General features: G+C 67.8%; 40 protein-coding genes and 3 pseudogenes (1 of these 43 cut by a window edge). 11 read left to right on the top strand and 32 right to left on the bottom strand.

Annotated features, from left to right (window positions below):
• Window positions 1-243: 243 nt before the first annotated feature.
• Together AB0D27_RS06505 and AB0D27_RS06500 are read right to left on the bottom strand one after the other, a co-directional pair.
• Window positions 244-1314 carry a hypothetical protein gene (locus AB0D27_RS06505; protein WP_362502869.1) on the bottom strand — a complete coding sequence of 357 codons (1071 nt, stop codon included), beginning with the start codon at window positions 1312-1314 and terminating at the stop codon, window positions 244-246.
• Complete coding sequence (locus AB0D27_RS06500) at window positions 1314-1976, bottom strand: RNA polymerase sigma factor (RefSeq protein WP_362502866.1); 663 nt, start codon at window positions 1974-1976, stop codon at window positions 1314-1316. Before AB0D27_RS06500 ends, AB0D27_RS06505 begins: the two co-directional genes overlap by 1 nt.
• 427 nt (window positions 1977-2403) lie before the next feature.
• Here AB0D27_RS06500 and AB0D27_RS06495 point away from each other — a divergent pair, with 427 nt between their 5' ends.
• Together AB0D27_RS06495 and AB0D27_RS06490 are read left to right on the top strand one after the other, a co-directional pair.
• Window positions 2404-2670, top strand: coding sequence for a type II toxin-antitoxin system Phd/YefM family antitoxin (locus AB0D27_RS06495; RefSeq protein ID WP_168529859.1), 267 nt, complete (start codon window positions 2404-2406; stop codon window positions 2668-2670).
• Complete coding sequence (locus AB0D27_RS06490; protein ID WP_362502863.1) at window positions 2663-2926, top strand: type II toxin-antitoxin system RelE/ParE family toxin; 264 nt, start codon at window positions 2663-2665, stop codon at window positions 2924-2926. The genes AB0D27_RS06495 and AB0D27_RS06490 overlap by 8 nt, the downstream gene beginning before the upstream one ends.
• Before the next feature lie 233 nt (window positions 2927-3159).
• On the opposite strand, the gene AB0D27_RS06485 is transcribed toward AB0D27_RS06490, so the two are convergent.
• The 5 genes from AB0D27_RS06485 to AB0D27_RS06465 all read right to left on the bottom strand — a co-directional run bounded on the left by AB0D27_RS06485 (window position 3160) and on the right by AB0D27_RS06465 (window position 6219).
• Window positions 3160-3948 carry a hypothetical protein gene (locus AB0D27_RS06485; RefSeq protein ID WP_362502860.1) on the bottom strand — a complete coding sequence of 263 codons (789 nt, stop codon included), beginning with the start codon at window positions 3946-3948 and terminating at the stop codon, window positions 3160-3162.
• A gap of 119 nt (window positions 3949-4067) precedes the next feature.
• Window positions 4068-4697, bottom strand: a complete 630-nt coding sequence (locus AB0D27_RS06480) for an RNA polymerase sigma factor (protein ID WP_362502857.1) — start codon at window positions 4695-4697, stop codon at window positions 4068-4070.
• 148 nt (window positions 4698-4845) lie between these two features.
• Window positions 4846-5256 carry a hypothetical protein gene (locus AB0D27_RS06475; RefSeq protein ID WP_362502910.1) on the bottom strand — a complete coding sequence of 137 codons (411 nt, stop codon included), beginning with the start codon at window positions 5254-5256 and terminating at the stop codon, window positions 4846-4848.
• A 113-nt stretch (window positions 5257-5369) separates the two neighbouring features.
• Window positions 5370-5666 carry a hypothetical protein gene (locus AB0D27_RS06470; RefSeq protein ID WP_362502854.1) on the bottom strand — a complete coding sequence of 99 codons (297 nt, stop codon included), beginning with the start codon at window positions 5664-5666 and terminating at the stop codon, window positions 5370-5372.
• Window positions 5638-6219, bottom strand: coding sequence for a L,D-transpeptidase family protein (locus AB0D27_RS06465; protein ID WP_362502851.1), 582 nt, complete (start codon window positions 6217-6219; stop codon window positions 5638-5640). The genes AB0D27_RS06470 and AB0D27_RS06465 overlap by 29 nt, the downstream gene beginning before the upstream one ends.
• 73 nt (window positions 6220-6292) lie before the next feature.
• Between AB0D27_RS06465 and AB0D27_RS06460 the strand changes: the two genes are divergently transcribed.
• On the top strand, window positions 6293-6484 hold the full coding sequence (locus AB0D27_RS06460; protein ID WP_362502848.1) for a hypothetical protein: 192 nt from the start codon (window positions 6293-6295) through the stop codon (window positions 6482-6484).
• Window positions 6485-7038: 554 nt separating this feature from the next.
• Here AB0D27_RS06460 and AB0D27_RS06455 read toward each other — a convergent pair.
• Window positions 7039-8130 carry a hypothetical protein gene (locus AB0D27_RS06455; protein WP_362502845.1) on the bottom strand — a complete coding sequence of 364 codons (1092 nt, stop codon included), beginning with the start codon at window positions 8128-8130 and terminating at the stop codon, window positions 7039-7041.
• 457 nt (window positions 8131-8587) lie between these two features.
• On the opposite strand from AB0D27_RS06455, the gene AB0D27_RS06450 reads away from it, so the two are divergent.
• The 3 genes from AB0D27_RS06450 (at window position 8588) to AB0D27_RS06440 (ending at window position 10443) form a co-directional block, all read left to right on the top strand.
• On the top strand, window positions 8588-9412 hold the full coding sequence (locus AB0D27_RS06450; protein WP_362502842.1) for a helix-turn-helix transcriptional regulator: 825 nt from the start codon (window positions 8588-8590) through the stop codon (window positions 9410-9412).
• On the top strand, window positions 9399-9701 hold the full coding sequence (locus AB0D27_RS06445; RefSeq protein WP_362502839.1) for a DUF397 domain-containing protein: 303 nt from the start codon (window positions 9399-9401) through the stop codon (window positions 9699-9701). Before AB0D27_RS06450 ends, AB0D27_RS06445 begins: the two co-directional genes overlap by 14 nt.
• A 244-nt stretch (window positions 9702-9945) precedes the next feature.
• Complete coding sequence (locus tag AB0D27_RS06440; RefSeq protein WP_362502836.1) at window positions 9946-10443, top strand: DUF1877 family protein; 498 nt, start codon at window positions 9946-9948, stop codon at window positions 10441-10443.
• 18 nt (window positions 10444-10461) lie between these two features.
• On the opposite strand, the pseudogene AB0D27_RS06435 reads toward AB0D27_RS06440, so the two are convergent.
• Both AB0D27_RS06435 and AB0D27_RS06430 read right to left on the bottom strand, forming a co-directional pair.
• Window positions 10462-10596 (bottom strand): annotated as a pseudogene (locus tag AB0D27_RS06435) (IS5/IS1182 family transposase); the annotation flags it as partial.
• Window positions 10597-10799: 203 nt separating this feature from the next.
• Window positions 10800-11564 (bottom strand): hypothetical protein, encoded by a 765-nt coding sequence (locus AB0D27_RS06430; protein WP_362502833.1) that lies wholly within the window; start codon window positions 11562-11564, stop codon window positions 10800-10802.
• 587 nt (window positions 11565-12151) lie between these two features.
• On the opposite strand from AB0D27_RS06430, the gene AB0D27_RS06425 reads away from it, so the two are divergent.
• Entirely contained in the window at window positions 12152-13645 is a 1494-nt protein-coding gene (locus AB0D27_RS06425) for an ATP-binding protein (protein ID WP_362502830.1), read from the top strand.
• 110 nt (window positions 13646-13755) lie between these two features.
• Here AB0D27_RS06425 and AB0D27_RS06420 read toward each other — a convergent pair whose 3' ends face one another.
• The 11 genes and pseudogenes from AB0D27_RS06420 to AB0D27_RS06370 form a co-directional block, all read right to left on the bottom strand.
• Window positions 13756-14283 carry a hypothetical protein gene (locus AB0D27_RS06420; RefSeq protein ID WP_362502827.1) on the bottom strand — a complete coding sequence of 176 codons (528 nt, stop codon included), beginning with the start codon at window positions 14281-14283 and terminating at the stop codon, window positions 13756-13758.
• 41 nt (window positions 14284-14324) lie between these two features.
• On the bottom strand, window positions 14325-14855 hold the full coding sequence (locus AB0D27_RS06415; RefSeq protein ID WP_362502824.1) for a hypothetical protein: 531 nt from the start codon (window positions 14853-14855) through the stop codon (window positions 14325-14327).
• Between the two features lie 50 nt (window positions 14856-14905).
• Window positions 14906-15373 carry a hypothetical protein gene (locus tag AB0D27_RS06410; RefSeq protein ID WP_362502821.1) on the bottom strand — a complete coding sequence of 156 codons (468 nt, stop codon included), beginning with the start codon at window positions 15371-15373 and terminating at the stop codon, window positions 14906-14908.
• A gap of 647 nt (window positions 15374-16020) precedes the next feature.
• Entirely contained in the window at window positions 16021-16617 is a 597-nt protein-coding gene (locus tag AB0D27_RS06405) for a hypothetical protein (protein WP_362502818.1), read from the bottom strand.
• Window positions 16618-16703: 86 nt separating this feature from the next.
• Window positions 16704-16978 (bottom strand): annotated as a pseudogene (locus AB0D27_RS06400) (transposase); the annotation flags it as partial.
• A 442-nt stretch (window positions 16979-17420) separates the two neighbouring features.
• A complete protein-coding gene (locus AB0D27_RS06395) occupies window positions 17421-17822 on the bottom strand; it encodes a hypothetical protein (protein ID WP_362502816.1) in 402 nt (133 codons plus the stop codon).
• 32 nt (window positions 17823-17854) lie between these two features.
• Window positions 17855-18577 (bottom strand): hypothetical protein, encoded by a 723-nt coding sequence (locus AB0D27_RS06390; RefSeq protein ID WP_362502813.1) that lies wholly within the window; start codon window positions 18575-18577, stop codon window positions 17855-17857.
• A gap of 542 nt (window positions 18578-19119) precedes the next feature.
• Window positions 19120-19341 (bottom strand): annotated as a pseudogene (locus tag AB0D27_RS06385) (transposase family protein); the annotation flags it as partial.
• A 134-nt stretch (window positions 19342-19475) separates the two neighbouring features.
• Window positions 19476-20066: a hypothetical protein gene (locus AB0D27_RS06380; protein ID WP_362502810.1), complete on the bottom strand. Its 591-nt coding sequence runs from the start codon at window positions 20064-20066 to the stop codon at window positions 19476-19478.
• 453 nt (window positions 20067-20519) lie between these two features.
• Complete coding sequence (locus tag AB0D27_RS06375) at window positions 20520-20915, bottom strand: hypothetical protein (RefSeq protein WP_362502808.1); 396 nt, start codon at window positions 20913-20915, stop codon at window positions 20520-20522.
• A 402-nt stretch (window positions 20916-21317) separates the two neighbouring features.
• Window positions 21318-21842, bottom strand: coding sequence for an SMI1/KNR4 family protein (locus AB0D27_RS06370; RefSeq protein ID WP_362502805.1), 525 nt, complete (start codon window positions 21840-21842; stop codon window positions 21318-21320).
• Between the two features lie 11 nt (window positions 21843-21853).
• Between AB0D27_RS06370 and AB0D27_RS06365 the strand changes: the two genes are divergently transcribed.
• On the top strand, window positions 21854-22378 hold the full coding sequence (locus tag AB0D27_RS06365) for a DUF5753 domain-containing protein (protein WP_362502802.1): 525 nt from the start codon (window positions 21854-21856) through the stop codon (window positions 22376-22378).
• Between the two features lie 366 nt (window positions 22379-22744).
• Here AB0D27_RS06365 and AB0D27_RS06360 read toward each other — a convergent pair whose 3' ends face one another.
• From AB0D27_RS06360 to AB0D27_RS06340, 5 genes are all read right to left on the bottom strand, one after another.
• Window positions 22745-23266 carry an SMI1/KNR4 family protein gene (locus AB0D27_RS06360; protein WP_362502799.1) on the bottom strand — a complete coding sequence of 174 codons (522 nt, stop codon included), beginning with the start codon at window positions 23264-23266 and terminating at the stop codon, window positions 22745-22747.
• Window positions 23267-23566: 300 nt separating this feature from the next.
• Window positions 23567-24073: an Imm1 family immunity protein gene (locus AB0D27_RS06355; RefSeq protein ID WP_362502797.1), complete on the bottom strand. Its 507-nt coding sequence runs from the start codon at window positions 24071-24073 to the stop codon at window positions 23567-23569.
• A gap of 301 nt (window positions 24074-24374) precedes the next feature.
• Window positions 24375-24527, bottom strand: a complete 153-nt coding sequence (locus AB0D27_RS06350; RefSeq protein ID WP_362502794.1) for a DddA-like double-stranded DNA deaminase toxin — start codon at window positions 24525-24527, stop codon at window positions 24375-24377.
• Between the two features lie 114 nt (window positions 24528-24641).
• Complete coding sequence (locus AB0D27_RS06345; protein WP_362502791.1) at window positions 24642-25094, bottom strand: hypothetical protein; 453 nt, start codon at window positions 25092-25094, stop codon at window positions 24642-24644.
• 5 nt (window positions 25095-25099) lie between these two features.
• Complete coding sequence (locus AB0D27_RS06340; protein WP_362502789.1) at window positions 25100-33766, bottom strand: DNRLRE domain-containing protein; 8667 nt, start codon at window positions 33764-33766, stop codon at window positions 25100-25102.
• A 425-nt stretch (window positions 33767-34191) separates the two neighbouring features.
• On the opposite strand from AB0D27_RS06340, the gene AB0D27_RS06335 reads away from it, so the two are divergent.
• The 3 genes from AB0D27_RS06335 (at window position 34192) to AB0D27_RS06325 (ending at window position 40166) form a co-directional block, all read left to right on the top strand.
• Window positions 34192-34791, top strand: coding sequence for a hypothetical protein (locus tag AB0D27_RS06335; protein ID WP_362502786.1), 600 nt, complete (start codon window positions 34192-34194; stop codon window positions 34789-34791).
• Window positions 34791-37217 carry an FG-GAP-like repeat-containing protein gene (locus tag AB0D27_RS06330; protein WP_362502783.1) on the top strand — a complete coding sequence of 809 codons (2427 nt, stop codon included), beginning with the start codon at window positions 34791-34793 and terminating at the stop codon, window positions 37215-37217. Before AB0D27_RS06335 ends, AB0D27_RS06330 begins: the two co-directional genes overlap by 1 nt.
• Window positions 37218-37409: 192 nt before the next feature.
• Window positions 37410-40166 carry an FG-GAP-like repeat-containing protein gene (locus AB0D27_RS06325; RefSeq protein ID WP_362502780.1) on the top strand — a complete coding sequence of 919 codons (2757 nt, stop codon included), beginning with the start codon at window positions 37410-37412 and terminating at the stop codon, window positions 40164-40166.
• 19 nt (window positions 40167-40185) lie between these two features.
• On the opposite strand, the gene AB0D27_RS06320 is transcribed toward AB0D27_RS06325, so the two are convergent.
• From AB0D27_RS06320 to AB0D27_RS06295, 6 genes are all read right to left on the bottom strand, one after another.
• On the bottom strand, window positions 40186-40587 hold the full coding sequence (locus tag AB0D27_RS06320; protein WP_362502777.1) for a hypothetical protein: 402 nt from the start codon (window positions 40585-40587) through the stop codon (window positions 40186-40188).
• 13 nt (window positions 40588-40600) lie between these two features.
• Window positions 40601-40864, bottom strand: coding sequence for a hypothetical protein (locus tag AB0D27_RS06315; protein ID WP_362502774.1), 264 nt, complete (start codon window positions 40862-40864; stop codon window positions 40601-40603).
• A 135-nt stretch (window positions 40865-40999) separates the two neighbouring features.
• Entirely contained in the window at window positions 41000-41371 is a 372-nt protein-coding gene (locus AB0D27_RS06310) for a hypothetical protein (RefSeq protein WP_362502908.1), read from the bottom strand.
• A gap of 143 nt (window positions 41372-41514) precedes the next feature.
• Window positions 41515-42096, bottom strand: coding sequence for a hypothetical protein (locus AB0D27_RS06305; protein ID WP_362502771.1), 582 nt, complete (start codon window positions 42094-42096; stop codon window positions 41515-41517).
• 95 nt (window positions 42097-42191) lie between these two features.
• Complete coding sequence (locus AB0D27_RS06300; protein WP_362502768.1) at window positions 42192-42695, bottom strand: hypothetical protein; 504 nt, start codon at window positions 42693-42695, stop codon at window positions 42192-42194.
• 94 nt (window positions 42696-42789) lie between these two features.
• Window positions 42790-42892, bottom strand: the end of a protein-coding gene (locus tag AB0D27_RS06295) for a DUF4328 domain-containing protein (protein ID WP_362502765.1). It continues 548 nt past the right edge of the window; only the last 103 of its 651 coding nucleotides appear in the window; the start codon falls outside the window, past its right edge; the stop codon is at window positions 42790-42792.

Here is a 42892-nt window from a genome sequence, read left to right as displayed (position 1 = left end):
TTTTCGGGCGCCCGCGGGGCGGGGGGGGGGGGGGGGGGGGGGGGGCGGGGGGGGGGTGGGCCCCCCCCCGCGCCGAGTGCACAGAGCCTTGGGTACGGGGGGAACCCGGGCTCCGTGCGACGGCCGATGACCAGTCGGCTCACCCATTACTGCGCCACGACGGCTGAAAACGTCACACCCGAGCCGAAGAAAGTTCTAAGAAATACGAAACCGCAGGTCAGCGCGGTAGGTGGAGGCCGGGCCTCAGGACAACGCGCTGTACGCCGGCTCCGGTGCCGGCGACGACAGCGTCTTCCTCGGCAGGAGCGGGCTCAGGACCGGGGCCAAGGGTGCCGGGGTGAGGATGCCGCCGCTGCCGCCCGGAAGTATGTGGTGGCCGTCGTCGTCACCGCCCTGATCTCCCTGGCCGCCCTTGTCCGAGCCCTTGTTGTCGCCGTCGCCCTTGCCGTCGCCGTTCTGGTCCCCGCCGGAGCTGTCGCCCAGCCGGTCCAGGAGGCCGGTGCAGTACGTCCTCACCCGGCCGCTGCCGCCCGCGACGCCCTCCAGGACCCGCCTGCGGCCCGCGTCCAGATCCTTGCCGTCGAGGACATCGCGGCAGGACGAGCGCGTACGGCTCCACCACTCGCGGGTCCGGCCGGAGTTGCCCGTGCTGTCCGAGCCCGGCTGCCCGCTCGCGGCACCGCCGGCCGCCTGCTCGTCGGAGGAGCCCTGGTCGGACGGGTCGCCCGTGGTGCCGTCGGGGATCGGCACCTGGGAGCCGCTGCCCGAAACGCCGGGCGACGGCGAGGCGAGCGGCCGGTCCGGGGTCCGCACCGCCGTGACCGAGGCGGCCGGGCCCGGCCTTTCGTTACTGAACGGAGTCGGCAGCACTCCGGTTCCGGCCGCGACGGCGACCCCGCCGATCATCCCGGCGGCCAGCGCCGCGGCGATCCCGAATCGTGTGGGGCGCGCCCAACGGGCCCGGCGACCGCCAGTGGCGGGACGCCCGAGACGTACCAGACCGGCGTCGGAGGCATGCGCGGCCGAGTGGGTGAGGCCACGGCGGCCGAGCGGTGCGGCCTCGCCGCCCATCTCCGTGCGCGCCTTGCGGAACGCGGCCAACGCGGCAGCCTCGCCAGGGAGTTCGGCGCTGCTCAGCGGGGGTGCGGCCAGCGCGCCGAGCGCCTCGGCGAGCCGCTCCGCCTGGGCGCGGGTGTCGGCGTCGACGGCTTCCAGCGGCTCTCCGCGCAGCAGACGCTCCGCGGCATCGCGGTCCAGCCACCGGCCGGGGGTCCGGGGGTCGCCTCCCGGGAAGACAGAGCGCTCGTCGGCCATCACATGTCCTTCTGCGTCCGCGAACGCATATGCGTCACACCCGCGGACGTCACCGCGCGTGTGCGCGATCCTCTTTGCGGGGGAACGGCGCCGAGCGCGTCGGCGGATTCCGGATCCTCGCCGAGCAGCTCCGCGAGCCGCTTCAGACCGCGATGCGCCGCCGTGCGGACGGCGCCGGGTCGTTTGCCGAGGGTCTCGGCGGCCGTCTTGGCGTCGAGGCCTACGACGACACGCAGCACGACGGCCTCCGCCTGATCCTGCGGAAGCTGTGCGATGAGCGAGAGGGTGCTGTCGGTGGCCAGCGCCTCGATGGCCTCGCCCGCGGTGTCCGACTCGGCGGCCTTGCCGTCCAGTTCGGTCTCGTCGCCGCCGATCGCGGGGCGGCGCCCGCGCATCCGTATGTGGTCGAGGGCGCGGTTGCGGGCGATCCGGGCCGCCCAGCCGCGGAACCGGTCGGCGTCCCCGCTGAACCGCTCCAGGTCCCGGGCGATCTGCAGCCAGGCCTCGGACGTGACGTCCTCCGCGTCCGGTTCACCGACCAGTGTCCGTACGTACCCGAGAAGCCGTGGGTGCACCGCGCGGTACACAGTCCGGAACGCGGTCTCGTCCCCGTCCTGTGCCGCAAGCACCGCGGCGGTCAGCTCCGCGTCGTCCCCCAGCACCCGCTGCGCGCCTCTCTCTGCGCCTGAACCGGCGCCGGGACTCCGGCGCGAATGGCACGTTACGGCGTGAAACCGCTCCCCGTCCATGTTCGTACAACACGCAACTACATCGTGACGGAGCGAGGTGTGACACAAAACGCAGTCGCGGCGCTGTAAAGAGTACGGGCCGCCGCGCGGTCCGTGCCGCGCGACGGCCGGGGCCTCTCCTGTGGGGGGTGGCGGCCCCGGTCGTTGCCTCGGTTTTAGCGCTCCGACCTGGGACGTTGCGCGGAATCGGTGACCAACGCGCGACGAACCGGCCAGACGCCTCAGGTGATCCTAGCCAGCCCGATGGGCTGAGGCGTCCCGGACACCGGCTTGCGGGCCCTTGGGGGCGAGCACCCAATCGCCGTTGTGTACACATGGAACATCCGGTACCTTTGAGCGCATGACGCAGATGCCCATAGAGTCCATCCGTGACGTCCGCGCGCACCTTGCCGAAGTCGTCGAGCGAGCCGATCGCGATGACCAGCCCACCGTGATCACGCGACGAGGAAAAGAAGTCGCCGCCGTCGTCTCGATCGATGTCCTGCGCAAGTACCAGCAGTGGGAAGAGCGCGAGATCAACCGCATCATCGACGAGCGGATGGCGAACCGCTCGGCCGGCGTCCCCATCGAGGACATCATGAAGGAAACCCTGGCGCGCAGTGAGTGAGTACCGCACCGTCTTCCGGCCCGAGGCGCAAGCCGAACTTCGGAAAGTCCCCCGCGACATGGCGCTGCGCATCCTGGCCAAGCTGACGGAACTGGAGAGCGACCCGCTCGGATTCAGCACCACGGCGCTCGTATCCCAACCCGATCGCCGTCGCCTCCGAGTCGGCGACTACCGCGTCATCTACACCCTCGACAACGGCGAACTGGTCGTATGGGTCGTTCACGTCGGACACCGCTCCACGGTCTACGAGACGTGAGGTCCCCTCCACAACTCGCCACGAACCGTCGCCAACCCCTCTCCTCCCAAGATGCTCCGACGCGGCAAAAGCGCAGAGATCCGATACTTCGGCGACCTCGACCCGACCGGGTTGTCCATACCGGCGGCGGCTGCCGAGGAGGCCGCCAAAGACGACGATCTCCCCGCAGTGCTCCCGGCGGTCGGGCTCTATGACGCGCTGCTGCACGGTCCCCGGATCTCCGGGTCTGTGTCCTACTTGTCCTTGGACTTCGCCGGCTTCGGTGTCGATGTCGCCGTCTCTGTGGCGCCGGCCGTGACGGCCTGGCTGGGCGTGCTGTCCGCCTTCTTCGTGTTCGTCGGCTCGGTGGCCTCGCCCAACTGCTCGGCGCAGTAGGCCGCGACGTTCTCCTCGCCGCCCGCGGCGGTGATGAGCCGCTGCCAGGCCGTCGAGTTCAGCGCGTTGCCCCGGCCCTTGACGGATTCGTACGCACGGCAGTGGGCCTCGGTGTCCTGCGCCTGCGACGGATGACCGGAAGGGTCGGCCTGCGCGGAGGCGCCGGGGGCGGAGGAGCCCGGAGCGGCGGAGGGGGAAAACTCGGGCCCCGTGGCGTCGGGAGCGGACCGGTCCGGCGTGCTGCTCGACGTCTGGGTACCACGCCTGCCCCGGTCGTCGTGGTCGTCGTCCGACGACGTACCGATGGCCGCGACGGCGACCCCGCCCAGCGTCACGCTGGCCAGCAGCACGGCGAACGTGGCCTTCAGTGAGCGGCTCACGCGCCGCTGCTCGCGCGGCCGCCAGTCGTCTTGCCGCCGGGTACGCGCGGCGTGCGCGCCGCCGTCCCGCGCGGCACGGAAGGCGGCGACGGCCTGCGCCTCCGCGTCGGGGTCGTCCGCACGGCCGCGTACGGCGGCGGCGAGGAGCACTTCCAGCGCGGTCACATCGAGGACGGTCGCCTCCGGCACGGTCTCGGGGCTCACAGGACCCGCCGGGCGCGCGACGCGACGGTCGCAGGCCCCGCCGTCGCTGTGTCGTTCACCCATGTCCGGTTCCATTCCTGCCCGACGACTTCCCGCTGCTCGACTTCTTGCTTCTCGCGACGTCGCGCCGTTCGACTTCTCGCTTCTCGACGACGTCCTGCCGCTCGACGACTTCTTGCCGTTCATCTCGACTCCCCCAGCGTTCGGGGACCCTCATCCGTCACACCATCCGTCACACCTTCGGCGCCGAGCTGCCGCGCGAGCCGCTTCAGGCCCCGGTGAGCCGCGGTGCGCACCGCGCCCGGGCGCTTGCCCAGCACCCGTGCCGCCGCCGGTCCGTCGAGGCCGACCACGACGCGCAGCAGCACCGCCTCGGCCTGGTCCCGCGGCAGCCGCTTGACCAGCTCGAGGGCGTGCTCCGTGGAGAGGGTCTCCAGGGCCTCCTCGTGAGTGCTGTGCGTGCCCGGCAGCTCCAGGACGTCCTGCTCGATCGTGGTCCCCCGGGGCCGTACCTTCTGTCGCCGCAGATGGTCCAGCGCCCGGTGCCGGGCGATGGTCGCGGTCCAGCCGCGAAACCCTGCGCCGTCTCCCCGGAACCGGCCCAGATCCCGCGCGATCTCCAGCCAGGCGTCGGACGCCACGTCCTCCGCCTCGTCGCCGACGATCCCGCGCAGATATCCGAGCAGTGCGGGCTGCACGATGCGGTACGCGACCGCGAAGGCGGCCTCGTCCCCCTCCTGCGCCCGCACGACGGCCACGCCCAGCTCCCCGTCGTACGCCCGCACGCGGCGGGGTTCCCCTCCGTGGCCCAACACTGCCCTCGTTCGTACCGAGTTCATCCGAATATGCGCTGCCCGACACAGCCGGTCGTGTCGGCACCCCCATGGTCATCAGCGTCGGGCCCCACAGAAATGTCACAGTCCCTCAGGCGCCTCGTCCGGCACGGACACCTCTTCCGGCTCAGGCGGACCGCCGGTCGCAGGTGACCGGGGACCGGTGCGCCCGGCCGTGCAGTTGCAGATACAGCATGCGTACGGACTCCCGCTCGCCCGCCTCGAAACGTTTCACGACCTTGCCGAGGGGATTCCACACGCGGCCGTCGGGCATCCGTACGCCGACGGGCTGGCCGAACAGCTCCCGCTGCTCGGCATCGAATTCGACCCACTGTGCCCCGGCACGCCGCACGAGCACCTCGCCGGTGTAGGCGCCGAGCCCGAACAGCGCGGGCCGCACGTCGGCGCGCTCGGAGTGCCCCTTCCGCAGCCCGTCGACGATGAAGTCGACGACCCGCAGACTGTTCACGGAGTAGTCCAGCGGCAGCCGGTTCCGCGCCGTCACCTGCCGCACGAACCCCGCCGCGCACCCGCGCATCCGCAGCTCGACCGGTATCCGCTCGTCCACGGCTCCCGCCCCCCTCGTCCCATACGTCCGGGGCGCCGTCACGTCCCGGTCCACAAGGCCCAGCGGGACGAGGGCGGCGAACATCACGTGTTGCCCCAGTGACAAAGGTCATGGAGTGGGGTTTCTGATTTCGTACAACCATTCGCCACGCTCATGCGTCGGGTGCGGGTCAGGCGGCGTTCCCAGCGGGCGATGCGGGCGGCTCGGAGCAGGAAGATCCCGGCGGTCGGGGTGGACTCGAACAAGGGCATCATCGGACCGACCCCCGGTTCGTCGAACACGTAGCGCGCGCTCATCGCCATCACGTCGAGAAACACGGCCACCAGCGCGCCGCTGGATTCTCTTCGGCCGTCAGCCGATGGCGATACGCGGATGCGCACCGGGCTTGATCCAGGCCATGATCCGGTCCATCGTCGCGCGCTGCACAGAGACACAACCGGCCGTCGCGCCCCGCCCGTTGACGTGCAGGAAGATCCCGGCGCCACGACCGGGCGTGGCCGGCCAGCGGTTGAAGTTGATGACGAGCGCCTTGGCGTACTGGGTCGGGTAGTTGATGAGGTGCTCGCTGCCCCGGTCGCCGCTCTCGGTGAGCGGGAAGTCGGCGCCCTGCGCTGTGTGCATCGAGTTGTAGTACTTCGACTCCGGGTCCTCCACCCACCAGTGGCTCGAGTTGACCCGCGTGTACGGCATGCTCGTCCCGCCCGCCTCGACCCCGAACCCCTCGGTGAGCGTGTAGGTCCCGGAGGGCGTGGTGTACGTGCCCTGCTTCCTCGTGGCCCCGTCGACGACGCCGTTGGAGCCGACCCGCCCGGCACCGTCGGAGAGGACCGCCTTCCAACCGGAGGAGCCCTTGGCCCAGGCGGTCACGGTCGCGTACGAACCGTTCGACTTGACGGTGATGAGCTGCGTGGCGTCACCGGGGGACGCGGGCACGGGGAAGTTCGGGGCGGCGGCGACTGCCGCGCTGGTCGGGCCCGTGCCCGTACCCGTAGCGCCGCTACCTGTCGTGGCACGGGGGGCACCAGCCGACGAGGCGGATGTACTGCTGGAAGGCTTCGGGGACTTGGAGCCAGAGGCGGAGGCCGAGGCGGACGGGGACGCGGACGCACTGGCCGAGCGGCTCGGCGTGGCGGACGAGGCGGCCTCGTCCGCCTTCACGGTCTCGGAGCCGGACGCAGCCTCCCCGCGATCGTCCTGACCGCCGCCTGGGTGACCGCAACCGGACACCATGACCATCACGCCGACCGTTGCCGCGGCCACGGCAACAGCGGAGAACTTGCGCATACGGGATGAGGGCAGCACGAAATGACCCTTCGGGCGAGGGGGAAATGGGCATGGCCGACGAGTACTCGGCGGAATGGGGCCGGTTATATAGCAGGCTCGCGACGGGATGCGAGCAGGAGAACATTTCGAATGAAAAGCCATCCATCCGGAGGAATCCCCCGCCCCGCCCGCCGATCCTCGGACATGTCCATCGGCCTGCGCCCGCACCCCGCCCCCGGTGGCCTGCTTCCCCGGGCCGAGTCGAACGAGGGCGACATGTCCTGTGGACCACGACCGGTACGACTCCCGACAAGTGGCCGGTCACCGTCGCCTCCCGCAACAGCGGCTGGTGGCACTACGCGGGCGGCGCCGTCCCATTCCTCACCGAACTGGTCGACGGCACGTTGGAGCCACGGGGAGTGCCGCCGGTGCGCCCGGACGTGACGCAGGGCTGAGTCTCACCTCGCCCGGAACCGCCCCTGGCGGCCCTCACCCGCGGAGCGCGGCCCGGACGGCTGCCGCGCCTCGTACGGCCGCCGCCACGGACGACGAGGAGTTCCCCGGATCCGCCGCCCCGGCGCAACGGCAGGCGCGACACAGCCGCTCGTCCGCCACGGGGAGGAAGAGGAGCGCCTGTAGGTGGCGTCCCTCGCACTCCCGCATCTGCGCGACCCTGGGCGTCGGTGGCGGAGCGGCGACGGAGGGGGCGGCCATGGGCGGGATCTCGCGCAGCGCGTAGCGCACCAGCCCGCCCGGCCGGTGGATGGACTGGTCCCGCCCGGGCAGGCTGCGGCGGACCTGCTCCCGTACGTCCGACACGGCGTGCCCACACGCCAGCCACTCCGCGGCCAGCGCGGCGAGTTCCGGCAGTATGGCGCGGGGCACGCGCAGCCGGGCGTCCAAATCGCCCAGGGCCCCGACGAGTTGGCGGGCGGCAGCCTGCTGCTCGGCGGTGGCCTTGGCCGTGAGCGCCGGATGGTGGGAGGTGTTCTCCGGAACGGGGGGTTCTGGATGACCGCCGACGGCCCGACCGGTCGGCGTGCCGGCAGCCGGAAAGCCGCCCGCCGGAGCCGGGTCTCGCACGACCGCGGGTCCCGGGGCCCGCACTCCCGACGGTGCCTGGACCCGTGCTCCCGCCGGTTCCGGGGCACTTACTCCCGCAGGTGCAGGGGCACGTCCCGCAGCGGGTGCCGGGGCACATCCCGCCGCCGATGCCGGGGCCCGTACCGCCGCCGATGCCGGGGCCCGTACCGATGCCGGGGCCCGTACCGCCGCCGCTTCCTCTCCCGTGAGCGGCACATTCGAGACGAGCTGCACGGTCGACCACAGCCCCCGCACTCCCTGCTCGCGCCACTCGTGCAGGTACCCCTCGGCCTTCAGCTCCCCCTTGGCGCGCAGGAAGGCGCACTTCCCGATCCCGGCGCGCGCCGCAGTTCGCGACAACGCCTCGTCGGCGCCTTCCGGCAGCGACAACTGCCAGGTCAGCAGCCGTACGGCGTCGGAGGACAGGCGGGGATGGCGGATGATGTCGTTCGGTACCTGCGTGAAGAAACGGGCAGGCGCGATAGCATGACGGAGCATTTTCCGGTGGCTCTCTTCCACTGGTGATGAAGGCCCTCGACGCTGGCTGCGAACCGGCGACGAGGGCCGCCTCATTTCCCGTACGACGTCCAGACTTCCTGTACGACACGGGCATATGCGGCGAGCTGTCGCGCTCACCGTACATCAACTTCCGTACACGCACGGTCACTTCACGTGAGCGCACCTCGGGCACTCGCACGGCGGGAAACGGCCGGCCGACTCGATCGGCGGGACCTCACGCCCGGGCTGGTACGTCGTCCGTGGTCCCCAGGTCCGGCCGCTGTCCCGCGAGACCCTCAGTGTGATGTACGCGCCGCCCTCGTCGCCTTCAACCTCGTCCATACCCGGTCCCGCCTCTCACTTTGCGTGCTGTTCCGATCACACAGTGGGGCGGTGGGAGTTACGCTCGGTAGGGGTTTGCTTGTGACAACGGCGTCTGCACCCAGGGGAGTTGGCGATGGCCATCGAGGACAACCCGCAGTCACGCGAGAAGTACGGCAAGGAGCTCAAGCGGCGACGCGAGAAGGCCGGGCTCACCCAGGAGGACCTGAGCGTGCGCGCCATCATGTCGCGCTCGCACATCGCCCACATCGAGGCGGGGCGACGCAGACCGGATGTGGAGGACGCGCGGCGGCTGGATCAGGTGCTGGGTACAGGCGGGTTCTTTGTGGAGTTCCTGCCGACGTTGGGCGAGGGCAGGGTCGCCCAGCACTTCGCGGAGGCGTTGCGGTTGGAGCGGCAGGCGAGGGTGATCAGGGTGTACGGCCCGAAGCTGGTGCCGGGCGTTCTGCAGACGGAGGCGTACGCACGCGAGGTGCTCGGCTCCGGTTTCCCGCCCAGAACCGCAGAGGAGCGAGACAAGCTCCTCGTCACCCGGCTCGAACGCGCGCGCATCCTCGACGACTTCCACTCACCGGTGGTGTGGTCGCTGCTCGACGAGGCCGTACTAAGGCGCCCGGTGGGTGGCCCAGCGGTGATGTGCGAACAGCTTCGGCACATTGTGGAGTTGGGCGAGAGTCACCGCATCCGCGTTCATGTGCTCCCCTTCTCGGTCGGCCTGCACGCGCTGGTGGAGGGTGTCGTCTCGCTGATGTGGTTCGAGGACCTACCGCCCGTGGCGTATGTGGAAGGCCTGATGACCGGCAAAGTGCTGGAAGTCCCGTCCGTAGTACGCGATTGTCAGACGGCATACGATCACGCTCTGGGGGACGCGCTCTCGCACAGCGCATCCCTGGCCCTGATCAGCTCCGTCGCGAAGGAATACGAGCATGCGCAGCAGTGAGCAGCACGTGAGCATCCCCGACGCCTCGGTCGTGCCGATGTGGCGCAAGTCCAGCTACAGCGGGGGCGAAAGCGGCCAGTGCCTGGAGGTCAGCGACGCTTACGTGACGGCGGCCTGGCGCAAGTCCACGTACAGCGGCGGCGACAGCGGCGAGTGCCTCGAAGTGAACGACTCCTGCCCCGTCTGCGTCCCCGTCCGCGACAGCAAGAACCCGCACGGCCCGGCGCTCGTCTTCACGGCCGTAGCGTGGACGTCATTCGTCACGGAGATCAAGACGATCGCCCTCTGAGGGCGCGGGCTGGGTGTCGAGAAGGTAGTCGACGGTCAGTGGACTGGCCATGGTTTCGGTCAGCCACTGGGCCAGGTTGATGCCTTGGGGCCAACACTCGCCCTGGTGGTTGCACCACATGGGCCCGACGGGATCTCGGAAGTCGACCAAGGACCAGATGATGCAGCACCAGTCGTAGATCGGCCGAGTAAGTTCTGTCCGTTCGGCCCGACAGGCGGGCCGCCGAACTCGAGGACTCGTAGCTGTGAGCATCCACATGCACATGCGCGCCGTCGCGGAATCCGAGATCCGGGACGACCACACCTGGCTTGCGGCGTTCATGTGGGAGGCTTGGGAGAACCAACCCGCCGAGTACGCAGCGGGCATCGCCGTCTCGATCGACAAGGTCTGGGATGCCGTCAATGACCTCTACGCCGCTGCCGATGGCCTCGATGCGGATGCCGGCAAGCTCTGGACGTTGCCGATTTACGGCGGGCGCCCCGTGGCACACAGCGCCGATGCCGACCCCTCCAACCCGCCCCTGGGTATTCTGGAAACGCTTGAAGTGTCACAGGCCGCAGGCTTCCTCGCGAGTGTCTCTTTCGACGAGCTGTGGAACGTCGCCAGTGCCAAGCTCGTCTGGTCCGGCTGGGACGAGGCGCAGGTCAGGCAGGAGTTCCTCGACTATCACAGGCGCCTCCAAGGGTTCTACGGGCGGGCGGCTACAGCAGGCCACGCCGTGGTCAGGGCGGTGTGGGCATGAGACGTGGTCGCGTGCCGGTCACAGCCATTCGTTGATGGCGGCGATCAGCAATGTCGCTTCGTAGCGGACAGCAAGTTTGTCGTATCGCGTGGCGACGGCCCGGTGCCGCTTCAGCCGGTTGATGCCGCACTCGACGGCGTGCCGGGCCTTGTAGTCTTCCGGGTCGAACTTCGGGGGACGGCCGCCGCGGGAGCCGAGCTTCTTCCCGTCCGCAGGTGCCAGACATGCGTGCCCTGCCGGGTGTCCTGCCTCATCACACTGCAGATCGCCCGCCCCACGCCAGGCCAGGCGGTGGACGGCAGCGAGGAGTTCTTCCTGTTCATCCATGTCAGGCATGGAAGCGGACGCGCCCACCGTCACCTCACGCCCGCCGGAAGGCGGATGTCCCCGTCGAACACCCCTCGGTTCTCCTCCCGGACATCCTGGCTGTAGGTGATGGTCCGCCCCTGGTAAGGGATCAGGAAGCCGCACTCGAAGCGGTGTGAGGTGATCCGGAAGGTCTTGGCATCGAGGACCAGTACCTCGTCGACATGGTCCAGGAGGATCTGACTCTCGCCGGCCGTGACCCCGGACTTCCGGAGTTGCGCGAGGGTCGGTTCCAGTTCCCGTACCGCCTTCTCGACAACGGGACGGTCCTTGACGTCGGCCAACGGCCTTGCGGCCACATGCGCTTGAAGCCGCACCTCGCCATCAGCTTTGACGAGCTGAACGCCCCCTGCGCCCTTGGCATATCCGCCGAACGCCTCAAGGGCGTCCACAGGGTCCTCCACCTTGTTGGCGATGTCCGGATCGGAGACGGGCCCCTTCTTCCACCCGGCGCCCACCCCTCCCTCCTTCACATAGCCAACTCCCCGAACCACAAAGACCTCTTCGGGCTTGCCGGCCCCCTTGCTGACGATGGTCCCCGTCGAGTGAAGGGCTTCAGGATCCTGGGTCCGCCGCACCGTGGACGTATAGGAAGCGGCACTCCCCTGCCCCTGCAGCACGAGCCCTTCCTTCCCCTTCACGGCGAAGGTCCACCCACCCCCGGCGTCCATCGCCTCCCGGGCGCGCGCGAGGAATTCCTCGGGCGTCTTGGGCGCGGCGGGCAGCGGCTCCTTCTTCGCATAGGGAGTCGCCATGACCGCGGAATCCCCCGAATCGCTCGACGCTTTGGCCGACCCTCCAGTCCCAGTTCCCGAACAGCCGACCAGCGCAACACAAAGCGGAACGCCGACCCATGCCACACGTCCGAAGCAGGCTCTCATTGCAGGCTCCCTTTGCCGTATGAAGAGGCCCGGTTATACAGGAGCCCGCAAGGCGGTCGCGAGCGTACGCACATTCAAGACAAACGTGACCACAAGCCGACTCGACGCCACACCGGCCGCCCCGAGGCGGACTGGTCGCCTTGTCGAAACTCGTACGCGCAACCCGCTCTGAGGACGACCGACCTCTCGGAAGCACTGCGGGCGGCTGGGCGGCTGGGCGGCTGCTCAAACTTGCCGACATCGGTGAGCTCGACGCCGCCACCAAGAAGGTCGATGCCCCGCCACCAAGAAGGTCGATGCCACCACGAGGTCTCCGAGGTCGGCCGACGCGTTGACACTGATGTCGCACGCGTTCCAGGCGTTGCATCCGTGGTGGGCGTGTCCGATGGGCGTCTCCCTCGTTCTTAGAAGCATACTTCCTAGAAGTGTGATTCTAAGAACCTGGAAGACAGGCGAGTTCCATGGCGCGTCCCCGACACCGCAACCTGCCCAAACCCTCGGACATGTTCGCCCGCGACTGGGAGTGGAGCGAGCTGACGGCCTTCGCGACCGCGGAGGGTGCCGGACCGCGACTCGCCGTTGTGTCGGGGCGACGGCGCCAGGGCAAGACCTTCCTTCTCCAGTCGCTCGCAGAGGCCACCGGCGGCTTCTATTTCGCGGCGGCCGAGGCCTCCGAGGCGGAATCACTGCGCCTGCTCGGCGCGGCCGTCGCCGATCACACCGGGGCCCCGGCCCCATACGGCCTCAAGCACTGGGACGACGCACTGGAGCTGCTGTTCAACCTGGCCGCCGAACGGCCGACGACTATCGTCCTCGATGAATTCCCCTACCTCGCCCGGTCGTCTCCTGCCCTTCCGTCACTGCTGCAGCGGGCCATCGGCGTCCGCCGTGATGCCGCCCACCACAGCCGGCATCCACGCATCCTGCTCTGCGGTAGCGCCATGTCCTTCATGGGCGGACTCCTCTCCGGTACTTCCCCGCTCTACGGCAGGGCATCGCTCAACTTGGTGGTGCACTCGCTCGACTCCCGCCAGGCCGCAGAGTTCTGGGGCATCGACGATCCGCGGCTTGCCGCTCTCGTTCACGCGGTCGTGGGCGGAACCCCGGCCTACCGGCGCGAATTCGTCGGCGACGACACGCCCGCCGGTTTCGATGACTTCGACGACTGGATCCGCCGCACCGTGCTCAACCCGATGCGCCCGATCCACAGCGAGGCCGACTTCCTCCTCGCCTCCGAACCGGACCTGCGCGACCGCTCCCTCTACCACTCGGTCCTGGCCGCCGTCACCGATGGCAACAACACCAGCGGAGGCATCGCAAGCGCGGTAGGCCGCAAGGCCACAGACATCTCCCACCCACTCACCGTTCTACGGAAATGCGGACTGCTCACCGTCGAACCCGACGCATTCCGGCGGAATCGCACCGCCTACCGCATCGCCGAACCGCTGATCGCCTTCCACCACGCGGTCGTACGTCCCCAGGCCGCCTTTCTCGCTCGCCCCGGCGGTGCGGCCAAAGTCTGGGAACGCGGACGGCACACGTTCCTCAGCAAAGTGGTCGGCCCGCACTTCGAGCGGCTGTGCCGGGAGTGGGTCTCCTGGCATGCGGATCCGGAGACCTTCGGAGGGCTACCGATCGACGTCACCACCGGAACCGTCCCCGACCCCGCCGCCCGCACCTCCCACGAAGTCGACGTCGTCGTGCGCGGCGCGGTCGGCCAGGACCAGGGCATCCTGTTGTCGATCGGCGAGGCCAAGTGGCAGAAGGTCATGGACGTACGCGACCTCGACCGCCTCCGCCACATCCTCGGCCTCCTGGCCGCCCGCGGCATCGACACCAGCCACACCCGCCCCGCCTGCTACAGCGGCGTCGGCTTCACCCCGGCCCTGCACGCCGCGGCCACTCGCGGCGAAGTCGTCCTCGTCGACCTGCAGCGCCTCTACACCGGGGCATAGGCCGGGGCTCGGCCCTTCAGTCCCCAACAGGAACGCGGAGGATCTCCTGCGAGACGGCCTGAAGGACGCGCGAAACCCATTCCGTCACCGACCGGCGATGCCCCGACATCTCAGAACGCGACCTCCGGAGCCGGCGCGAAAAACGGCTCTGGCATCAGAGCGGCGATGGAGAAGGGCTCGAACTCCGGGTCCGCCACAACCCGGTAAATGAACTCGGGTGTGGACATGTCCAACCGATGCCACGCCCGGTACCCCCGTCCCCGCGTCACGATGGACCATTCGTCCGCCGGCTTCCCGTCGGCCAGCCAGTGATACTCGCCCTCGGTCTGGCTGAAGCCCCACGGGATGAGCCCCTCCCGACCGGGACGGTAGATCCGATACGGCGCGTGCAGCGGGTCGTCCCCCTCGGCCGGATCCTCAGCGCTGAAACTCCGCCAGGTGGTGGCGAGATCGAAGGCTCCCCCAGGAGCGACGGAAAGGATCTGGAGGAAGTCGGAGAAGAGCCCCGTGCCGAAGACTGCGGCAAGGCGCTTGTAATCCTCGGGCAGCGACAGACCGAGACACCCCTCGGTCTCAGCCCAGGACATGGCTGCCTGACGCGGCTCCCAATGGGTGACCTCCACCAGTCGATCGATCACTTCAGTACACCTCATAAGCTTCAGCGCGAAGTTGGAAAGGCTCACTCCGGCCGCTGGTGCGGCCCGGCCGGGCTGGGCCGACGGCGGCCGGCCCTCATATCGGCAAGCCCGCAGACCGCGACCGCCGTGACAAGGAATGCACCCATCGCCTGAAGCAAAGTAGCCTCGTAATAGAGGCCAGTGGCCCAGTGGGCGGCGGCGCACGCCGCCGCCAGCCCCGCCACCACCGCGCAGCCGAGCTGCCCCAGCAGCGCGAGGAGACGTCGGCCGTCGCGCTCCCCCAGCATCGAGTCCGACACATCCCGCAGCGCGAAACCGATCGCGGTCGCCGCAACCAAGAGGCCTGCCCCGGCGGCCAGTTCCGGTGTCGTGCCGAAGGTGACCGCGTACCGGACCGCGAGCGCCGACACGAAGAAGAGGGTCAGCCAGCGGCGCAGGGCGTGACCCACGAACGTCACTGTGGGACCCGGGAGGCAGCGGGCCGGGAGCCGGGCGGCGAGCAGGCGGAGCGCGGCCAGACGCCACTGTGTCATCGACGGGAGCACCGCCTCCAGCGCTTCGACCCTCAGCATGTCGTCTGCCGATCCGTGCTGTTCTGGACCCCCGGTGTCCGCCGGTACGTCTACGACGCCCTCAGCTCTTCCACCATGCCGACCAGCTTGCCATGGGCCGGGTTTTCCTGGAAGGCCGGATAGCGACGCACAATGAGTTCCAGGACCTCGCTGGAGAACCTGTAGGCGACGGCGAAGAATTCCGCGACCGTGCAGTGCCCGGTCGCGGGGTCCCATGACCTCGTCACGGTGACCGTTTCGCCATCGGGGGTGAAATGGATCAGCAGATCGTTCTCCGTGAAGCTGATGCGCCCAGGGTTCCCCTGCCGAATGTCACGGGCCGCCAGAATGAGACAGAAGACGAAGTCGAGGGCCGGGGACCCGGGGATCGACTGGTTTCCGAATTCGTCCGTGGTGATGGAAAGCTTCGTTTCGAAGTACTCGTAACGCAGGTCCATCTCACTGGCCCGCACCAACTTGGCGAGCTGCTTCTCGGTGGGCTCCCGGATGGAGTCCGGAACAAACGTGATGTCGAACATGATGCTCCAAGACGTGAATCCGACGATGCCGAGGGCCTGCGCGTCCGGTCGCCCGCACCGCGCAGGCACGGGGCGGGCGACCGGCATGTCAGGCGAACGGATTCCTAGGGAATCGGGTGAGCAGTTCTCAGGCTGCCATCTGGGTTCAGAATGACCCTGATCCCGTACGCCCTGTTGGTTCCCGGGCCTTGGGCCTGTTTGGCGCTGAGGATTCCAACGCCGTCGATCCCCAATATCCCATCGCTTCTCCCATATCTCGGCCCGAGCACGGCCCCGCGCCCGGCATCCCACCCTTCGCCGCAGCGACATCGACGATCTCGCTGGCGCTGCCGCTGCCGCTGCCACTCATCACGCACATTCCCTCCGCACTCATCAGGAGGCTCGCTCCACGCCCTTCCGTGCACCATTCAGACAGAAGGAGTAAATGCACAGGCGACGTGCGACCTTTCCGTCTTTCGCAGGTCTCCGGGGCGATAGGGCTCCAGCCGGGCGTGCTGACCGGCCACGGCACTGTGCTACTTCGCGTCGGACGGCAGGGCCACGCTCCCGGTGAACACGCCACGGTTGTCCGCCCGTACCTCCTGGCTCACCGTGATGTCTCCGCCCTGGAACGGGATGAGGAACGTGAATGCATAAGACGTCGTTTCTTATGGCTGCGGTGATGACTGGGCGGCTTCAGGAAAGCCCAGTTCATCCAGCAGCGCGTCGAACAGCTCCTCCACGAAGGTCTCCCGTGCGCGCAGCAGTTCCTCGATCCGAGACTGCTGCACCGCCGCCTGGACACCAGCCGCTGAAGCCCACACGAGAGCGCCTTCGGCGTCGGCTGGCACTTCCGCATCGAGCTCTGCGCGCTTACGTCTGATGGTCTCTTCGAACTCCGGGGTGGTCACCCACAGGCTCACGTCGTCCACGTCCTCGGGCTCCTCTACGAGTAGGGCCGCAGCGTTGTCCAGGTTGAGCCATGCCTGCCAGCGGTGCCCGCTGGTGTCCAGGCCGGTCACGAGGGCGACGCTGCTGTCGGAGACGTCGGCGACGCAAGCTGGTGCTCCCGTCCCTTCGACCAAGGCGAACAGGTACTCGTCCTCCCAGATGCCTTGTTCCAATTGCAGGGTCTGCCAGCCGCCCGGTCGCGGCCGCCACTCATGCACGTCGTCCCTCAGCCCTGGATCGGTGCTGCCGAACAGGGGTGCTTCCAGCAGTGGGCGTTCGCTACGCGCAAAGACCAGATGACCGGAAAAGCCCATGGAACCTCCTCGTCGAATACCAGCGCACCCTACGAGCTGACACTGACACCAACGGTGTGGCCGATTCTTGCTCCCGACCAACTGGCTCATCGGATCAGTCGGCGGTAGCCGATGAGGGCTGCGGCTATGCCGACGAAGGCGAGGAAGTGTTCAGCTTTGCGTTCGTAGCGGCGGTGCAGGCGTCGGCAGCCCGCCAGCCAGGACACGGTTCTTTCGACCACCCACCGATGTCGGCCCAGCCGCTGCGAGGACTCGATGCCCTTGCGGGCGATGCGGTGGCGGATGCCCCGCTGACAGAGCCATCGGCGCAGGTGGTCGAGTCGTAGCCCTTATCCGCGTGCAGTTTCGCCGGTCGCCGACGCCGGCCGTCGAGCACGCCGCCACCCTCGGCATCGACCTCGACTCGTCGTCGACGGCGATCCGAGATCCTGCTCAAGGCTGGACCACGGCTGCGGATCGGACCACAGAAAGCGCGGCTCGCCCAGCAGTTCCCGCAGGTGATCGAAGGTAGCCGTCACGTGCATGTCGTACCTCCCTTCGCTGGCTGGTTGATGATGGTGCAGTGCAGCGACTTGGACCCGAGGATCGTATGCATGTAGTCGAGGCTGGTCGGGACGCCGGAGTTGGCGTTCCCGTAGATCGGTGTGACACTGACGGCTCCCGCAATCGGCACAGGGCCGTGCCGTGCCGGAATGATCCGGCACGGCCACTGTCACCGAAACCGCCGCAAGGCTCACGTCACGCGCACAGCAGCGCGCCAAAGTTCCGCTCGTACGTCTGGGCGACGCGTGACACCACCGGCGCTACCCACAGGCGACGCGGTAGAAGTGGTGCAGTGAGTCGGCACCGGCAAAGCGGTCGAACGCCTTTGCCAACGGATTCCACAAGGCGCCGTCGGATGCCACCACGCCGAAGGCGTGACCGAACTTCCCGCGCGCTTCGGCGTCGAAATCGACCCAGCGCATTCCCCCATGACCGACCATCACCTGCCCCAGGTACGCACCGAAACCGAAGAGCGTCCCGCCGACGGCCTCTATCGGCGCGCCCTCGCCCCGGATACTGTCGATCAACTCGTCGGCCGCCACGAGGCTCTGCACCCTGTAGTCGAGCTCGACCCCGGAGATGTCCCGCGCAGCCACGACGATGTCGGACGCGAACCTGGGCCCGTTCTCTGCGATGGGCGGGTACTTCAGGTTGAATTTCATCGATGAGCGCTTCCTGCCGCTGCCGAATCTCATCACAGGCGGCTGCGGTCCGTGGGGACGGGTTCGAACGCCGGCGTGGGGCGCAGTACGTTGTCGATGTCGGCGACCTGCGGCGGAGCGATGAATTCGTTTTCCGCAGTGCCTCCGATGAGGATGCCTCCGTCAGAGGTTTCCACGGACTGCGCCATGAGTTCCACAGGTAGGCCCGCCTTCCGACCGGCAGACAGGTACGTGAGGAATCCTGCGCGCGGCGCCCTATTCTTGACCTGCACAGTGCCGCGCACGGCGTCCCACAACTCGTGCGAGGCGAGATCGGCCCAGTCGGGCTCCCATTCCTGCACCAGAACGCTGAAGCACTGCCGCGCGATCGTGACACAGTCCCGCACTTTAGCGTCCCGAGGCGGGTCGACTTTGAGGACAACATTGTTCTTAAGCGTCCGCAGCTCGCTGAACCCGCCAGCACTCGCATTGAACGTCAACTTTGCCCCGTTCGCCTGCGCCGCAGACGCCACCAGCACCACTCCCAACTCGGCTTCGGCCTCGGACAGTTTCGCGAACCGCTGCTCGACGAACGCCCTGGCCGCAACCGAACTTGCAAGCGGGAACCCGACTTCCTGCGCGTCGAGCCACTGCGTTGTTCCTCCGGGGAACAATTCAGCCAACCGTCCGCAGAATGCAGAGAGACGTTCAGCCAGACCCTCTGCCGTTTCGCGCCTCGGTCCCCAGAATCCGCGCATCATGAGTTGATCAGTCATGCCGAAATTCTAGTACCCCCGAAACGCGGACATGGGCCGCACCGGGCGACAAAGCACCCGGTGCGGCCCATGCATTACCCCTGAACCGAACTAGTCGTACGCCGGACTGACAGTTCGTCATCTTCTCCACCCGGACGGCGATGTCCAGGTCGTTCTCCTCAAATATCTTGCGTGCGGCCGTGGCCGCCTTCTCATTCGACATGACCCATTCGGCTGCCTTCCCATTCGCAGCTTGCATCTGACGGATTCCCTCTTCCAGGAACTTTTCCGTCATAAGCTTGGTCGGGTTTCCGTCCGCGTCGATCGGCGTGGTCGTCGTGGTCGCAGGTATCCGCTGGTCGCGCTGGTGAGAGCGGCGACCTACATGGTGGGTGGCCGGAGCGCGTTCGTGTGCGGCGGTCGGGCACTGGCTGCGGCGGGCACCCCAGGACGCCCTGGGGCGATCGTCATTCAGTAGGGTCGGGGACTGGCGCGGTCGCCTGTGAGGGCTCCGTTTCGAGCCCCCGCCCGTCAAACCATGCATGCGCTTCTCGCGCAGCAGGGGTTCCGTCCAGCAGGACGGACGCCTTTGCAGTTGCCGACCGGAGGGCTTCGGCGAGCGTGGGGGCGAGGGCGGCCAGGATCGCGACGGCCTCGTTGATGTGCCGGTAGGCGGTTGTGGTCCCGATGCCCAACCCGGCGACGAGTTGGGCGCAGGTGTGGCCGTTGCGCAGGTGGGCGAGGGTGAACAGGGCCTGCCGGCCAGTGCTCAGGCGCCGCCACCGCGCACACACGGCACCTTCGTGGATCTTGAAGCGTGGACAACTCCATGATCCACAGGGGCTGTGTTCGCCTACTTCCGGGGCTCGCCACCGACAGCAACCGACGCAACTTCGGGAAGCCCGTTTCCGGACGCTCTTCAGCGATCGGAAACTTCACCCCGGACCTGAACCGTACGACCGGCGGTGTCACCCGGCTCCACCCGGAACTCGGAGGCCAGCTGCCTGCCGGTTCGGGCCAGGACCCACTGGCGGTTCACGACGCGGCCGTCGACGATGAAGTCGTTTCGCAGGATGGGGAGGGCCAGCATGGCCGTGAACCACTCCGCGGCGCGTTCCGCGAGGAACTCGGGTGATCCCGAATGTTCGATCGCGGTTTCCAGGGTGCGCTCCAGCGTGTACAGCTGGTCGTGGAACTCGCCTCCGATGAGACGCGAGCCGGTGAAGAACGCCCCGACCGTGAAGATGTGCGCGTCCGACTCGGAGACGGGGTCCCGCAGGTCCAGAGTGACCAGGAGCTCGGTGCGGTTCTCGAAGACGGCGAAGGTCGCGTACGTGTCGTCCGGGTCGCAGGACCACGCGCCGGCCGCCGCCCGCTCCCGCAGGGTGGTGACGAAACGCAGACCTTCCTCGGTGGGTTCCAGCTCCGGGTCGATATCGAACCAGACGCCGCTCTCTGCGGCGTCGTCGAGACCTGAGTGGGGGGTGGAGGTGTTGTGGTGCTCGTTCATGTGTATGCCTCGCTCGGCCCTGAGGGCGGACCCTGATCCCGGGGGGCCTGGGCCGGCGCCGAAGTCGGTGCCGAGGCCGGCGCCACGATCGGCGCCGTCCGTGATTGCCTGGACGTCGGAGTGCGGGTTGTAGGTGTAGTAGGTGAAGTCCTTGCTTTCCGTCCGAGTTGTGGACGACCTGCTCGAGCCGCTCACCCATGGGCGAGTACTGGTATGACTTCTTCAGGATGCCGTCCACGGTCTCACTGACGACCGCGCTGCCCATCGACAGGTAGTCGAAGACCGTGGATTTCGCCGAGCTGGTGCCGGCGCCGCTGACCTCGCTGACCGTACGGCCGAACGCGTCGTACGTGTAGTCGGTCTTGACGAGGCCGGTGCCGTTGTTGTTCTGCTGGGAGGCGATCCTGTCGTAACCGTCGTAGGTGTACTTCTCCAGAACCGTTCCGGCGCCGGTCATCGTGTCCATCCGCCCGAACGGGCGTAGTTGTACTTGATCGTGCCCGAGGGGGTGGTGCTGTACAGCAGACGGTTGCGCGCGTAGGTGTTGTTGGTGGTGGTTCCGCCCACGGTCTGCGACGTGATGTCGCTGTTGTCGTCGTAGGCGTAGTTCTGGGCGCCGGTGCCGTCGGAGTTGCGAACCGAGGCTGTCTGGTCACACGGTGTGTACGTGCTGGTGCTGGTCCGCGACAGATGGGCGCCGTGATCGTCGGCGTTCTGTGTGGTGGAAACGTCCTGCGTCTGGTTGCCGTTGGGGTCGTACTGCAGGGCGTGCCCGGCCACCATCGCGCCGCCCAAAGTCCGCTCCGTCTCCGTCTGGAGCGAGCTGTTCAGGTAGTAGTCGAACGTCACGACGTTGCCGTTGGCCTTGGTCTCCGTAGCGAACCGGCCGGTCGGCGTACGGGTGTAGGACGTGGACTTCGACGGGTCGTTCGCGCTCCTGGATCACCAGGTAGTCCTGGATTGTCCCGGATCCGTACACCGCAATGAACTTCCGGTAGCCGCACGGGAATTCCTTGCCCCACGACTCGCTCATACGCGTCCAATCAACCGATACATCAAGTTCGGTCGCGGACAGCATGGGCCGCTGGAGCCTCTCCCATTCGAGCACTTCGGTCATCGATCTCTCCCCCCCCAGATGATCAACCCATTCCATGTGCACCCCTCCTGCACGGAGGGTGAGGCTCCGCCCCGGACGCACCGGAGCGGAGCCTCACCCATCGGACGACGGCAGAGATTCCGCCGCCTGCTACATCATTCGTACGCCTCGAAGAACGGACGCTCCACCTTTCCCGCAACGGAGAACGGACGGAAGTCGCGATCTGTCAGCACGCGATAGATGAATTCCGTGGTCGAGATTTCGAAACGGTGCCAGTCCTCCAACGGATCGGTTCGGGCCACAATCGGCCATTGCGCGGGTGGTGTTGCGGCGTCGGCGAGCCAGTAGTACTGGTCCTCCGTGAGTGAGTTCCCCCAGAGGATGAGTCCGCTACCGCAGCTGTCGAACACCTCATAGGGGTCGAAGAGCGACCTCAGTTGACCGCTCCCCCAGCGCCGCCGCTGCGACTTCCAGCGCCCCAGCAGACCGTACGAGTCGATGGCATTCGGTGGCAGCAACTCCAGATACCCACTGAAAGCGCCGTGCCGAAACGCCTCACAGAGCTCCTTGTAGTCCGCCGGAAGTTGCGTCCCGAACTGCTCCTCGATGTCATCCCAGTCCACATCCCGCCGTTCAGCCTCCCAGCGAGTGGCGGAGATGCTCTCGTCAAGCCTGTCCATGGCGCCTCTCCTTGTTTCCTTCACCTACTGCTCTGTTCCCGGGCCTGTTGCAGACACCGGACTATGCGCGGACAGTGATCACGGAAGCTTGGGAGACCGAAGGCCCTGACCAGGTGGAACGGCTGGTCGAGGTTCGCACCCTCCGGCAAGAGCTTCTCACCCGTCCCCGCCCCATCGAGCTACGTGCCTTCCTCTGCGAAGCAGCACTTGACCAGCGCATCGGCGGCCCATACACCATGCGCGCCCGCGTGCACCACTTGCTCGAGGCCTCCCGCCTCCCCCACCTGACTCTGCAAGTGCTACCGCACAGCGCAGGCGCACATCCCGGGCTCAACGGCTCATTCACCGTGCTGGGCTTCAGCGAAGGCGCGGAACCCGACGTGGTCCTCGTCGAGAATCTGACGAGTAGCCTCTATTTCGAGGACAAGCGCGAACTGGCTCGCTACCAGTGGACCTTTGAGCGACTCACCGCCATGGCAGCGTCTCCCCGCGAATCCGCATCCCTCATCAAGAAGGCAGCGAAGGAGCTTTCATGAGCACGCGCCGCCCCCAGGTGCTCGATGACGAAAACGCGTACCCGGTCCCGCAGCCCGCTCCAGCTCCAACTCGTCGTGCGGAGCAGGTGCTTGATCTTGTCCGGGCCCTACTCGCCCATATACGCAGCAATCTGCCAGAGTTCTTCCGCTCCACCGGACCCAGCAGCGCCTTCAGGTACGCCCACCAACCCCGCCTGTAGTACCGGCGGCGGACATTGCCACCTACCCCATCATTTATGGGAAAAAATACCCGTCGATCAGCGGAGCCCCACCATTGAATGGTCGGTCCCGTTTCATCTTCACGGAGAAATCTTCACACGGTGGTACCCCCTGCCACCAGGACAGGAGATACCACCGTGATCATTTTCAGGGCAGGAATTCCCAGAACGGGCGGTCAGGCGCGAAGTTGCGAGAACACACCGTCACGTCCTCACCCCTGAGATAAGCCAGCAACCAGTCGTTGAACGTCATCTCGTGGAGAATGTGGGCCGGACTGTCGAGCTCCTGAACCAGGACGCGCCAGGGCGACGAGGGTTCATCAGGAACGCGAAGGAATACCCATTCCCCCGTCGTGGCCGACGCCACCGGCATCAACTCACCGGGGTTCGCCCCTAGCGGACTGGGCAGGAACTCTGCCATGTCCTCCTCGCGCCAGAATTCAAGATCCTCCCTGATGGTCTCTCGCAGACTGTGCAGAAGATGGCTGGCGGGGTGCTCCAGATACAACTGCCCGTTGATCTGAATCGAACCGTAGGCGTTCACGATCTCACGGAAGTCCGCAGGGAAATCGATACCGAACTCCTGCTCCATTTCGATCCAGGGCACCGGATCCGACCAGTTGAACCGTGGTTCACCCAACAGGGCTTGGATCTCTGAAAGCGTTGCCACCACTATGCCCCTTTTAGCACGTCGAGCCGATGCCAGTCCTGGAGTTGACCGCAGTACACGAGAAACTGTTCACGATGTTCCCCTGGGATCCGTATTCAGTCATTCCCACCTGAACTCCCCCTTGATTCCGCGCCAGACACTGTCGACGAATGCGCTGGTTCCCATGGTCATCAACCCACTCGAGCACGCTCCATGAAGCCCAATTGGCCTCCAGCCAAAGCTGACGGCCAATCACGAAAGATCGAGGTTGATTCCGAAGACGCAAATTGCCACTATGGCGATCGCCTCGCCATTTAGTCGTCAATCGTGGCGTTGCCCGTTCATCTCTCCATGGACCCACTCGACGCATTCAGGGCGGTCACCAGTTCCAAGTCGGCAGAACTCCTCAAGCGCGGTGCGAATTTGACCAACTGGAAGAGTGCTCCTTGGGTCAAAGAAGTACGGCACCCCAGGGTCGGATACTACGCGTGGATCGAAATCCGGCGGGCCGGGATTATCGGACACCCAAATATGCTCAGAAATATCATCTCTAGCAACTCGCTCTTGGGTTGCAAACCAAACGAGCCCGCCATAACCAGTCTCCGAGTTGACCGCAACCTGAAGGGTATTGTCAGGCCACCAGTCACGCACAGATTCCGAGTGACGCCCATCAGCGAACATGAAGGACGCAATCTCACCCGGCCGAACCCACTGTTGATCACGTCGCTCAAAGCGAAGGTTTTTCATTACCTCCACAATTAGTGCTGCTTTTTCCGGCCAGGTCTCGGCATAGTGATAGCGATTATGGATCACTGCATTGAGAATCACGACGCGATCATTCCAGCCATAATCATTGGCATACGATGGAGCCTTTGGACTGGATTACCTTAATCCCGAATTTGGTTAACCAGCAGCCAAATCGCCCAAGGTTGTCGCAGGTGCACATGAGGGGGCCTGGTCAAGCGCGCGGCGACTACGCACGCTGAGGATGTGGGTAGTTTCCGCGCTTCCGTCTTGCCGAATGCATTTCCCGTTGAGTCGAAGATTCGGCCGGTTGTCGCACTCACATCGGTAAGCTCGCTCTGCCGCTATCGCTATCGCTACCGTATGACAACCGGCCGGATTAGAACTACGGTGCGGCCGCCGCTCCCGGTATAATTGTCGGCTCCGTTGCGCCAGGGTACCACACGGACATGCTGGACCCTTCGGGCAGGATTGCCCTAATTGCTTTTTGGCATCCATTGTCGATTTCACGGCAATCGCTGCCTCCGGCTGGTCCCACGGCCAACTCCAGGACACTTCATCTGCGCCGGCAGGCTGTAGCTGCCGAATGGCTCGCCACCCAGACTGCTTGTCTGAGCGGCGAGCCAATTGTTTACCGCTTCACTCTTGCGTTCTACCTGGAGAAGGGAATCGCAAGGCCGATTGCGGCGCATTCATCGGGCCACCGACCCCGCTCGACCCCCACGGCACGGAGCGCCGCGTTGATCGGTCTGTCGACTGCCTCCATCAAGCCGTCGGCCTGGCCTTCCTCCCACACGGACGAAGTCGAAACGACTGCATCCGTAGTGACGATGGAAGACTCCCTTCCCGGCTGCGCCTCGATGAAGACGACGTTTCCGCGGAGCTCCTCGCATCCGGCACATCGCAGGACCACGGACATGAAATAGTCCAGCTCCCCCGCGTCGTCCGGATTGTCCGCGAGCTCTGCGCCGATACAGTCCCAGATCTCCTCGGTCAGGGGCAGCAGGACCTTGCCCTGGCCGAGCGGGACGAACCGCTCCGCAACTCCGGTTGCGCCGAGAGACTGCTCGTGCAGGACGAGTGCGGACTGGACCTCATCGTCCACAGGACTCACCCTCCCACTGCGTACAGGTTGACGTTGATTCCATATTGCTCACCGTAGGAGACGATCTTCTGGAAGGCGGCCAGCTGCGAGTCCGAGGCCCCGGCGGGGAAGGCGATCTTCAGCTGGTTGGTCTTCACCATGTCAGGGGTGACCGACACCCCGCCCCCAGAGGCACCGTTCTTCGAGAAGTTCACCATGTCCTGGACGTACTTCTTCCCCGTCGACGCGATGGCCGAGTTGGAGAACTTGTACGTGTCGCGGCGCCAGTCGATGGTCTTCACACTGGCTGCTGTTCCGCTCTCCGCGTCCCATACGTCGATATAGGGGAAGCGATCCGGGAGGTTCCCTCCGAGTTCGGACTCGATCGTGTCTCTCTCCGCCTGTCCCCAGGGGTTGTTCAGGCCCTCGATGTCGATGGACTCCGGCTCGGCCGCCTTGGACGAGCCGCCACCGGCCGATCCGCTGTCGGAGCTGCGCAGATTGCCCAGGTCCTTGCCGAGGCCGGTCGCTCCGTCGACAGCCATCGTGGCCCCACCGGCCGCAGTCGCGAAGCCGGATACGGCCAATGCGCCGCCCGCCACACACGCCCCGCCGAGGGTCTCGATACCGCCGGCAATGCACATGGCAGCGCCGCCCAACATCATGTCGGCGCCGCCGAACATGCCCGCCACACCGAGACCGGTCTCGAGCAGGTCGCCGCCGATGTTGGACAGGGTGTCGGAGTTGTCGGAGACCCAGTCCGCGGCGTCCGAGCACCAGTCGCACCAACTGTGACCGTCGAGCTCGATGTTGGTGGCCGGATTGCCTCCGGCGAAGGCGTACCGGTTACCGGTGAACGGGTCCGCGCCGAGGTTCATGTCGGCCAGGGCACCGCTGTACATGTCCCGGGTGGTGAAGCGGTTCAGCCCCGGGTCATAGTTCCGGAAGCCCATGTCGTACGTGCCGGACTGGGCGTCCCACCGCTTTGCGTTGTAGCGGTAGGGGTTGTACGCCTCCTTGGTCGGGTCGGCGGGGTCCGGCTTGTCGATCCCGGTGAATTCCGAGTCGTCGGTGTTGCCGTAGGCGGTGTACCCGTAAGTGGCCTTGGTGTCGCCGTTCTTGTCCGTGAGGGTCTCGACGTCGGAGTGGCTGTTGTAGCCGTAGTAGCCGTCCTCGGTCGTGCCGTCGCTGTTGTGCTTGACCTGCGACAGGCGCTCGCCCCACGGGCTGTACTGGTACGACTTGGTCAGCGTGCCGGCGACCTTCTCGTCCAGGACCTCGTTCGACAGACCCAGGTACTCGTAGTCCGTCGTCTTGCCTGCCGCCGTCTCCGAGGCGGTGCGATCCAGCGGGTCGAAGGTGTAGGTGGTCGACTTCATCGCGCCCGTGTCGTCCATCTTCTGGGACTCCACGACGTGGTCGAAGCCGTCGTACACGCTTCGCGAGATGATCTTTCCGCCTGAGGTAACGGACTCCTGGCGGCCGAACGGGTCGTAGTTGTACTTGGCGGTGGCACTACCGACCGCGGCGCTCAGCAGACGGTTGCGGTCGTACTCGAACGTGGTCGTGGTGCCCTTGGCCGTCTGGCTGATGACGTTGGCGTTGTTGTCGTGGACGTACGTCTCGGTGCCCGCACCGTTACCGGTCTTCACCGTCTGCTTCAGCCGGTCGGCAGGGTCGTAGGTGTAGTCCGTGGTGGAGTCGAGGTACGCCGCGTGGTTGTCGGCGTTCATCTTCTTCGCCACGTCCTGCGACTTGTTGCCGTTGGGGTCGAAGGCGTAGGTGTGCGAGGAGACGAGGGTGCCGTTGGGCTTCTTCTCCGTCGTCGACTTGAGCGCGGCGTCCAGGTAGTACGTGTAGTCGACCGTGTTGCCGTTGGCCTTGGTCTCCTTCAGCTTCTGGCCGCGGTCGGTGTACGTGTACGAGGTCACCTTCGGCGAGGCGTCCGTGGCGGACTTGCCGACCGAGACCGTCTTCACCAGGTCACGCAGGTCGTAGGTGTACTTGGAGAACTGGTCGGGGTGCGTGATCGTGTCCGACAGGCCGTTCGCGTCGTACGTGTACGACGTGGACTTCTTCTCTGTGCCGGCCAGCGACTCGGTGACCTTCTGGACCTGGTTGAGGCCCGTGTAGGTGATCCCGTAGTTGTCGATCTTCGCGGTCGACGAGGTGTCGTCGACCTGGGTCAGGTTGCCGTTGAGGTCGTAGGAGTAGGCGAAGTTGTCCTTCTCCGTGTCCGCCGGGTCGCCGGTGGTGTCCCGGACGAGCTTGACGGCGTCCGCCACCACGACTCCGCCGCTGTTCTGGAACAGCTGCAGCTTCGCCGCGTTGCCCTGCTTGAAGGCGAAGGAGCCCAGCGAGACCCAGGTGCCCTGGTTGGCGGTGGCGTTCTGGTCGATCGTCTTGTCAGTCGTCCCGCCGTCGTACGTCACCGTGTACTTCGCCGTCGTCGCGGCGCCCGTCACCTTCGGGAACTTCACGTACGCGGCGTACGTGCCGTCCTTGGGGATGTTGAGCGTCCACGTGTAGGCGTCCGTGCCGGTGCCGGCCGCGTGGGTCTCGTGGTTGTAGCCCTGCTGACCGGTGACGTCTCCCTTCGTCCAGGTGCCGGTCTTCGACGTGTTCTGGGTGTCGGAGTTGTCGACCAGGACGACCGACTTGCCCGCCGGGACACCGTCGTCCGACCGGGACTTCAGCGAGCCGTCGGGGTAGTACGACCACGACATCGTGCGGTCCGAGGAGCCGCCCGCCGAGGTCAGGGTCCGCTTGGTCTGCTGACCCAGCTCGCTGTAGTCGTAGGTCGTGGTGATGTCCCACGGGTCCGTGGACGACCTCGCCCAGCCGTTGTCGAAGTAGCTGTAGGTGGTGTCGTTGCGGACCGTCTCGCCGTCCGACGGCGGCAGCGAGGTCTTCGCCACCTGGCCCACCTTGTCGTACGTCGTCTCCGTGTAGACGTTCGGGTTGTTGTAGCGGGAGTCCGCCGGGTCGTAGGGCTGGTACTGCTTGGCCGGGCGGCTCAGCTCGTCGTACGACGTGCGGACCGTGAAGGCGTCGGTGGAACCGGCCGCCGTCGCCCGCGGCGTGAGCACCTTGGTGGTGTTGCCGACCTGGTCGTACTCGTACTTCGTCGACCGTGTCGTGGTGCCCTCGTGCGGGACTTTGACCTCGGTCTGCTTGCCGCGCTCGTCGTAGGTGATGAGCGTGGTGTTGTTCTCGGCGTCCGTGGCCGAGGTGACCAGGCCGTCCTTGTCGTAGCCCTCCTTGGTGGTCTTGCCTGCTGCGTCCGTGACAACCGTGACCCGGTGGTCCAGGTCGTAGTCGGTCTTGGTCGTGTAGTCGGTCGTGTCGGCCGTCGCGTTCTTCTTCGGGTCGATGACCTTGGTGACGTTGCCGACGTTGTCGTACTCGTACGAGAGCTTGTCGCCCTTCGCGTTGATCACGGAGGTGAGCTGATAGATCTCGTCGTAGTAGTTCGTCGTGACGTAGTCGGTCGCATCCGTCGTCGTCGCCGTGCCCTTGGGCTCGGTCGTCGTCTTCAGGTTGCCGGCCTTGTCGTACGTGTACGACGTGGTGCGCGGGGCGGTCTGGTTGTTCGCCGGGGCGGTCGCCGAGGTGACCTGGTCCGCGTTGTCGTACACCGCTGTCGAGACCGCGCCGTTGGGTGCCGTCGACCTGGTGACGTTGTCGTTCTCGTCGTACACCGGCGCCGGGGTGGTGATCACGACACCGGATTCCTTCGGCACCGTGTTGATCAGCGGCCGCCCGAACGTGTCGTACGTCTGCGTGGTCACCTTGCTGTTGGCGTCGGTGACCTGGGTGACCTGGCCGCGGGCGTCGTACTCGTACGTCGTCGAGTTGGACTTCGCGTCCGTGATCGTCGCCGGGTAACCGGTGGGTCCGAAGCCGCTGTACGTGGTGGCGTGGCCGTTGGCGTCGGTTGCCTTGGTCAGTTCGCCGTAGGCGTCGTACTCGTACGACGTGGTGTAGTCCCCGGCCGTCGGCGTCGCGACACCCTTCGGGTCCGTGACCGTCTTCACGTTGCCGAACGAGTCGTACCCGAACTGCCAGGCACGCCCCTCCGGCGACGTCTTGCGGAACAGGTCCGCAGAGAAGCCGTCCGCACGCGTCTGGTACTCGAACTTCGCCGCGTTCGCCGGCCACTTGGAGGTGTCCGAGACACAGGTGGTCGTCTGGTCCGGCACGCCCGCCTTGTTGTTCTCCGCGTCGCGCTGCCAGAGCGGGTAGCCCGTCTTCTGGTCGTAGCAGTACGCGGTCTTGGCGCCGTTGTCCTCCTCCAGGTACGTGACGTTGTTGTCGGCGTCCCAGCTCATCTTCGCGGTCTGGGACTTGGCGTTGGTCGTCTGGACCGGGCGGCCGAAGTCGTCCGTCACGTACTTCGTGGCGTGCGTCTCGGCATCCGTCACCGTGCTGTCGGTGAACTTCGTGTTCGCGGTGTCCGCCGCGTATGCGAAGCCCGTCGCCCCGTTCAGACGGTCCGTGATCGTCTTCGTCCACCAGTGGTACTTCGGGTCGTCGCCGGTCTGGGGCGCGTAGTACGCCAGCTTGGTGTCGTGGCCGCGCGGGTCCGTGGCCGTCACCAGCTTGACGTTCTTGTTGCCCTGGGTGGCGTCGTAGGTGAACTTGAAATTCTTCGGCTGGCTGGAGCCGTCACCGTCGGTGAACTGACCGAGCAGGCCCTCGACCGTGTAGAAGAAGGAGACCTTGCGGCCCGAGATGTCCGTGATGGACTTCACGTGGTCGTAGATGTCCGGGTCGGTCAGGCTCGTGCCCGTGACCTTGGCGCCCGTACCGTCGATGTAGCTGTAGGACGCGTCACCCTTCTTGTAGTAGTCGAGCGTCAGGGACTGCCGGCCCGCCGGGTCGGTGACGTAGGCGAGGAACTTCGCCGCCTTGCCCTGGGTCTTGTGCTGCTCGTAGGTGTACGTCTGCGTGTTGCCGTTCTTGTCGACCACCGACGTCAGATAACCGTCACAGCCGAAGAGGAACCGCGTCCCGTCCGGCCGGAGAAGGGTCCACGCGTCGGGCACGGGGTCCTTGTCCGGGGTGCAGTCCAGACCCGCCTTCATCGTGATGCGGTAATGGACACCCGCAGGGGCCTTCCACGACCCGTCCGGCTGCTTGGTGAAGACGTGCGTGGTGCCGTCACCGTCCGGCAGACGGATCTCCGAGGCGTTCTGAACCGGGTTCGGGTGGAAGTCCAGCTGCGCGCCGAGCCGGATCGGCCCGCCCAGCTGTGCCGACCAGCCCGCGCCCGCGCCACCGGTCGTGTTGTCGGTGTCCAGCGAGTTGTACGCGAACCGCGCGAAGGTCGTCAGGCCACGCCCCGGGTTGCTGAACGCGTTGTACGACCACACGGTGTTGCCGGAGGCGAGGTTGTTCATGACCGTCGAGCCGGCGCCCGTGTTCTTACCCGTGTAGGAGTAGAACTTCTCCAGACCGAGCGCGTTCGACGTCGGGTCCTCGACCGCCACGTTCTGCTTCAACGTGGGGATGCCACCCGTGCCCGCCGACAGCCAGCTGCCGTCGGAGACCTTCTTGACGTCCCAGCCGAGTACGTACTTGGTGCGCTTGCTGCCCGAGTCCGAGTTGATCGGCGTCTTGACCTGCGCCTGGATCGTCGTCGACTGGCCCGGGGACAGCGGCGGGATCGCGGTGGACAGCTGGTTGCCGCCCGTCGTCGCGTCCGTGCCGTCGGGGAGCTGCCAGGTGTACGACAGGACCCGCTCACCGCTCGCCCACGCGCTCGACGTGGTGTTGGTGACCGTGAAGTCCACCGTGTACGTCGAGTTCGGGGTCATACGGGCCGGAGTCTGCGGCGCGTAGTACGTGTCGTCCGTCGTGGAGTCGACGTAGATGACGCGCAGCAGCGGGCCGATCTGCGGATCGGCTGCCTCCGAGGCCAGGAACATCGTCTGCTCCTGCGGGCCCGTGGAGGTCTCGTCCTTCAGCTTGATCAGGGCGCCGTGGTTGGAGGACGCGGTGCGGGTCCAGCCCTGAGTGAGAGAGGTCGCGTCCCACCAGTGGCGGCCGACGTCGGAGACCGAAGCCACCGTGTCGGAGACGGTGCCCGAGTAGTCACCGCCCGCCGTCGTCCACGCCGTGCCGGTAGCGGCGCTGTTCCAGGTGGCCTGGGTCTCGTTGAAGTCCTTGTTCAGACCGTGGAGTTCGTAGATCGCACCGTTGGTCTTGGTGGTGGTCTCCGCGCCCCACATGAACAGGCGGGACTCCAGCACCGTGGCCGTCGTCGGGATCGCGCTGGTCGGGAACTTCATGACCGCGCGGGTCTTCTCGGTGGAGTTCGTGGGCGTGTTGTTGCCCACGCTCAGCCACTTCTGGCCCACTCCGTCCCGGCCGATGGTGTCCAGGTTGGTGGTCGGGGTCGCGGAGGACAGGGTGGTGTCCGTGACGCCGGCCGTGGTGCCCTGGATCAGGCTCATCGTGCGGCCCGCCTTGGGCACGCCGACGATGCGGGTGGGCGAGCCGAGGACCTGGCCGCCCTTCGTCTTCACCGCGAGCTGGTAGTAGTACGACCTTCCGATCTCCACCGAGGAGGAGTCCGGCGTCGGGGTCGCGGTGGTGTCGGTGTACGCCGTCGCCGACTTGTCGATCGGCGCCACGAGCGTGGCCGCGGACGGGGTGAACGCCTGCTGCGTGGAGCGGTGCAGCTGGTACTCGACGATGTCGTTGCTCGGGTCACCGGTGGTGTTCGCGTACGCCTTCCAGGACAGCTCCGGGCCGGTGCCGTGGACCACGGTGGGCGAGTTCAGCGTGGTGCCGACCTTGCCGTACGTCACCGTCAGCCGCGGGATCGTGGAGGTCTCACCGCCGTAGTCGCCGTCACCGGCCTCGTAGCGCGGACCGCCGATCGGGCCGGCTGTCGACTCGTCGGCGGCCTTGAGGATGAACCCGTTGTTGGTCGAGGTGCCGTCCAGCCACTGCTGCACGGTGTCCGTCACCGGGAACTTGTGCCACTGGCTGTACTCGCCGATGTCCTTGTTGATCATCGCCGGGTTGGTGAAACGGACCGCGTCCGCGATCACCGACGTGGTCGCGGAGGCCGGGCCGTCGCCCAGGACGACCTTGCCGGCCGTACCCGCCGCGAAGTCGATCTGCGCACCGCTCGCCAGCGGGGCCCAGACACCGTTGGTGCCGGACTGCTGGTTCACCGTGTAGGTGGTGGAGCCGGCCTTGGACGTCACCGTGTACGGGGCGTTGGTGGCGCGGTCGGTGGCGGCGACGTAGTGCGCGTCGACCTGGTAGGTGCCCGCGTCCTTGATGTTCGGCTGCCAGGTGTAGGTGTCGCCGGCGACCGTGTCCTTGTTGTAGTGGTAGTCGCCGCCGATGCCGTACTGCGCGAGCGAGGACGTCGTCGCCGGCCAGGAGCCGGTGGCCGCCGTGGTCCCCGGGTCGCCGTCGTCCACCGTGTAGCTGGTGCCGGACAGCTCACCGACGTACGAGCTGGTGCCGTTCCAGGTCGCCGACGTCTCGTCCCAGGTGCCGGTCGCCCGGTGCACCTCCACCGGCACCTTCGTGCCGCCGCCGTCGTGCGCGTTGTCGAAGTACATCTCCAGGCGCGCCGAGTCGATCTTCGTGCCCGAGGGGATCTCGCTCAGCGGGAACTTGATCAGGGAGCGGGCCGTGCCGGTGGCCGTACGGCCCACCGCCAGCTTCCAGGAGGTGTTGAAGTTCGACGTCGGCTGGTCCGACAGGACCATCGTGTCCTGCGAGTCCGACGGCGACGGCGTGATCGTGATCGTGGGGTCGATCACCACCGGGTACTGACGGTGCTTGGACGCCAGCCACTTCGCGTCGGGCGCGACGGTCAGCTTCCAGTGCTTGCCGTCCCGGGTCAGCTTCTGCCGTACGGCCGTGCTGTAGGTCTTGCCGAAGACGGACTTGTCCGCCTTCTTCGCGTCCGTCATGAACGGCGCCGGGATCACCATCACCGGGGTGTTCGGCAGCGCGCCGTACAGGGCGATCGAGCCGTCCTTGCGCGCCCGCGGCACCAGACCGTCGGTGTCGAGGGTGAAGGTGAACTTCACGGGACCGGTGGGCCGTTCGGCGAGGGTGATGTTCTCCTTCACCCGGCCGGGGCCGACGCCGTACTGCAGGTCCGCGCCGTGCGCCGCGTCCTTGTAGGTGACCGTCGAGCCCTTCACGGCCGGCTTCAGCGCGCCATGCGTGCCCTCCAGACCGAGGGTGACCGTACGGCCGTCCGGGGACTGGAAGCGGATCAGGTGATCCGCTTCCGAGCCGAACCAACTCCGGCCCTCATTGGTGGTGTTGGCGAAGTCGAAGCCCTTGGCGTCCGTCCGGTGGACGGCCGTGTCGATCGGCTTCCAGGTCGCCTTCTTGCCGGAGCCCGAGCGGTACGACGTCGGGATCGCCGACAGTTCCGCCTGCACCTGGCCGTCGGACAGCTGCCAGAACCGCGCGGTCGAGGTGCGCCGGCTCTTCAGCTCCTTGACCCTCCTGGCCTTCGGGGCGTTCTTGCCCCTCGGCAGCTTCTGGCGGTCGGCCACGTCCAGCTCGTCGTGGGACGGCGGCTTGGCGAGCTGGTGATGGTCGTCGCCGCCGAACCAGCCTTCGACGGTATCGACAATCCCCTTTCCGCCACCGTCATCGTCCGTGGACGAGGCAGCGTAGGCGAATTGTGGCAGCGCGGTACTCACGACCGCGGACACCACAAGGCAGGAGATCACTCTCCCGTATCGGACTTTCACGTCCAATTCCCTTTCTCATACGGCGCCCCCGATTTCCGCCCCTAGCGCGCGTGACGCGCGTGACCGAATGCGGGCACGCCGAACCACCAGCCGGGGATCCCGACTGGTCATGATGGAACGGCCCTTCCTGTGAATCTCCTTTGCGGAAGCCCGAGTTCTAATCAGCTGGCTGATGGCATGTCAACAGACGCCGCAAGCTGGACAGTCGAGCCCAGGAGGACGGAATTCGCTTCATCTGCGGCGAAACGGGCGGTCGATTCGCCGGATATTTCCCGTCGTTGGATCGGGCCGCTCCCCATGAGGTATAAACGCCCGGTTCTTCAGCCGCCCGCATTCGTTCCCGGAATGCGCGCCGATCCGAAAGCGGGAGCGCCATGCCATCGACACGGAAGCCGGACGACGTCGGCACCGCGGAAGTCGCCGATACCGAGGATGTCGCCGATACCCCGGAAGTCACCGATACCGAGGAAGCCGCCGATACCCCGGAAGTCGCCGAGGAGAATTCACCGGGAGCACCAGGGGAAAAGACCTCGAAGGGCGCGGACCGCCGCGGAATCGTGGTGGGCGGCGTCCTCCTCGCCGCCTGCGCCGGAGTCGTCGTCTACGGCGTGTTCAACACCGCCGAGAAGCCGAAGCAGCACCACGTGCCCACGGCCTCGGTGACGTACCAGGTCGACGGCGAGGGCACAGCCGACATCACGTACCAGGCGCGCAGCGAGTCCGGGGACGCCGTGGTGGCGGACGAAGTCACGCTGCCATGGAAGAAGACCGTGAGCGTGCCGCTCGGCAAGGCGCCCCTCGTGACCATCACCCTCGGAGAGAAGGGCGGGCGGGCCAGCTGCCAACTCGCCGTTCGCGGCAAGCACATCCAGACCGCCACCGCCTTCGGGAAGTTCGGGCGCGCCACCTGCCAGGCCGAACTGCCCTCGCCGGAGCCGTCGGACGCCAACGCGGCCGGCCAGGAGGGCAGCTGATGGGGCCCGCGGGCCGGGGTGCGGTCCGCGTCGCGCTCGCCAGCGCCGTCGTCCTCAGCGCGATCGCCCTGTCCGCGCGCACCCAGACGACCGCCGTACACACCGCGGCTCCCCGGGGCGCCCTGCGCACCGTGGCCGTGCCCGCCGGGTCCGATCCGGCGCGCCGTGTGCTGCCCGCGCGGACGACCGAGCCGTTCCGCATGGTCGGCGTCACCTGGTCCGACGCGCGGGCCGCGCTCGGCGGGACGGCGCAGATACGCACCCGGAGTGCCACGACCGGGCGCTGGTCGCCGTGGCGCGACCTCGAACTCGACGCCCACGCACCGGAGTCGGGGCCCGAGCACGGCGGCAACGGTCTGCGGGGCGGCACTCAGCCCCTGTGGGTCGGGCCCTCCGACGGTGTGCAGGCACGGATCACCGGAGCGAAGCTGCCCGGCGGGCTCCGGGTCGACCTGGTCGATCCCGACTCGGGGGCGAAGGAGTCGGCACCCGCCCCGACCGGGGCGGCGACCGCCGCCGGTCAGCCGGACATCGTCCCCCGCTCCGGATGGGGCGCCGACGAGTCGATGGTCGCGGACCCGCCGACATACACGACCGACACGAAGGCCGTGTTCGTGCACCACACCGCGGGCACCAACGACTACACCTGCGCGGAGTCGGCGTCGATCATCCGCGGCATCTTCGTCTACCACGTGCAGAGCAACGGCTGGAACGACATCGGCTACAACTTCCTGGTCGACAAGTGCGGCACGGTCTTCGAAGGCCGCGCGGGCGGCGTCGACAAGCCGGTCTACGGCGCGCACACCTATGGCTTCAACACCGACACCAGCGGGGTCGCGGTCCTCGGGGACTACAACACCGCGACCGCGCCGCAGGCCGTGCGCGACTCCGTCGCCAAGCTCGCCGCGTGGAAGCTCGGGCTGTACGGGATCAACCCGTCCGGCACCGTGGTGATGGCGGCGGGCGCGGACAACGGCAAGTACACGCAGGGCCAGTTGGTGACCCTGAACCGGATCTCCGGTCACCGTGACGGCTATCCGACGGAGTGCCCGGGCGAGAACCTCTACGGCGATCTGCCCGCCATCCGCACGCTCGCCTCCGCCGCCAACTCCCCTGCTGCGACAGGCGATATGAACCGCGACGGCCACGCCGACCTGGCCGCGGGCGTCCCGAAGGCCACGGCGAACGGGCTGGCCTCGGCCGGGCAGGTCACCGTCGTACCTGGCGCGCGCTCGGCGCCGTACGCCGGAAGCAAGGCCGTGATCACGCAGGAGTCGGTCGGCGTGCCCGGCGGCTCGGAGACGGGCGACGGCTTCGGATCCGCCACCGCGTACGGGGACTTCGACCACGACGGGTACGCGGATCTCGTCGTCGCCTCGCCCGGCGAGGAGGTCACCGCCGGCGCTAGCGACGAGGGCGCGCTGAGCCTGCTGCGCGGCACCGCGAACGGCCTGGCGGGACAGGCCGGGATGGTCAATGAGCCGAGCGGGGTGCGGGCGAGCGGCGCGCGCTTCGGTGCGGCCCTCGCCACCGGCGACTTCGACGGGGACGGCGGCGACGACATCCTCGCCGTGGCGCCGGGCGCGGCGCGGGCCTGGGCGATCGACGGTGCGGACCGCACCTTCTCCGCACCCGCCCAACTCGCCTCCGGAGGCGGCGCGTTGAGCTACACGGACATCGCGACCGGCGACTTCGACCACGACGGCTACGAGGACGCCGCCCTCACCTTCCGTACCGCGGGCGGCGCCACGCCCCTCGTCGTACTGCGCGGCTCGGCGACCGGACTGCGCACCGACGCGCCGACCGTTCTCGACGGTGCCGGCGGGCGGGCGCTCGCCTCGGCGGACCTGAACGGCGACGGGTACGCCGACCTGGCCGTGGGCCGCCCCGATGCGGGCGACGGCGGGGAGATCTCCACGTTCCACGGCTCGGCGGACGGGCTCACCAGCACCGGGGCGCCGGTCCTCGGCCGGGGCGCGATCCCCGGCGGCGAGTCCGGTGACCGGCTGGGCGCCTCGCTCGCGGCGGCCGACACGGACGGCGACGGCTACGCGGACGTCCTCGCCGGTGCGCCCGGCGAGGACGTGGGCACGGCGACCGACGCGGGCGCGGCCCTGCTGCTGCACGGCGGCCCCGACGGCCTCACGGCCGCCGGCGCCGAGGTCTACGACACCGACCTCGCCGGGGTGCCGGGCGCCGCCGAGACCGACGACCGGCTCGGCTCGGCGGTCGCACTGGCCGACCTGACGGGCGACGGCCACCCGGACCTCGCTCTCGGCGCCGATGGCGAGAACGCGGGCGACGGCACCGTCCTGACGCTGAACGGCGGACCGCATGGAGTCGTCCCGGACAGCGGCGCCTACTACGGGCCGACCGCACTCGGCACGAACGCCGCGGCGGGCATCGGCGGCGTACTGGCGAAGTGAGCGGCCGGGACCGGGCGGCGCACGGGCGAAGCAAGGACGGGCGCACAGCCGGAGCAAGCACGGCGCCGCCCGGTTCCGGAGTGATGTACGGCACATCCAGCGCCGTGATGTTTGGCAATTCACGTGCGCTGTACAAGAAGCCACCCCTGAGACGGGTGGGTCAATCGTGAAAGTTCTCTAGGGGTGGGACATTTGAGTCGCAGGACGACCCATGCGTACAAGCCGCTGAGTCTGAAGCGGAGAGCATGGCTGACCATCGGGGCGGTCGTGTTGGGTGGGGCGGGAGCGGTCACCTACGCCGTCGCGAATCCGACCGATCAGCCGGACCGGGACGCCAAGGGCCGCAAGCCCGCCATGCACACGGTCAAGCTCAAGGACGAGGGCTCCGGCCGCAAGGGCCTGGACAAGCAGGGCACCGACCGGTTCAGCGCGGTCCTGCTGACCTGGAGCGACCCGGACGCGAAGCCGAAGGGCACGCCGGAGGTGCGCTACCGCGCGCTGGACACCGGCAAGTGGTCGGGCTGGCAGAAGCTGCCCGACGACCCGTTCTCGGCCGACGGTACGGAGGCCGAGCGGGCCGGGACCCGCGGCGGCACCGCGTCCGTATGGACCGGCGACGCGGACGGCGTCGAGGTGCGCGTGGTCGGCGCGGACGGCGCCGAGGCGAAGGGCCAGCCGTCCGGGATGGACGTCAGGCTGCTCGACCCGGGCACCGATCCGGCCGGTACGACGACGAGCACGGAGCCCGCCGCATTCGTGGAGGAGACCACCCCCGCGGCCACCCCCACCGACACGGCGACCCCGACCGACACGGCGACTCCCACCGACACGGCGACCCCGACCGACACGGCGACTCCCACCGACACGGCGGCGCCGACCGATTCGGCGACCCCGACGGACCCGTCGCCGCCCGCCGACACCACGTCGCCGAGCGCGACCCCGACCGACACCGCCTCCGGCTCGCCCTCGGCCTCGCCGTCCCCCTCCAGCACGGTGCCCGCGCCCCGCCCCTCCACGGTCGTCAAGCCCCCGATCATCACCCAGGCCGAGTGGGGCGCCTCCACCAACTACGACGGCACCCCCGAGTACGGCACCGAGATCAAGGCCGCCGTCGTGCACCACACCGGTGTCGACAGCGACAACAAGCTTTCCTGCGGCCAGTCCCGCGCCCGGCTGCGCACCATCCAGCAGGAGCACTTCTCGCGCGGCTACTTCGACATCGGCTACAACTTCGTCGTCGACAAGTGCGGCCAGATCTTCGAGGGCCGCAGCGGCGGCATGGACCTGCCGGTGATCGGCGCGCACGACATCGGGTTCAACACCAACACGGTCGGCATCTCGTACATCGGCAACTACGAGAGCGCCAAGCCGAGCCGGGCCGGGCTCGAGGCCATCGCCCGGATCGTCGCCTGGAAGTTCGGCATGTACGGCGTCGACCCGAACGGCAAGGTCACGCTGGTGTCCGGCAGCGCCAAGGGCCAGGACGGCAACCTCGTCGACAAGGGCACGTCGATCACGCTCCCGACGGTCTTCGGCCACCGCGACACCAACGCGACCGCCTGCCCCGGCGCCAATCTCTACCCGAAGCTCGCCGAGATCCGCCGGTACGCGGCGAGCGCCGGCAAGAACTCCGCGATCCCGACCGCCGACTTCAACCGCGACGGCATCAGCGACCTCGTGGCCGGTACGCCCCAGGCATCGGGCGGCGTCGGCAGCGTCACCCTCGTACCGGGCGGCCTCAACGGCCCGGTCCCGGCGTCGAAGGTGACGCTCACGCAGAACAGCGCGGGTGTCCCCGGCTCCTCCGAGGCGGGCGACAACTGGGGTGCCGCCACGGCGTGGGGCGACATCAACGGCGACGGCTCCGCGGACCTCGCGATCGGCGCGCCAGGCGAGGACGACACCAGCGGCAACGCGGACCGGGGTTCCGTGACCGTCCTGTACGGTCCTGCCCTCAACTCGGGCTTCTCCTATGCCACTTCGGGGGTGACCGCGGCGGGCGCCAAGCTCGGATCGGCCGTGACGGTCGGCGACTTCAACAGCGACGGCAAGGCGGACGTGTTCGCCGCGGGCACCGGCAAGGGCGGCAACTGGAACGCCCGCCTGACCGGCGGCGCCACCCAGACCGGCACCCTCACCACGTCGACGAGCGCGATCGCGTACACCGACGCCACGACTGGCGACTTCAACCGCGACGGCTACGCGGACGTGGCCCTGAACTACCGTGACGCGGGCGGCATCGGGCGGGTCACCTGGTTCAAGGGCGGGGCGACCGGCCTGACGAAGGTGTCCACGCTCAGCGTCAAGGGCGGCCGTTCCATCGCCGCGGGCGACGTGAACGGCAACGGCTACGACGACCTCGTCATCGGCCAGCCGTACGCCTCCGAGTCCGGCGCGGTCTCCGGCGGCCAGGTCACCATGGTCCCCGGCACCGCCACCGGCTTCACCACCGCCGGCATGACGACGATCCAGCAGGACACCACGGGTGTTCCGGGCGCCAACGAGTCCGGCGACGCGCTCGGCACCTCGGTGTCGGTCGGCGACTACAACCTCGACGGCTACGCGGACGTCCTGGCGGGCGCCCCGAACGAGGACATCACGCGCGACTCGGTCAACCGCTCCAACGCGGGCAGCGCCCTGCTCCTCAAGGGCACCTCGACGGGCCTCACCGGCTCCGGCGCGGTGGCCGTCTCGCAGGACACCTCCGGCGTCCCCGGCTCCACGGAGACCGACGACAAGCTGGGCTCGGCCGTCTCACTCACCGACCTCTCGGGGTACGGCCGCACCGACCTGACGCTCGGCGCCGAGGGCGAAGACGCGGGCGACGGCATCCTGCTGTACGTGCCCAGCAACAGCACGGGCCTCGGCCTGACCCAGGCCGCGGTGTACGCCAAGGCCCAGCTGGGTACGCCGACGGGCGCACACCTGGGGCAGACCCTGACGCCGTAACCCGTACCGAGTAGGCGCTTTACCTGGGCTCGTCATAACCGCAGGCCAGGTAAAGCGCCTTTCCGATGAGCGCGAGATTTTCCTCGGAAATGTTCTCGCAGGTGTATCGGAGCGAAATGGGATGGTCTCCGTACAGGCTCAGGACAAAACGCAGCAGCGCGATGTCCTCGCCCCACTCGCCGAATACGCCGGCATCGATGGCCGCGGCTGCGCGCTGCACATCAATGCCGGCCCACACCTGGCCCGACCCGTCCAGACCACCGTCCACGCAAGCCCGGAACCGCTGGTCGTCGAGCCACACTCCGTGCCGCTCCAGAAGCCAGACCGCGGCTTCCACGGACCACATTCCGCTGGTTCCGCGCTGCAACGCCTTCAGGAAGTCGGCGGACGAAAGGCCGGTGATATCTACGCGTTGAGCCATTCGAGCAGTCTAGCTAATCCGCGCGACGCGATTTGAGCAGGAAGTCGGCTATCTTCTGTGCCATGGTGACCGGGACCCTGCCGTCCTCCTGCGGGAACGGATTCCCGGAGAGCGGCACGCGGACGGCACCGTCCTTGCCGGCACCCTTGATCCGGTACTTCACGTAGGGGCCCTGGTGGACCCTCTCCGAGCTGGTGTTCGCCGGGTCCCCCACCTCGTAGAAGACGTTGACGCTCTTGGCGGGGAGAGCATTCGGGCGGAGCCGAGCAGTGTCCACGCCTCGGCGAACGCGGCCGGCCCGACGGGGGCATTGGCGTACCGGCGCCGGCGCCAGACCGGACACTGCGTGAGGAAGTCGCCCGCGAGCGGCCCGATCGCCATTCGGGAACCGTCGCGTGTCTTGAGTCATGACTCAGCGCGTGGCCTCCCGGCACAGCAACCGCAGTGAACCGTCGCCCGTGTAGCAGCGGCGGGCCTCGTCGATCGGGTCCCAGAGCCGTCCGTCGGGGGTGCGCAGCCAGTGGTCGCCGCCGGTTTCCCACCACTCGGCACCGGTCCGGCGGGCGACGACCTCACCGGCGTACGCGCCGAATCCGCGCAGCACGGTCTCGACGGCGGCGTACGGCGCTCCCTCGCGGCGTATTTCCTCGATCAGCCGGTCCACCCGCCACAGGCTCTGCGCCGAGTAGTCGAGGCGCAGCCGGGCACCCTCGCGCATGGTCGCGACCGTGTCCGCCGCCCAGCGGACGGGCTTTGTCGCAGCTGAGGGCCTGCTGGCTTGGATGGCGTTCCCACTGGTTGCGTTCACACTCAAAAGAGCGTGGCCGGCCCGGGATTCGTCACGCGTCCCGGGGGTGTTCGCGACACCGGCTCAGGACCCCCATCTCCCTCCCGAGACGGTCACAAGAACCCCTCGGGGCAGGAGGTTTACGCCCTTCCCCGCGCCCTGCGCGACACCACCGCGCGCAGCACGCGCCGCCCCTCCGTCGACGCGACCAGCGCGAGCCGGAGTCCGCCCGCGCCACGGTCCGCGAGAAGTTCCAGGATGGTGACCTGGCGGCGCAGTTCGGCGGCGACGAGCGGCGACATGCCGTCCGTACGGCCCTCGCGGCGGGCCGTCACGCACGACGCGCCGTCGTCGGCGACGTCGAGGAGCCGGTGGATCTGCAGCGCCGCCACGGAGCAGGCGTCGGCCCAGGTACGGAGTCCGGCGGCGGAGGGTTCCGCGGGGACCGCGTCGAGCATGCGGCGGGTGAGTACGGCGGCCTCGTCCTCGTCGGTCAGGGCCGGCTCGGGGGCGTCCGCGTCCAGCTTGGCGCGTATCTGCTCGATGCGGTCGCCCCAGGAGCCACCCGAGCCCCACACGTCCGGCTCCGCCAGGCTCGCCCACAGGGGCCGCAGGATCTCGTCGTCACCGCCGAGCAGAGGCACGCACCGGTCCAAACAAGCCAGTCCGCTCGCCGCCAGCCCTCGCTCATCGGCCTGAGCGATCAGTTCCACCAGACTCATCACGCCTCCCTCGAACTCCTTCGAACTCCCTCGACAGGGCGCCTGTTCTCACGGAGCCCGCACTTCCCCTTACTGCGCGCGACGGACCAGGAGTGTCACAGCGGCACCACACCGAGCCGGTCGAGGAACCGGAAGAAGAGGTTTTCGGCCAAAGAGTCCGCCTCCGCGATCAGCACATCGAGGAGCGGCTCGGCGGTGACGGTGTGGCCGGCCTCCGCGGCCCAGGCGACGGCCCGCGCGGCGGCGTCGGCCGGCTCCAGGAAGTAGTCGTCGACGCCGAGCCCGTCCTCGCCGCCGACGAGGTACCCGGCCATCGCCTCGCGCGCCAGGCAGGTGGTCCACGCGCCGCTCTCGGGCGCCGCCGCCTCGACCGCCACGCAGTCGCTGTCCATGACGTACCCGAAGAGCGCGGGCGCGCCGGTCTCCAGGGCGAGGGTGTTCATGTTCCCGATGTCGCCGTCACCGCTCGGGTACTCCCACACCTGCCAGCCACCGGGCGCCGCGCCCCGCAGCATCATGCCCCGCGCTCCCGCGAGCGCGTCCAGCTCCGCGAGCGGCGCCTCGCTTCTGCCCACGACGTAGTACCCCCAGTAGCCCATGCCGGTTCCCCCCGGTGTCTCGGTTCGGCGGCTCGGGGCGAATAGACCACAGGGTTACGGATGTTGGCCAGGGAAAAGGACGAATCGGTCCGCGTCAGACGCCGCGGGAAACCGGGCCCTGGTGCGCCGTCTCGTTCTGCATCCGGGTCAGCCGCAGTACGACGAGGATCGCGAGCACCGCGGCGGCGATGTCGAGG

The organism is Streptomyces sp. NPDC048415, assembly GCF_040651675.1.
Lineage (GTDB): Bacteria > Actinomycetota > Actinomycetes > Streptomycetales > Streptomycetaceae > Streptomyces.
This window is presented reverse-complemented; position numbering and strand designations above follow the sequence as displayed.

Bases quoted from the DNA above. Each gene is read 5' to 3' on its own strand.
- AB0D27_RS06505 (WP_362502869.1), bottom strand. From the start codon at position 1,314: ATGGCCGACGAGCGCTCTGTCTTCCCGGGAGGCGACCCCCGGACCCCC.
- AB0D27_RS06495 (WP_168529859.1), top strand. From the start codon at position 2,404: ATGACGCAGATGCCCATAGAGTCCATCCGTGACGTCCGCGCGCACCTT.
- AB0D27_RS06485 (WP_362502860.1), bottom strand. From the start codon at position 3,948: ATGGGTGAACGACACAGCGACGGCGGGGCCTGCGACCGTCGCGTCGCG.
- AB0D27_RS06475 (WP_362502910.1), bottom strand. From the start codon at position 5,256: ATGCGCGGGTGCGCGGCGGGGTTCGTGCGGCAGGTGACGGCGCGGAAC.
- AB0D27_RS06455 (WP_362502845.1), bottom strand. From the start codon at position 8,130: ATGCTCCGTCATGCTATCGCGCCTGCCCGTTTCTTCACGCAGGTACCG.
- AB0D27_RS06450 (WP_362502842.1), top strand. From the start codon at position 8,588: ATGGCCATCGAGGACAACCCGCAGTCACGCGAGAAGTACGGCAAGGAG.
- AB0D27_RS06445 (WP_362502839.1), top strand. From the start codon at position 9,399: ATGCGCAGCAGTGAGCAGCACGTGAGCATCCCCGACGCCTCGGTCGTG.
- AB0D27_RS06430 (WP_362502833.1), bottom strand. From the start codon at position 11,564: ATGGCGACTCCCTATGCGAAGAAGGAGCCGCTGCCCGCCGCGCCCAAG.
- AB0D27_RS06425 (WP_362502830.1), top strand. From the start codon at position 12,152: ATGGCGCGTCCCCGACACCGCAACCTGCCCAAACCCTCGGACATGTTC.
- AB0D27_RS06415 (WP_362502824.1), bottom strand. From the start codon at position 14,855: ATGCTGAGGGTCGAAGCGCTGGAGGCGGTGCTCCCGTCGATGACACAG.
- AB0D27_RS06410 (WP_362502821.1), bottom strand. From the start codon at position 15,373: ATGTTCGACATCACGTTTGTTCCGGACTCCATCCGGGAGCCCACCGAG.
- AB0D27_RS06405 (WP_362502818.1), bottom strand. From the start codon at position 16,617: ATGGGCTTTTCCGGTCATCTGGTCTTTGCGCGTAGCGAACGCCCACTG.
- AB0D27_RS06395 (WP_362502816.1), bottom strand. From the start codon at position 17,822: ATGAAATTCAACCTGAAGTACCCGCCCATCGCAGAGAACGGGCCCAGG.
- AB0D27_RS06390 (WP_362502813.1), bottom strand. From the start codon at position 18,577: ATGACTGATCAACTCATGATGCGCGGATTCTGGGGACCGAGGCGCGAA.
- AB0D27_RS06380 (WP_362502810.1), bottom strand. From the start codon at position 20,066: ATGAACGAGCACCACAACACCTCCACCCCCCACTCAGGTCTCGACGAC.
- AB0D27_RS06370 (WP_362502805.1), bottom strand. From the start codon at position 21,842: ATGGACAGGCTTGACGAGAGCATCTCCGCCACTCGCTGGGAGGCTGAA.
- AB0D27_RS06335 (WP_362502786.1), top strand. From the start codon at position 34,192: ATGCCATCGACACGGAAGCCGGACGACGTCGGCACCGCGGAAGTCGCC.
- AB0D27_RS06330 (WP_362502783.1), top strand. From the start codon at position 34,791: ATGGGGCCCGCGGGCCGGGGTGCGGTCCGCGTCGCGCTCGCCAGCGCC.
- AB0D27_RS06320 (WP_362502777.1), bottom strand. From the start codon at position 40,587: ATGGCTCAACGCGTAGATATCACCGGCCTTTCGTCCGCCGACTTCCTG.
- AB0D27_RS06305 (WP_362502771.1), bottom strand. From the start codon at position 42,096: ATGAGTCTGGTGGAACTGATCGCTCAGGCCGATGAGCGAGGGCTGGCG.
- AB0D27_RS06300 (WP_362502768.1), bottom strand. From the start codon at position 42,695: ATGGGCTACTGGGGGTACTACGTCGTGGGCAGAAGCGAGGCGCCGCTC.